Source organism: Devosia sp. WQ 349K1 (assembly GCF_016595685.1).
Taxonomy (GTDB): Bacteria; Pseudomonadota; Alphaproteobacteria; order Rhizobiales; family Devosiaceae; genus Devosia.
In genome coordinates this window covers 1-57,671 of sequence record NZ_JAENGO010000007.1, presented here as the reverse complement: position 1 = coordinate 57,671, position 57,671 = coordinate 1, and the positions used below count along the sequence as shown (strand labels likewise).

The window sequence follows — 57,671 nt, the reverse complement described above, 5'->3', positions numbered from 1 at the left end:
TCGACATAGCCGTCCTGCTGACGCAGGCCGTACTGAATAGCGTTGAACCACTTGCCAGACTGGTTTGGCTTGGCGCCATGGGTCAGGTGACCACCAGCGTCGAGCGACATGCCCAGAATGGTATCGCCTGGCTGTACCAGCGCCTGATAGACGCCCTGGTTCGCCTGCGAACCGGAGTTCGGCTGCACGTTGGCGTATTCAACGCCGAACAGCTGCTTTGCGCGTTCGATGGCAAGGCTTTCCGCCACGTCCACATATTCGCAACCGCCATAGTAGCGCTTGCCGGGATAGCCTTCGGCGTACTTGTTGGTCAGCACCGAACCCTGTGCTTCGAGCACAGCGCGCGAGACAATGTTCTCGGACGCGATCAGTTCGATTTCATGCTGTTGACGGCCGAGTTCCTGACCCATTGCTGCGGCGAGTTCCGGGTCGGTCTCGGCAACGGAATTGGTGAAGAAGTTTGGAAACAGATTTGCAGCGCTCATCGGAGGGTTCCCTCGCAAGAGTTCGAAGTGGACGAATTGGCGATGGCTTTATCACGCGAAAGCGCGCGATTCCAAGGCCGGACGATGTGCAAAGGGTCCATAGGGCTCCCCTATTTGCGAATGGGTGCCCAGGCGAGCGGCTCAACAAGGTCCGCGCTCCCCGATGGTTCCCCATCTTTCCTCGCCAGTCGCACGAACCAGAGCCTTATGCCGCAAAACGGGGCGAAGGGGAAGAGGGATGAATGTGCAGAGCAGCATCTTGCCCCACAGCGATGAAGATCCTTAAATGACAGTAACTAGGGAGCACACCAGTGATGACTGACAACGCCGAACACGTCCAGGATGCCCCGCCTCCTCATGCAGATAACTCGAACGACAGCCTTCTACATTGGACGTCCCCCCGCCAATGGATTGAGCGAGAGCTGGAGTTATGGGATGCGCTTCACGCGCGTGTCCGCACATTGCACCAAAGGTCCCCCCTAGCCGACGATACTCTCCTCCGGTACGAGACTCTTTTCTCCGCTTATCACAGGTTTTACAGCTCTATCGGAGGAGCACGCGAGACAGACCTTCCCAAAATATTAGATGAGTTAGTAAGCTCTCGTCAAATTGCTGTACTTCATGGCCATTTTGGAAAAACCATTAAGGAACTTATCTACGCCGCTCCTTTGGGGATTCTACTAGCCCTCGAAGCCCTAACAGCGAAAAAATGGCTACCCGAAAAAGACGAACTCGCTAGCGCCAATACCGCTGTAGAAATCCAACTCTACAGCAGCCTCACTCTCGACAGAATTCCTAACGCATTCAACCAGCAAGACTTCTACTTATTGGACATCGGAAGCCGTTTCGGGAAACTCGTAAGCGACATTGAAGCCACGAAAAAAGCTGCATCGACGAGCATAGCCGCACAGCAAACCGAACTAGTGAAGTGGATTAGCGAGCAAAAAGCCGAAATCTCCGCGCTTCACGAAGTGTACCACACGAAGCTTGGTTTGGAGGCACCTGCGAAATTCTGGGCCGACAAAGCCAACGATGCACGCGCAGCAAGTCGATGGTTTTATGGAGTATTCTTAGCATTAGTCGTAATCGGAATTGGCATTTCCGTATTTGCAGCTTCGATGCTTTGGGAAACGATCAGTTCCATGACCAACTCAACCACCGGAATACCCTTCGGCTTAATGGCAGTGATATTGGTTCCGGTTCTCGGTTACGCGTGGCTACTCAAACAGGTTAGTCGCTTGTTTCTCACGAACCGAGCGATTGCTGACGATGCTAGCTATCGTCACGTTATGACGATGACTTACCTAGGCTTGGTGAACGACCCCAACAGCAAGATTACAAAAGAGGAACGAGCACTAATACTAAACGCACTGTTCCGCCCTGCACCATCAAGCACTCAGGATGATGGGCCGCCGATGGGTGTCTTTGATCTCATCAACGGCAAAAAGCCGTAGCAGGAACTCAGGCGTATTTGCCGAATGTGCCTGAAGGGGGCGTAGGTTGGGTCTCGGCCAGCTTTTTACGGAGTTTTGCTAGGGCAAGCTGCTGCATATGTCCGCGCGCCGTATTGACTGGAGCGATGACGATCACCTCAGTGCCGCTGTCGACGTCAATCGCGGCGACGCGCATCTGCTGACCAAGCTGAACGAACTCGAAAAACACCTCGCCTTCCATATTGGCCTCCAAAAACAGCGCTCTATCGCCATGTTAGCACATTTACGAGTGTCGTAACATGGGGCGCTAACCAGCAGGCTCCCCTTCCCCGCTTTGTTTGCCTGTCTTGGCCCGAGCAACGCCACGCCGGCCACCCAATAGCAAAAAGGCCCCGCCGAAGCGGAGCCTTTAAAACCTGTAAAGCCAGAGCGTTTACGCTTGGAAGCTGACTTTGCCCTGTTCGTCAAACTTGTAGACGTCATCACGGAAGCTGACTGTGCCCTGACGATTGGCCCAAGCGGTGATGTAGGTGGTGTGGATTGGAACACGCGCCTTCACTTCAACGTCGAGACGGGTCAGCGCTTCAAAGGTCGAGTCGACCTTGTTCTGATCCCAGTCGCCATTGTCACGTAGGAGCCAATTGACCATCTGGTTGACGTTGTTAACGCGCACGCAGCCCGAAGAGTGGAAACGCGCGTTCTCGCCGAACAATTCCTTGCCAGGGGTGTCGTGCAGATAACAATCGTAAGGGTTGTAGAAATTAATCTTGCAGTGACCCATCGAGTTCGCCGCGCCCGGCTCCTGACGGTACATATAGTTCACTTCACGATCGGAGATATTGGACCAGTTGATCGTCTGCGGATCGATCTTAGTGCTGCCGTCGTAAATGAAAATATTCTGCTCTGCGAGGTAGTTGGAATTTTCCATCATATACTTGGTCAGATCCTGACGGATCAATGACTTAGGCACATGCCAGTATGGGTTGAAGTTCACCTGATGAATGTTCGAGGCCATGATCGGCGTAGCGCGGTCGGCACGACCGACGACGGCGGTGTGGCGTTGTTCCACCGCACCTTCGTTCACCGCTTCAATGGTTGCCGCCGGAATATTCACGACGACATAGCGCGCGTTCAGCTTGGCAGCCATGTTCTGAACCCGGGTGTAGTTCAGATAAAGCTGCTGCATGCGCTGCGCTGCAGACACATTCATTGCATACCAGGTGGCTTCGTCGATCTGTCCGTTCACAACGAGGCCGTGGCGCGCTTGGAAAGCACGCACGCCGCGATCCGTGTCGGCATCAAAACTGTCGTCCGCGTATTCAACCAATGGCATGTCGCCAGAAGAAATCAGACGGCGCTTCACAGCAACGACGGCCGGAGAATTCGCGCCGAGAGCGAGGCGGAATGCCTGCTGCGGAATCTCTTCCCAACCACCAGCGGCGACGAAAGGCTCGTATTGCGAGATCGCCAGCTGCAGATTGTACAGGGTGTCGAAGGAAAGGATAGGCTCGCGAGTCGCAATGAGCGCCTCTGCGGCGGCAGTGTTGCCGGCCTGATCGACCTTAACAACGCGATTGCCACCGAACCACCCCTGAGCATGTGCGCTCGGGAGAGTTAGAGTTGCCCCAAGATAGGCGCAGCCTCCCAAAAACTTGCGACGATTCAAAAGCATCTAGCCACCCAGAAAATTCTTTGCCCGCAGGCCCCTACCATCCTCATAACGATCAAAGGATGGATGCCCCAAAACAGTCACGCAGGAATGAAAACGACATAGACCTACCGGTCAATGGTTTCAAACCCTGTAACGGACTGAAAAGCGCAATTTTGCGGCATAAATAAGAAACGCCGACCAACTGGCCGGCGCTTGTTTCGGAGTCGTGGCACGGAGGCAACACACGCCACCATCTGCCGAAGATTTGTGTCCGCTCTAATCGTTGCGGGTTTAGAGCTTGTAGAGGATCTGGTCGACCCAGAAGCGTTCAAGTCGAGCGAGAGCCTTGTTCAGACCATCGAACTCGTCATCGCCCAGACCACCGACCTTATCGATAGACTTGAGGTGACGGTCATAGAGCTCGTCGATCACTTCCGCCACTTCTTCACCCTTAGGGGTCAGCTTGATGCGAACCGAACGACGGTCAGTGCGCGAGCGCTCCTGGAAGATGTAGCCAGTTTCGACCAGCTTCTTGAGGTTATAGGAGACGTTCGAGCCGAGGTAATAACCGCGAGAGCGCAGTTCACCTGCAGTGAGCTCTGCGTCACCGATGTTGAACATCAGCAGCGCCTGAACCGGGTTGATGTCGTCCCAACCCATACGGTCGAACTCATCCTTGATCAGGTCGAGCAAACGACGGTGGAGACGTTCAACACGGGATACTGCTTCGAGGTAGAGTGGCTTCAGGCCTGCGCTAGAGCGTTCAGGGGTTAGCGCCTCAGCCGCGTTCGATTTGATTGCCATAGTGTGCCTCACTGTTTTGCTTGTGCGATTTTTCGCATCTCGTGAGGATGAAACTAGGCGTCTCCCATAAACATCGAACTAACTGACAGGCTTAAAACTATCTTACTGGAATGCAATGACAATTTAGCTTAATTGAGCCTTACACCTAGTCAGAAACTCGTAACCTTTCTCAGGTGTAAACACATAAAATTGCGCCACACCCGTGCTTTGATGCAAATGAAAGGCAAGTTTTGCTGGAGTTTTTAGTCAGCCGCCGCGCGTTTTAATCGCAAAGTGAGTGCAAAAATCAGCACAATTGCGAGCAAAAGCAGGATGCGAACGAAGAAACCGGCCATCGACATCCGCACATCAGGGTTACCGGAAAGGTAAAGCGCAAGCTCAAATACTGTCGCCGCGACAACTAACACCGCGCCCCAACTGGATTTTAGCCAAAGCCCAACCGCTGCAAACAGGCGCGCGATGCAAAAACCACCGAGATAGGTGAAGGCCGTTGCCCCCATATGCTCCATCGGGCTGACCCCGCCCGTGCTCACGCCCAAGAGACGCGCAGCATCACTCAGGCCAAGAGCCAGAGTGAAGAGAGCTACGATGCGAATGTAAAGGCCGTGATTGGGCGCAGGGAACAACATGGCATGATTGATAGCTGGCTCGCTTTATTGGGACAAGCCGCGCCTTGTGAGCTTTTGCTTAGGTTTGATAAGAGCACTGGATAACCCTTTCAACACTGCGTGCCTTATTCAGCATTTTCTTGTTTGCCCCTCGCAAGGGGAGGATAAGCGCACCAAAGCATTTTCCTCTGGAGCATAGTGATGAGCAACTGGCCCAAGCATGACATGAGCTTCCTGGGTGGCCGTCGCCTGCGACGCACCCGCCAATCGGCATGGAGCCGGGACATGGTTCGCGAAACCGAACTGCTTCCCCGCGATCTGATTTGGCCGCTCTTTGTTATCGAAGGCCAGAACGAGCGCACTGAGATCAAGACGATGCCGGGCGTGGAACGCCTGTCTATCGATCTTATGGTCGAAGCCGCCAAGCAGGCGCGCGATGCTGGCATCCCTGCCCTTGCTATTTTCCCGAACACACCGGGCGAGCTTCGCAGCGAAAGCGCAGAAGAAGCCTATAACCCAAACAACCTCATGTGCCGGGTTCTCGCTGCCATTAAGGACGCCGTTCCAGAGATCGGACTGATTGCCGACGTGGCCTTGGATGAATACTCGGCAAATGGGCAGGACGGCCTTGTTCGCGACGGCGCAATCCTAAACGACGAAACCGTAGACGCTATGGTCAGGTCTGCAATCGTTCAGGCGCGTGCTGGCGCCGACATTATTGCGCCATCTGACATGATGGACGGTCGCGTTGCTGCTATCCGTTCCGCCCTGGACGATGAAGGCTTCGATCAGGTCCAGATCATGTCCTACTCGGCAAAATACGCTTCGTGCTTTTATGGCCCCTTCCGTGAAGCGGTTGGTTCGGGCTCGCGTCTGCAAGGCGACAAGCGCACATATCAGATGGACTACGCCAATTCCGATGAAGCTCTGCGTGAGATCGAGCAGGACATCGCTGAAGGCGCGGACAGCATTATGGTCAAGCCGGGTCTGCCGTATCTCGACGTCATCCGTCGCGCCAAGGATGCGTTCAACGTGCCGATATACGCCTATCAGGTGAGTGGCGAATACGCGATGATCGAGTTCGCGGGCCGCGCTGGCGCGATCAATCGCGATGCTGCCGTGCTTGAGAGCCTGTGGAGTTTCAAGCGTGCTGGGGCCAATGGCATCCTCACCTATTATGCCCTCGAAATGGCTCGCAAGCTGGCCAAATAAGGCCCGGCCTAGCAAAGTACCTTTGAAATCCCCGCTCCGGCGGGGATTTTTATGTGCGCCCTTCTCTCAGTCTGATTCCGCTTTTCGAGCCAAGGCCATGCTTTCGCGAGACCTTTTGCCAAAGCTCGCTTCGCGCCACTTCCATACCACGCACTTGCTTTCCGCACCCAAGCGATTTACCAAGTTTTTACTTGGAAAACTACGAGCCGCAAATGTCAGATCGTGTTGAGGGCCGTTGGGCCGAAATCTTCGGCCCCTCCTATCTCAGAGCGACCGCAATCATTTGCCTTGGCGTGGCATTACTGGCGTTCAACTCCTTCCTCTCCACGACGACCCTGCCGACTGCAGTGCGCGAATTGGACGGTGTTGAAGTTATCGCTTGGGCGACGACACTATTTTTGGTGTTTGCCATTGTAGGTGGCGCTGGGGCCGTACTCGTCAAACAACAGCTAGGCGCGCGTTGGGCTCTTATCGCCACCGCAGGAGTTTTCATCATCGGCACCCTCATCGCCGGTTTTGCCAATTCGATGACGCAGGTTCTCATTGGCCGCGCCATTCAGGGATTGGGTGAAGGCGCAGTTGCCGCGTTGTGCTTTGCGCTTATCCCCGAGCTCTTTCCCAATCGCTTGGTGCCCAAAGTGTTCGGTACCCATGCGATGATATGGGCGATTGCTGGCTTTGGTGGCCCCGCTGGCGCAGGTGCTTTGACAGAGTTCATTTCATGGCGCGCCGCATTCCTGGTCAATGTGCCCTTGGCGCTGATTTTCTGTGTGATGGTCCTCGCTGTCGTTCCCAATACACGCAGCACTGCTGAGAAGATGGCGTTCCCCGGCATTCGACTCTTTGGAATTGGTGTCGGCGTCCTGCTGATAGCCCTCGCTGCAGTCATGCCTTGGTTAGAGGCCGCCGGTCTCGTGGCGCTGGGAGCACTCCTCGTAACGGCTGCGATATGGCTTGATCGCCGCCACCCCACCCCAATGACCCCCAAGGGCGCATTCTGGTCGAACACGACATTGGGCCCCGGCTTCTGGACTATTCTCCTTCTGCCAATTGCGGGCACAATGTCAGCGGTCTACGTCGTCATGCTCCTGCAACAGCTGTGGGACTTTGGCCCGACGCTGGCTGGCGCATTTGCAGCGTTTATGTCGATGGCATGGAGCGCGTCTTCTATCGCCGTCGCCAATATCAAGAAGCGCTCAACAAGAAAGATATTCATCTGCATCGGCCCTCTGCTGGTCGCGATTGGGCTGATAACGGTTCTGATTGGACTGCAGCTAACCTCGCCACCGATCGTGGCCGTTGCCCAAATCTTCATCGGCTTGGGCTTTGGCACAAGCACAGGCTACACCATGATCAGCCTGATCGAGTCGAGCAGCGCCGCGGAACGGGATAAAACGTCTACGCTCATCCCGACCACACAATCGGCCGGCAATGCCATCGGCGCAGCCCTGGGCGGGGTGGTAGCAAATATGGCGGGCTATGCCGTCGCGACCAGCAATGAGGGCGTTTTGAGCTCCATCGTCCCGCTGTATATTGCAGCAACAGGTATTGCACTGATCTGTGGCGCCACAGCACTGGCGCTCGTCAGGCGCATCCCCAGCTACACCGAGACCGCAAATTCGCCCGAAACGGCTTGAGCCGGTGGCGGTTAACCGCCCTACCCGGCCTTATCGGTCAGCCCATCTTCTGAGGCGAATTGTGCTGGCCGCTTGCCCCGACGCGGGCGAAGTGCACTAACCACACCAGCAACAGCGACAAGGCCCATGCCAACTAGGGCGATGGGTTCTGGCGCATGGCCGAAAATCACCCAGCCCAAAATGCCCGCCCAGAGCAGGTGCATATAGCTCATCGGCGCGATGAATGCGGCGGGGGCATAGCGATAGGATTGGGTAAAGCAATAATGTCCCAGCCACGCTGAAACGCCCAAGCCAAAGAACAGCAGCATTTGGAATGGCGTCGGTGATACGCCGTGCATGGTCCAGGGCAGGAAAATGCCGAAACCAATAGCGCCCACCAAAGCCGAATAAAACAGCATGGCTGTCGTGCGCTCCGTCTTGGCCAGCACGCGCGAGAGCAGGTTGTAAGAAACTGAAACGATGACGTTTCCGAGAACGAAAATCACGCCCCACGGGTCCAGCCCGCCGCCCGGCCGCGCGATCAGCAGCACGCCGGCAAAACCGATACCAGCCGCGACCCAGGCATTTAGGCCAACTTTTTCGCTCAAAATCGGGCCGGATAGCGCCACAACCAGCACGGGCGCGAGATAGACAATAGCAGTGGTTTCCGCCACCGGCATTCGCTGGAATGCAAGGCTCACGAGCAGCGAACCAAGCGCAAGACTGCCAGCGCGCACCAAAACCCAGCCGGTACGTACCGTTTTGACCATCTCTTTGCCACGGAAGGGCGCGACCAAGGCCATCATCAGCAAGCAATGCCCGATGTAGCGCAGGGCCGTAACCATGGGCACATTATAGTCTTCGAGCAGAAGCTTATTGGTGGTGTCATTATAGGCGAAAAGCAGCGTCGCCGCGACGATGAGCACAAACCCACGCAAAGGCCTGTGACTTAACTCTGCGGGCGGTGAAGAAGTGGACATTGACCAATACCGGCTAGGGTCTTCAGCGTAACGACTCATGCCGCTGAATCGACTTCTGCGGACCATATGTCGAGCCTAGCCCAAGAGCGAGGCTCAAACTGCCTTGAAAAGTTAGTTTACCCGCCACTTGCAAACACGGCCCCACTTCCCATGTTTTACGCATGAACCCAGACTTCGCCGCTCGCCCTGAACTGCCGAACCCAACAACTGCCCCAGAACTTTTCGAGGGCGTTTTGACCCGTCGCGTGGTCGCTTACCTTATCGACCTTGCGTTGATCGGGGTCATCACGCTGATCCTCGGATTCGCGGGCCTGATTTTGGGCTTTTTCACTTTCGGGTTGGCGTGGGCCGCACTGGCGTTGGTCGTCCCGGCCTCTGTACTGATTTACTACGCAGTGACACTGGGTTCGCATCGCCGGGCGACTTGGGGCATGCAGATGATGGATATTGTCCTTACGCCAGCGCGGGGACAGCCGCTCGATGGCTGGATGGCCATTCTCCACGCCGCACTGTTCTGGGCGACATTCTGGATCGCATGGCCAATTGCTGTGCTTTTCCCGCTGTTCATGCCACGTCGCCAGATGTTGCATGATCTGGTCGTCGGTGGCTTGATGGTCCGCCGTTCTCCTATGGTGCGCCATTGGCGTCGGACGACTGGTCACGATACGTACTGAGAGATTGCAGCCGAGCGAGCACAGGAGTATCCTATGCGTTCTGTGCTCAGTTGCTATGTAGATGACCGATCAGACGCCTGAAACCACTCAGCTCTTCCTAACAGCAGCCATGCCGTGTCCGTATTTGCCGGACCGAATGGAGCGGAAGCTGTTCACGCATCTTTCCGGCCGTCGGGCCACGTCATTGCATCACATGCTCAGCGACAACGGTTTTCGTCGCAGCCAGAACCTGATTTACCGCCCCGCATGCGATGGCTGTAACGCCTGCCAATCGGCGCGCATCATCACCAAAGACTTTGTACCGAACAAGCGGTTCCGACGCACATCGCGCCAGAATGCCGATATCGCCGTAAAGGTGCGTCCGGCCGTCGCCACACTCGAACAGTTTGACCTGTTCAAGCGCTATCTCCATGCGCGCCACGAAACCGGTGGCATGACGCAAATGGACTGGCAAGATTACGAATATATGGTCGAAGACACACCAGTTCAGTCCATTCTGGTTGAGTATCGGCTCGCTAATCATCCCGATCAGCCTTTGATCGCCGTTGCGCTTACTGATGTGCTGCCAGACGGGCTATCGATGGTCTATAGTTTCTTCGACCCCGACATGAGCCATCGGAGTTTGGGGACATTCATCATTCTCGATCATATCGCCCAAGTTCGCGCTGCAGCGCTGGACTACGTCTACCTCGGCTATTTCGTCGAAAGCTCTCCCAAGATGGCTTACAAAGCGCATTATCAGCCGCTTGAAGTTCAAAAGGGCAATCTGGGTTGGGTGCCTCTTCACCTCAATGGAAATACTGTTCCTCATCAGTAATTTTACGCCGCATTAGGAAGATACTCGTAACAATGCCTTCACAAAACCGGTGGAGGCAACGGTGCAGCGGCAATTTCACAATATTCATTCAGTCACTCTTTCAGTTGTCGCGCCGTGCTACAATGAAGAAAGTGGACTTGATGAGTTCCACCGCCGCGTAAGCTCTATCTGCCAGTCCACCGTCGGGAACGATTACGAAATAGTTCTGGTCAACGACGGCTCGAAAGACGCGACCCTCGAAACCCTCTATCGCTTGGCGGCAACCGATGACCACTTGGTCGTCGTCGATCTCGCCCGCAATTACGGCCAACAAATCGCGCTCAGCGCCGGGCTAGAGGCAACGCGCGGCGCGCGCGTCCTCATCCTCGACGCCGATTTGCAGGACCCCCCAGAACTACTGCCCCAACTTATGGAACGCCTCGACCAAGGCGCGGACGTTGCCTATGGCCAACGCCGCCGCCGCGATGGCGAAGGCCGGATGAAGCTGGCAACCGCTCATGTTTTCTATCGCTTCTGGCGTCGTCTCGTCGACATTGACATGCCTCTCGACGCTGGGGAGTTCCGCCTCATCAGTCGCCGTGCATTAGACCATGTTCTTTCCATGCCGGAGCGCTATCGCTTTGTCCGCGGCATGATCAGCTGGGTCGGCCTACGCCAAGACGCTGTCATCTACGATCGCGACAAGCGCTTCATTGGCGAAACCAAATACAACTTTCCAAAGATGATCGCCTTGGCCATGGATGGGATAACCAGCTTCTCTATCGTTCCACTGCGGCTTGCGTCCCATCTTGGTTTCTTCATGGGCATCGCCGGCCTCCTGATGCTGCTCTATACCAGCTGGTCGTTCGTCACCGGCCGCGCCGTTGAAGGTTGGACGAGCCTTGCCTCAATCATGCTTGTGATCGGGTCCGGACAGTTTCTCGTCTTGGGCATTTTCGGCGAATATCTCGGGCGCATGTATATGGAGGCCAAGCGTCGCCCGCTCTACATCGTCAATGAAATCCGCAGAGGCGCGGAAAACGCTCAGCCGCAGGACGCGCGCGACCTTCAAGAAAAGCTGACCCACGCAATCGCAGCGCAGCGTTGAGACCATATGACGTTGGATACCGCACAATGGCGCAGCCGCGCCAACCACGCCCTATCGCCTGCGACCATAACTGCCGGCCTCTGGCTTATTGCCCTCATCTTCGTTCAATTTGCGCCGCTCTCCAGCGACAGCTGGTGGCAAATGTGGATCGCGCGCCAAATGAACGCTGGCATCCCCCTCTACGAGTGGATCAACGAGACCAATCCGCCGCTCTGGTTCTGGATGGCGCGGCCGGTTGCCTATCTCTCAGCGTTCACAGGCCTGCCCCAGCCCAATCTCATGGTCACGGGCATTATGCTCCAGATCGCTCTGTCGCTGTCCCTGTGTTGGATATTCTTGCGCCACCTGTCGCCGTCTCGGCAAACGCTTATCCTAGCCGGGCTGCTGTTCTGCATGATTGGCCCACACTACATCGAGTTTGGGCAACGCGATCACATGGCGCTGATCGCCCTCCCGCCCTATGTACTACTCATCGCTTGGCGCGCAGAGGGCAAAGCCGTTTCATTGGCCCTAGCGCTCGCCATTGGCTCCTTCGCCGCGCTGATGATCGCACTCAAGCCTCACATTGCCTTGGTCCCAATCGCGCTTGAACTTTGGCTGATTTACAAAAGACGCAGCTTTAAGCCATTCCGCCCCGAATGCCTGTGTCTTGCCATCGGCGCTGTCGTTTACATCGCCAGCATTGCGATCTTTGCACCTGCCTATTTCACCGACATCATTCCTGCCGTCACGGCAGCCTATGGCGATTTCGGTGGCCATAAAATCAGAGTCTTCCTGAGCCGTGCCGCTCTCATGCTGCCGATTGTGGCGCTCTACTTCTGGAGTTTTCGGGGGTCTATACCGCCAACGGCCCAAGCATTTCTCGCTATGGGTGTTGGCTTTACCGGCTCCATGCTGGTCCAGTTTAAGGGTTTTCTCTACCACGGCGACCCCGTCGCCTCGGCGATGCTGATGGCTGTTCTCTTCAACATCGTGTTGAGGGAGGGCCCAATCACTTTGCGCAAGCGCACCCTACTGGTGGCTATGGTCGGATTTGCCTTATCGCCCTTCGTTCAGAATGAGCGTCCGTACCAACAGTATGCAGCTCCACTGGTCAGCGACTTAGCGCCCGGCACAAAAGTGGCGACCGTGCTCATTGACCCAACTCAAACTTGGCCCCTTCTCGAACGGAATGGCCTCATCAACGTCTCTCGCTACTACCATCACTGGATGCTGGTGAAGTTAAACAGTACCCTGCGGAGCGGAGAGGACCTCCCACCAAAGCTACAGGCGATTGCTGATGATATCCGATCGGACCTTGCCAATGACCTGCTCTGCAATCCGCCGGATGTGCTGCTTGTCACCCCTGGCGCGCTCGGTGGCCAATGGCCCGTTGTTGATTTTCTCAAACAAGATCCACGCCTCGCACCAGTGATTAGCGCCTATAGCGAGGGTCCCGCACTCGAACATCTGGCACGCTACGACCGAGTGGCTCCGCTACCCGCCCCAACACCCGACCTCGAATGCTACACTTTAGCCCGATAGGGCATAAGGAAAGGGCGCCAAAATCACGCCTTCACTTGTGCGGCCTTCCGTGACGTCAACTGCAGAGCTTCTTGTCAGCGGGATGCGCGACTGCCGTTGATCGCCGTTTAGCCCGCACAAAACTCGTGATCCCGCACCAGGATACACGCAAAACGGCGTCGGACAGGCACACCCGCGGCGTCACGCTAAAAAGTTCCATCAAATTGAAACTATTCTGCAGCTCGCGCATTAAACCACTGCGCGGGCCAGCAATTTCGCATGTGCGGGCTAGCGACTAATAACACTGGTTAGTTTCACCGCAGATGCGTCGCCCGCTACTCGCGCGCAGACATGAACCTAACCAAAGACCACCCTAACTATTATTCCCACTCTTTGGGCTCTGTATCGTTATCAACTGGGGTCATAAATGTCTGCACAAGCTAGCTCCGCCAATGAACTAGAAGAACGTCTCACCTTCATTGGTTTAGATGAAAGAGCTCTCGCGGAGCTCGCAACCATCCAAGGCTATCTAGACCGTCACCTGCCTGTGGCCCTCGAGCGGTTCTACGAGAAAATCGCGACAGTTCCAGCGGTCAATCGCTTCTTTGCCGACAATGCGCAAATGCGGCGAGCAGAAAGTAGCCAAATTGATCACTGGAAGAAGATCGCCGCAGGCCGCTTCGACCAGCAGTATGTCGAAGCCTCCCGCCGTATTGGACTGCGCCACGCGCGTATCGGCCTAGAGCCCCGCTGGTACATCGGCGGCTACGGCGTGATTGTCGACCACCTTGTAAGCGGGGTCATTCAAGAGTTTATCGCCGATAATCTACAAAAGAGTGCGAAGGGCCTGTTTGGCAGGAAAACCGGCAATGACAATGCCGAGACCAACCAAAAGGTTGTTGAGCTCGGCGCCGCCCTCACTCAGGTCTTCAAAGCCATTCTCATCGACGTCGATCAGGCCGTGACCGTCTATTTCGATAAAATGACCGAAGACGCCGCCGCCATTTCCAAGGAAAACGCCGACAAGGTGTTGCATGCTGTGACAGCAACCGGCAATGTCCTTCAAAAAATGGCAGATGGTGACTTGCGGGAGCGGATCGAGCAGGAGCTTGATCCCAGCATGGCCCAGCTTAAGCGCGACACCAACGCTGTGGGCGAAAAACTCTCTGGCATTATCCATCAATTGCGAGACACCTCTTCGTCGCTCAAAATCGCGACATCGGAGCTTCTCTCCGGTGCAAACGATCTTTCGGCTCGAACACAGCGCCAAGCCGCAACCATCGAGCGAACCTCCACCGGGATGAACCAGCTTGTCGACGCGGTCCTCGACAACGCCAAGATCGCTAATGACGCCGCAGGATCCTCTAACCTGTCGATGCGGACGTCCGAAGAAGGACGCCTCGCCATGTCGGAAGCCACAACGGCCATGGAACAACTGGCCGACACGTCCGAAAAAATCGCCAAAATTGTCGGCATGATCGACGACATTGCATTTCAAACCAACCTCCTCGCCCTCAATGCCTCGGTCGAAGCAGCGCGGGCGGGAGAAGCCGGAAACGGCTTCTCTGTCGTCGCTGTTGAAGTCCGGCGCCTAGCGCAGTCGACTGCACAGGCCTCCAGTGAGGTAAAAGGCCTGATCGAGCAATCGGGGGTGGAAGTGCGGAACGGAGGACGCCTTGTTACCGAGGCTGCCACTCGCTTCGATGCGATGCAAACTTCTGCCAGCAAAACCAACGAACTCGTCGAGGTTATTGCCCAAAAGAGTCAAGTGCAGGCAGCGGCAATTGAGGAGATTAGCCGCTCCATTCGAGAGATGGATGAAATGACCCAGCACAACGCCGCGCTAGTCGAGGAGACAAATGCTGCGATTGAGCAAACCGAAGAGCAGGCGCACCGCCTCGATAAGGTCGTTGACGTGTTCATGATCAACCCCATGCCCAACAAGCACGAAGCTGGTCAGCACATAAGACCTTTGAGTCAAAAAAGAGCCTGATCCGAAACGACAAAGCCCACCGTCAGGTGGGCTTTCTCTTGTTCAGATCGGGCTAATTAGCCAACAAACTTGTTATTCTTCGGGAACCCGGTTGGGGGTTGGCGCCCTGCTGCCGCTCGGTCCCCGGCCCAATCCACCAGCTCCTCGGTCGGCTTGGAGTAAGTCCGTCCTGAGCTATCCTGCCAGGTGAGGCCGTCAGCGGCGAAGAAGGTCTTGATGTCGGAAACACCGCCATCCTTATAGCGCTGGAGCCGAACACCCTTGCCGCGCGTCATCTGCGCCAGCTGTGTCATTGGGAAAACCAGCAGCTTGCGATTTTGTCCGATGATCGCCACCCGGTCGCCGTCGCTCGGTACGATCAATTTCGCTTCTTCCGGTGCACTGACATTGAGCACCTGCTTGCCCTTGCGGGTGTTGGCGATGATGTCATCTTCGGACACAATGAAACCATACCCTGCCGACGAGGCGATGATGCGCTTCTGGCCCGGCTTATGGACAAACAGCGCGACGATGTCGGCACCCTCTTCCATATCCACCAACAGACGCACAGGCTCGCCCTGCCCTCGCCCGCCGGGCAATTTGTCCGCACCAATGGTGTAAACACGACCATCCGTGGTCAGCATGAGCAGCTTGTCGGTGGTTTCGCAGTTGAACGACAGCCGCAAGCGGTCGCCGCTCTTGAACGCCTTATCGTCGACAGTGGCGTTGTGCCCCTTTGGCGCACGAATCCAGCCCTTTTCGGAGAGCACCACGGTAATGGGCTCGCGTTCGATAAAGGCTTCAGTGATCTCCGCGAGGTCGGCTTTCGGTGCAACACCCAGAATAGTGCGCCGAGCGCCCAACGGATGCGGCACGCCGTCCTTGGTGAACAAGGGATAGGACTTCTTGAGAGCTTCCACCTGCTTGGCGATTTCGCCCCACTGACGCTTTTCAGACCCCAGCAATGCTTCGAGCTTGGTGCGCTCTTCGGAGAGGTTCGTGTGCTCAGTCCGCAGTTCCATCTCTTCGAGCTTGCGCAAAGAGCGCAGGCGCATGTTGAGAATAGCTTCCGCCTGATTGTCCGTCAGTTTGAACGTCTCAATCAAGCTGGCTTTCGGATCGTCATCCTCACGGATGATCCGGATCACTTCGTCGAGGTTGAGATAGGCGATGATGTAACCATCAAGCACCTCAAGACGGGAGGTGATCTGATCAACGCGGAACTGCGAGCGGCGAACCAAAACTTCTTTGCGATGCTCAAGCCAAGCCCGCAACGCATCGGCGAGGCTCATCACGCGGGGCATTGTGCCCCGATCAAGCACATTGAGGTTGAGGCCGAAGCGCACTTCGAGTTCGGTCAGCTTAAACAGCTGCTCCATCAGAATGACAGCGTCGACCTGACCATTTTTAGGTTCGAGGATAAGACGAATGTCGTCGGCACTCTCGTCGCGCACGTCCTTAAGCAGCGGCAGTTTTTTCGCCAGCAGCAGTTCAGCGATTTTCTCGACGAGGCGCGATTTCTGTACGCCGTAAGGAATCTGGGTGACGACGATCTGATAGACGCCGCGTCCCTTGTCTTCCTTGTCCCACGTGGCGCGCGTACGAAACGAGCCACGCCCGGTTTCATAGGCATGAACAATCGCCGAGCGGCTTTCGACCAATTGGCCGCCGGTGGGATAGTCCGGCCCGCGCACAAGGTCATCCATGCTTGGCGGCGCGGACAGATCTTGCTGGATGAGTTCTTCAACCGTCGCGTTGGGATTCTGGATGAGCTTGAGCGATGCGTTACACAGCTCAACAATATTATGGGGCGGGACCGAGGTCGCCATGCCCACAGCAATACCCATGGAACCGTTGGCAAGCAGGTTCGGGAAGTTCGACGGCAACACGATCGGCTCGTCGTCTTCGCCGTCATAAGTTGGCTTAAAATCGATGGCGTTTTCGGTGATGCCTTCGAGCAGACGCGTAGCAACCTCGGTCATACGGCTTTCCGTATAACGCATCGCCGCAGCGCTATCGCCGTCGATATTACCGAAGTTGCCCTGCCCGTCGACCAGCGGATAGCGCAGCGAGAAGTCCTGCGCCAAACGCACCAAGGCGTCGTAAATCGAAGAGTCGCCGTGTGGGTGGAACTTACCGATCACGTCGCCGACCACACGCGCGGACTTTTTATAGCCTTGGCTCGGATCGAGCTTCAGCAGTCGCATTGCGTGCAGAATACGGCGGTGCACAGGCTTGAGCCCGTCACGCGCGTCTGGCAACGCACGTTGCGTAATGGTGGAGAGGGCGTAGCTTAGATACCTCTCCTCAAGCGCCTGCTTAAGGTCGACGATCCGGAGGTCATCCGGCGGCGGGGTGGTATCTGCATCTGACATGAGTGCTTCAGTCCATGAGAACGAATCGGGAGCAGAATACAGCGCAAGTACGTTTCGCGCATGTACTCACCTTTCGTTTTGCCCAGTTTCCCGGACCCGAGAGCACTTTTGCCGCCACCCAGAGAATACTCCGTGCGGCGGTCAATCTAAGAGTCAGAACAGCGTGTTATGCGAAACGGTTAAACCAATCAGGCACATAAGCCGCCTTTTCAGCGCGCGCTACGTTCTGCGTGAAATAGGACAACAGCATCAAAACAAAGAGGGCTACCGCGATTTCAACACCGGGTATGCCCGCGGAAATATGAGCGCTCGCAGCGATGAGGAGGTGGTAGAAAAAACCTGCATAAGCAAGCTGCGCCAGCCAGACATGCTTACGAACCAGAACGGCCAAAACGCCTAACGGCTTCACAATCATCATCAGCGGCACGAGATAGGCAGGATAGCCGATCGCAACATACCCTGCTTGCGCACCGGCCGTGTCAGTGATGTAGGCAAATGTGCTCACCAGATAAATGGCGAGAAACATCGCGGTGCTGACCCAGTATATGATTTTACCAACCAATCGAGCCTCCTGCTCTAAGCTGTAGAGCAAGGATAACAAGGCCAGATTTACAGCAAGTAAATCAATGCTTTGTTAGGTTTTCAACGAGTGGCGCACGAGTGGCTGGCGCATGGGTCTGACCGGTAGACCAGAAATGGGCCCTGAGAAAATGCTCTGTCAATGTGAACGCATCCCGGATGTCGTCTGGCGACGCATTCCCACGTTCGAACAGAAAACTCGGCAATTTCAGGAGCCTATCACGATAGGGCTCCGCCGCCTCGCGGCATACGGCTCTGCCCGTTCGAGGAGAAACGTGGGTAAGGTCGTGTGTAGCCCCAGTGGCGCCGCATTGGGTGAGATCTAGCCCGAAACCCAATTCATCCAGCAGCGCGAGCTCAAACCGCACCAATGCAATCGCATCGGGTTTCGCATCGATCAAACGCAGGGCCATGCCCAACAGCCGATCGGCCGCCTCACGCTCCGGCAGGAGATGGAGATGCTCAAAAACAGTCTGCGCCAGATAGAGCCTATCGCGATCGGCAATTAGCTCGGCAGCGCGGGCATGAAGCAGCTCAACCGTGAAAAAGCCGAGCTGACTTTCAAGCCGCGAACGCCATGTCACTTGCAGCACATTGCCTGGCTGCAAAGCGGCCGCCAGTTTTGGCGACCGCCCTCCCCGGATCAGGCCCAGCTGACGCCCGCGCCCGGCCACCATCACCTCAGCAATGAGGCTGGTTTCACCTTGGCGTTTAGCGCCTATCAGCAGGCCTTCACCGGTCCATTCCATCGTGTGCTCGGGACAGCGCCCTACTTCTTATCAGAGGGGAATTCGAGGCCCATTTCCTGATAGCGTTCTGGATCTTCAGCCCACTTCTCGCGGACCTTGACGAAGAGGAAGAGATGAATCGGCACTTCGTACATGTCCATCAGTTCACGACGGCTGTCCGCGCCAATGGCCTTGATGGTCTGGCCACCTGCACCGAGCACGATCTTCTTATGGCTCTCACGCGACAGGTAGATCACCTGATCGATCTTGTAGGAGCCATCCTTCTGGATCTTAAAACTCTCGGTTTCGACCGTGGAGTTGTATGGGATCTCATCATGGACGCGCAGGAATAGCTTTTCGCGCGTCACTTCCGCCGCAGTGATCGCCATGGTCAGATCGGTCAAGTGATCTTCTGGGAAGTGCCATGGGCCCGGTGGGACGTGCTTTGCAGCCCAATCGATGAAGTCCTTGACGCCGTCGCCCTTGAGCGCGGACAGCATAAAAGTTGCTTCAAAGCGAAGATGCTCGTTGAGATCATGCGCGAGGTGCAACAGCTTTTCGCGCTGTACCTGGTCGATCTTGTTGAGGATCAGCACCTTTGGGTGGTTGATGTTCTTCAAGCCCTCAATGAGCGCTTCGATGTCGCTCGTGATACCGCGCTCAGCGTCGACGATGAAGGCGACGATGTCAGCGTCACCTGCCCCGCCCCAGGCGCTATCGACCATAGCGCGGTCAAGACGGCGCTTTGGCTGGAACACACCGGGCGTGTCAACGAAAACAAGCTGGGTCTGTTCAAGCGTCAGCACACCGCGCACTTGGCTACGGGTGGTTTGCGCCTTGTGAGTCACGATGGACACCTTCGTGCCAACCAGCGAGTTCAATAGGGTCGACTTACCGGCGTTGGGCGCGCCAACCAGCGCAATAAAGCCGCAAGCGGTGTCGGTCATTTCGATATTCTGTGTCATTTTGTTTCCTTCCAGACCTTCTGCAGGATCAGGAATTGTTCGGCGACGCGATGCTCGGCGATCTTCTTGGAAGGCCCTGTAGCTGAAATGCGTTCAAAGCCGGAAAGATCAACGGCGATCGTAAATTCTGGGGCGTGGTCGGGACCGGTGCGCTCGACAAGCGTATAGGCTGGGACTTCAAGCCCCCGCGCCTGCGCCCATTCTTGCAGGGTCGTTTTCGCGTCAGCACGGTTTGCCTGACCACCATCCAACACGCCTTCGAAATTGCGCTGGATGAAATGTGCAGCTGGGTCGAGACCGCCATCGAGATAGATCGCCCCGATAATGGCTTCCGTTACGTCGCCGAGAATTGCGTCCTTTTCAGCGCCGCCGGAGCGCGCTTCGCTGTCGCCGAGCACCATCTCTTTGCCTAAGCCAAGACGACGCGCGATGTCCGCGCAAGTTTCCTTGCGCACGAGCGTGTTGAGCGTACGGCTCAACTCGCCTTCGTTTGACTTTTCATAGCGTTGATAGAGCATGTCAGCGACGACGAGCCCGAGCACACGGTCGCCGAGAAATTCCAACCGCTGGTAAGAACGGTCAATGCGCTTTGCCGGAGACAAAGCGCTGGAATGGGTAAGGGCCCGCTCGAGCAGGTCCGGGTCGGCAAAATCATAGCCTAGCCGGTCCTGCAGCGCGGTCCGCGATTTAATACGTGATGTCATTAGTGAATGGACTGGAACATGCGATCCCAACGGACATTGGCAGGCCACTGCCAAATCTGCCACGGCGGCAGGTTGTCCTTGATGGAGAAGAAGCGTGCTTCCGCCTTTGCGATAAGGTTGACCGATGGGACATAGCCAACCTGGCTGAGCACGCGGCTGTCGGCCGAGCGGTCACGGTTGTCACCCATCATGAAATAGTGGTTCGCCGGCACAACATACTCAGGCGTGTTATCGAGCTGCTGATTGTCGCTGATTTCCTGAATGATGTGGCTCGTGCCTTCCGGGAAAGTCTCGCGGTAAACCGTGACTTCGCGGGTGTCGAAATTGGAGTCGGTATCCATGGCTTTGCCGATCTCTTCGCGCTCAACCATGGTGCCGTTGATGTACAGACGCCCTTCCTTAACCTGAATACGGTCGCCCGGCATGCCGACAATACGCTTGATGTATTCCATGTTCTGCGGAACGGGACGGAACACAGCAACGTCGCCACGGTTTGGATCACGACCCAGGATACGATTGCCGATTGGCAATTCGAAATCGAGCGCTGCGAAATTGCCATAGCGGCCAAGCGAGAACGAGTGCTTGCCGTAGCCCCAGACAAACTTGTTAGCGACGAAGTAGTCGCCAATCATCAGCGTCTGCTGCATCGAAGCGGTCGGGATCGAGAACGGCTGATAGAGGAAGAACCGCAGGAAGATCGCAATCGCCAGCGCTTCGACAACCACAATGATGGTATCGAGCCATTCGTTCTTTGCCGACTTAGGCTTGAGCGTTTTTTGGGGCTTGTCCGCAAGCTGGTTCATGTTTTCATCCGATAAGGCGCTGCCGAAGGGTTAGGCGTTTGCGCTGTTCTGGTCAACCTTGAGCGACCGGGAGAGCTTCAATGATAACGAAAGCCTGCGCTAAACCTGCGTCGTCGGTGATGGTTATGTGAATGTGGGGCTCGTGCCCCTCTGGCATCATCCGGGCAAGCGCTTTGGCTGCACCATTGGTGAGCTTCATGGTGGGCTTGCCACTCGGAAGGTTCACGACGCCCATATCGCGCCAATAAACGCCACGACTGATGCCGGTTCCCAAGGCTTTTGACATGGCTTCTTTCGCCGCAAAGCGTTTTGCGTAAGAAGCCGCCCGTTCAGCCCGACGGTCCGACTTGGCGCGCTCAATGTCTGTAAACACGCGATTGGTGAACCGCTCGCCGTGCCGGTCCAAAGTCGCCTGCACGCGGTGAATCTCGATAAGGTCAGAGCCGAGGCCGATGATCATACTCTTTCCCTTTGTGTGATCGCCTGTGACCCGAACAAGAAGCCCGAGCCACAAGCGTTCCGTCGTCCGGTTATTTTACGCCCTGAATGCCGCGCGAACCCGGCTTAACAGCTGGAATAGCGGCCAATTCTGGCGGGAGATTGTCCGCCGGATAGGCAGGGACCTTAAATTCAATCAACGAGATCAGCGGCACGCCAACATCGGCCTCGCCACCTGAACGATCAATCAGGCACGCAGCAGCCACCACATTGGCACCAATGCCGCGCAGCGCTTCCACGCACTCACGGATCGAAAGACCAGTCGAAACGATATCCTCCACCACGATGACCTTGTCATCAGGCGAGATTTCAAAGCCACGACGCAGCTCGAACTTGCCGTCGACGCGTTCTGTATAGAGCGCTGGCAGGTTGAGGTGACGCGAGGTTTCGTAACCTGGAATGATGCCGCCAATTGCTGGCGACACGACCTTGGTCACGCCCGGCACTTCAGCCTTGATGCGTTCGGCCAGAGCCTTGCAGAGTTTTTCCGTCTGATGCGCGTATTGGAAGACCTTGGCCTTCTGCAGGAAAACCGGCGAGCGCAGGCCTGAGGACAGAATGAAGTGTCCTTCCAGCATCGCACCGCATTCCCGGAAGATATCCAGAACTTCATCCCTATTCATCACGCGCACTCCTGTCGACTTTGCCGTCCCATTCTAGCGTAGAGATCATTCCCGCTTCACGCAGGCCAGCCCTCTGGACGGCAGAGAGGCCGGGGCTACGCTTGAGCGTTGCCAGAACATCGGTGAGCTGCGCAAGGTCGCGCACCTCGATTTCAAAGATCATCTGGTGGAAGTCAGGCGAAATCATCCGCATGACAAGGTTATTGATGTTCGCATCGCATGACGCGATGGCGGTCGAGATCTGCGCCAGAGAACCCGGGCGGTTGACCGATTCCATCGAGATCACCAGCGCGTAGAGCTTATCTGGTGCGTCCGCGGCAATGTTCCAGCGCACATCTACCCAGGCCACATCGCTATCATGCATAGCGATGAGCGCTTCGGAATGTGCCGGATAGATCATAAGCGGTTTTTCGGGCTGCAGAATGCCAATCAGGCGATCCCCCGGAACAACCCCCTCCCCCGACACCACAACAGCGGTGTGGAAGTCGAGCTGCTTGAGCGCACGCCAAGCTTCGGAACCTTCGAGGTGCCCACCCGCGACGCGGAAGCGGAAATGATCGGTCGCGCGCAGCGCAAACCAGCCATCAGCCGTATCAGCCACAGGAAGCTCCAACTTGCGGCGGCGCTTGCGGATGCCCTTAACCTGCTCAAGCGCAGTGCCCAGCTCTTCCGAGCCAATCTTGCCTTCGCCCAGCGCGATCAGCAATTCACGCTTATTGGGCTGGTTCAAAGCCTCAGCCAATGCCTGCGCTTCGCTGTCTTCCAGCATCACGCCTTCACGGTCGAGCAGCAGGCTCAGCACTTGCTCGCCAAGCGCCAAGGCACGCTGGGTTGCTTGCTGACGCACAGCGCGACGGATTGCAGCACGCGCCTTGCCGGTCGCAGCAATGCTACTCCAATTGCTTGGCGGGCGATGATTGTGGTCGCGCATAATTTCCACTTCGTCGCCCGACCGGAGCTGGGTAACGAGTGGCAGAATAAGCCCGTTGATCTTGGCCCCGACGCAGGTATCACCGATGTCGGTATGCAACGCATAAGCGAAATCGATTGGCGTGGCGCCGCGAGGCAAAGCAATCAGACGGCCACGCGGGGTAAAGCAGAACACCTGATCCTGGAACAACTCCAGCTTGGTATATTCGAGGAATTCTTCGGTCGGGATACCCGAGGTCAGATGGCTAATTGTCTGACGCAGAGAACCATAGGCCGCCGATTCCATTTCAATGCGCGATAGGCTCGCGGAAGCACCGTCCTTATAGAGCGCGTGAGCCGCGATACCGAACTCAGCGATCCGATCCATCTCTTCGGTGCGAATTTGCAGCTCAACACGCTGCCGGCCCGGCCCAACAATGGTGGTGTGGATGGACTGGTAGTCGTTGTTCTTCGGAACAGAGATGTAGTCCTTGAACCGGTTCGGCACGACCTTCCAGGTCGTGTGCACCAGACCCATGGTCCGATAGCACTCTTCGACTGAACCAACGACGACGCGGAAACCAATGATGTCCGAGAGCTGCTCAAGGGCAATCGACTTCCGTTCGATCTTGGAAAAAATCGAATACGGGGCCTTCACCCGCGCCTTTACCCGCGCCACGATCCCCGCATCGGCGAGACGATCGGTCAGTTCATTGGAAATGGAAGCGATAATCTCGCGGTTCTCGTCCTCAAGTTCCTTGAGGCGGGATTTGATGGCAGCGTAATGATCGGGCTGCAGGATCTTGAACGAGAGATCCTCCAACTCGTTACGCATATCCTGCATACCCATACGCCCCGCGAGAGGCGCGTAGATATCCATGGTTTCTTGGGCAATGCGCTTCTGCTTGTCCTCGCGCATGAAGTCGAGCGTACGCATGTTGTGCAGCCGATCAGCCAGCTTTACCAGCAACACGCGGACGTCCTGGCTAATCGCCAGCAGCAGCTTACGCAGGTTTTCCGCCTGGGCTTCTTCACGCGAGACGAGATTGAGGCGCTCAATCTTGGTCAAACCATCGACAATGGCCGCAATTTCCGCGCCAAAGAGTTGATCGATCTCCGCGCGTGTCGCGTCGGTGTCTTCGATAGTGTCGTGCAGGAGGCCAACGGCCACCGAAGCGTCGTCCAGCTTCAACTCTGTGAGAATTGCGGCGACTTCTAGCGGATGATGGAAATAGGGGTCGCCAGACGCGCGCTTTTGCGAACCATGCTTCTGCATGGCGTAGACGTAGGCCTTATTCAACAAATTCTCGTCGACGTCAGGGTTATACGCCTGAACGCGTTCGACGAGCTCATACTGTCGCATCATGAAAGTAGCCGCGGCTCTGGGGAGGAGAGCTTAGCGCCTGCACTAGAAATGAAAAGAGCGCCCAGTTCGAAAACCGGACGCTCCAGATATAGCTTGAACTGGCTAGCCCGCAAGCGGGATCAGTCGTCGCGACGCTCCGGCGGAGCAAGGCTCTCGATACCGCGCAGAAGTTCTTCTTCCGAAATGGTGTCGAAGTTGATCGAATCGTCGTCGCCGGCGCTTTCGATCATCGGAGCGGCGCTATCTTCCGGCTCGTCGACTTCAACATACTTCTGCAGCGAGTGAATCAGATCCTCGTGCAGGTCGTCTGGCGAGATCATGCCGTCGCCAATTTCACGCAATGCAACGACAGGATTCTTGTCGTTATCGCGAGGAACGGTGATCTGTGCGCCTGAGGAAATCATGCGCGCGCGGTGAGCGGCCATGAGGACGAGGTCGAAGCGATTCTCGACCTTTTCAATGCAGTCTTCAACGGTGACGCGTGCCACGAACGTCTCCACTTTTTATTAAAGGGAATGAAGGGCCGGAATACACCAAGGGCGGCTGCTTGACAAGCGGAAGCGAAAACACCAGATGCGGCGATCTCACCGTTGCTCGCCGATCAAAAACGTGCGAATACCGAACTTAAGTTATCCACACAGTATATTGATTTCGCCAGGCAAGTCCTAGGCACTCTTTGAGGGGTTTATAATGGCTATTGATCCACGTGAGAAGATTGCCCTCTTCATTGACGGTGCAAATCTTTATGCCACATCAAAAGCTGTCGGTATCGACATCGACTATCGCAAGCTACTTACTGAGTTCAGCGGCAAAGCTTATCTATTGCGCGCAAACTATTACACGGCTCTAATTGAGGATCAGGAATATTCCTCTATTCGCCCGCTCATCGATTGGCTTGATTACAACGGCTACACCGTCGTCACCAAGCCAGCAAAAGAGTTCACAGATGCTACCGGCCGCCGCAAAGTCAAGGGCAGCATGGACATCGAACTCACCGTTGACGCGTTAGAGCAAGCTCCATTCTACGATCACATGATCTTGTTCTCGGGCGACGGTGATTTCACAGCGCTTGTGGCTTCACTTCAGCGCCGCGGGAAACGTGTCACAGTGGTCTCGACCCTATCGAGCCAGACGCCGATGATTTCGGACGATCTGCGTCGTCAGGCCGACTTCTTTATGGATGTGGCTGATTTGGCGAAAACAGTGGGCCGCCCACCACAGGCGCCACGCCCGCACGAAGAATAACAAAAAGCCCGGATCGCTCCGGGCCTTTTTTTATCCTCGTCCGCCTTCTTTCATGATGCGGGCTTTGTCGCGATTCCAATCCCGATCACGGGCCGTCGCGCGCTTGTCGTAATTCTTCTTACCCTTGCCAACGCCCAGCAGCAGCTTGGCGCGACCTTGGTCATTGAAGAACAACTTCAGCGGCACAATCGTGTGCCCTGCCCGCGCCACATCCTGATCCAGCTTGGCCAACTGCTTCTTGCTCACCAGCAATTTGCGCGGACGGCGCTCAAGATGGTTGAAACGGTTTGCCTGCAGATATTCAGGGATATGCGCGTTGATCAGCCACAGCTCCCCCATCTCTGGAGAGGCGTAGGATTCGGTGATTTGAGCCTTGCCTAAGCGAAGAGACTTCACCTCGGTGCCGGTTAAAACCACACCGGCCTCAATGGTATCGCCGATTTCATAATCAAATCGAGCACGGCGGTTTTCAGCCACGAGACCGTGGCTGATCCAACCGTTCTTGCTCTTGTCGTTCTTTGCCTGTGCCATAGACCTTAGATAAGGCCTGCGTGGCGCATTGCAAAGTCCATTGCGTCTTGCGTTGCTTGGCTCACAGGCACAAGCGGCAGCCGCATTTCATTCGCACACAGATTGAGACGATTACCGACATACTTCGCAGGCGCCGGATTCGGCTCCATGAAAAGATCACGATGCAGGTAAGCCAACTTATCGTTGATTTCGCGCGCCGCAATGAAGTCACCCGCCAGCGACAACTCCTGCATTTGCGAGCAGAGAGCTGGAGCAACGTTTGCTGTTACCGAGATACAGCCCATGCCGCCATGCGCATTAAAGCCCAAAGCGGTGCTATCGTCACCGGACAGCAGAATGAAGTCTTTGCCCAGCTTCTGGCGCTGGATGGACGCGCGTTCGAGATTGCCCGTCGCATCCTTCACACCAATGATATTGCTGTGCGCTTCGTGGAGACGCGCAATGGTGTCGACGGAGAGATCAACGACAGTACGGCCCGGCACCGAGTAGAGAATGACCGGGATACCGATGGACTTTGCGACAGCCGAGAAATGCTGGAACAGGCCTTCTTGGTTCGGCTTGTTGTAATATGGAACAACCGACAAAACCGCGTCAGCGCCTGACTTTTCGGCGTGCTGAGCCAGAGCCACAGCCTCGGCCGTTGCATTCGAGCCTGCACCAGCCAAGACCGGTACGCGCTTGTTGGCGACTTCGATACAGATGTCGATGATGCGGTTGTGCTCTTCGTGGCTAACCGTCGGGCTTTCGCCGGTCGTGCCAACCGGCACCAGACCGCGCGTCCCCTGCGAAATCTGCCATTCGACAAAGCTAGCGAAGGCTTTCTCATCCACTACCCCATCGCGCATGGGAGTGATGAGTGCCGTAATCGAACCTCGCAGCATTTTGCCGATATTCCCTAATTATCGCCAGCCCTTTGCTGGCGTGATTCCAATCTTGCCTGCACACGCGCGGCGCAGGATGCGCTGCACCATACTTTCAACAGTGCGTCGCCACAAGACAAGCAAATGGTGCTTGTGGGTCCTGTCCGCAGATCGATAAACAAGAAGCATGGACATGTTACTGCGACGCCACCGAACCACGCCCGCCGATCACTCAGCCTTCGCTGGGCTGGATGTCACTTGCGTCCCATTACACGATGGAAAGACCCACGCAGCAGTCCACATCAGGGGAAAGTTCGAACCCGGACGGCCACCTTTAGTTTGCCTGGCAGGCTACCATCGCAACATGGCGGATTTCTCCGGGTTTCTGGACATTCTCCAAAAGACCAAGCTGGCTGATTGGCCATTGATATTAGTGGACTTTCCCGGCCGCGGGCGAGCCGACGACCGTTCGAAGATCGAGGATTACAACTCGCTCAATGACGTTCGCGACCTCGAGGATGTTCTGGCCAGTTTAGGAATCGGGCGCGCCATATTTTTTGGACAAGGGCACGGTGGCCAAATCGCCATGCTCTATGCCGCCCGTCATCCAACCCTGATCGCAGGCACAGTTCTGGTCGACGCCGGTCCGGTGACCGATTCGCGTGGCTTAGTGCGTTTGCGTAGCAATATTGCCCATATTGCCTCGTGGCAGGGGCAAGCTGTGAGTTCCGGCTTCCGCCGCATCCTTGGGGGCGACTACCCCGAGCTCAGCGAAGTTGCGCTCGATAGTCTCGCCAAGCGCACGCATAGCACCGGCAAAAAAGGTCGGGCCCTCCCGCTATTCGATGAGCGGCTCATCAAACGCCTCGACCAGTTTGATTTTGACGATATTCTCGTGCCTCAATGGCAGCTGTTTGACACCCTTCAATGCGCGCCGCTGCTAATTTTCCGTACGCAACTTACGGATCTTCTGCGTCGGGAAATCTACGAGGAAATGGTGCGCCGCCGCCCTGACGCGACCGCACTCACCATTTCGGGGCAAGGCTCCCCTGCCCTTTTCGAACACTTCGAAGAGGTCGAAACCATTGTCAGCTTCATCGGCCAGATCACCCAGCCGCCGTCGACTCGCACGCGCCGCTAGATCTCTAGTCGCGCAGCCTAATGACGATCCGGCGGTTCGCCGATTTCCCAGCCTGCGTATCGTTGGCCGCTACCGGTACAGTCTCACCGTAGCCAATCGCGTAAAATCGCTCTTCAGCGATGCCGCGTCCCACAAGTGCCTTAACAACGGCTTCGGCGCGCATCACTGACAGGATAAGATTTTTCTGATCGTCGCCGTCGCTGTCAGTATGGCCCTCAACCTCTACGGCTGCGTGTCCGCATCCCTTCAAAGCTTGGGCAAAGAGGTCCAACTCAGCTGAAGCCGATTCAGCAATCACCGACGAACCTGACCGGAAAAGTATGGCGTTGTGCGCAGAAAGCTCCGCCAAGCGCGCCACACACTCGTCGCGAGACATTGTCACCGTCACGCTTACGGCACTGTCGCCACCCAGCTCCGTTCCCAGGCGTTGCGCGACGTCATCCGACCCGACTTCGCCGGTCAACGTCCAATCACCATCACGCAACTCTAAGCGGCCTTGATCAAGTTCCATAAGGGACCGCATGCCAGACTGAAGCTTCGCGCCAAAATCGTCGGGTGCATTGCCCGATACAGCTAAGCGATCGACAACGACGCCTGACAGATTGCTCAAGTAGCGCAAGGTCGCCTCCGACGGCACCTGCCCGCGAAACGACAAGGCACCGCCAGGCACTTTGACGGCCACGAAACTGAAACTGCCCGGTGCAGAAACGAGAGTGGTAGGGCTTGGCGTCGCCGTTTCGGCAGCGCCGGATGGAGTTGTGGCTGTGCCCGCTTGCCCGTGAACCGTACTCACAAAACCTGCAATACAAACAAAAACAACACCAGGGGCCGCTCGCTTGAGCATGTCCTTGATCATCAACTTAATTCCAGATTAGCGCCGCAACACCTGAACCTACCAAAGCCGAGGGGACATACCAAGCACGACTTCGTCACTGAGGCTTCGCTCAAGCATCGAGTGCTTACTTGAATTCCTTCCCGGCGCGGACTGTTAGCTTATATCCGCCCTCGGTGTTGAACTCGCCTTTCAAGTGGCCAGTGACGCCGCCACCTGGCGTCACGTTCACATGGGCGCCAACGTATCCCACGACATCATTGTGGAAGGCACCAGCGACTTTCTGTTCAGCGATCTTCGAGCCAAAATAGACACCAGCCTCAGCGCCGACCGCGAAAACTTCCGTCATGACAGCGTTCACCTGCCCAGCCACCTGCCCCGTCACCAGGCCCGTGCGACCGTCGATAAAAGCGCGCGTACCGACATTGCCTGAAACATACCTATGTAACGGGAAGCCAACCGACGCACCAAAGCCGTAGTCTATGAAGTTCGTCCCGAACAGCGGGCCATCATGAATAAGTTCGGACGATAAGGCGAAGGTCAAACTTCTAAAGCGCCCTTCGGCGGAGGCCATAGCGTCAATGCGATCAATGCCGTCATGCTTTGCGTTCGCATGGTATGCGACTGCGGATCTAAGGCTAAAACCATCGAAATATGCGGACGCACCGCTATGGAGCATCCAAGAACGGTCCGCACTGCTGAGGTCGAATAACAGGCCAGTTAAATGCCCGGAGAGACCATCGCGATTATAGGCGATAGAAGCCACCCCAGTGCCGCCAGTGTCAGACCCAATCGCCTCAATACCGCCAGCAATGGTCCACTGATTGTTCAAGCGAGAGGTTGCATGCACGACATGCCCGCCAATCTTCTCGCTGTCATTGTCAATGCCGACGCCACCGCCTTCATACGAAGAGGTATTGAACAGACCGAGATAGTTAAACGGCCTGTCGTTACCAAATATGGCAACCGACCCCTTCTTCCCAATCATCAACTTGGTCGCATCACCAATCTCAACAAAAGCCTCGTCAATCTTTAGCTCATTGCTTCCGCGCGACGACGCCATTGGGCCGTCAGTGGTGTAGCCAACTGCACTGCCCCAGTACTTCTGCTCTTCCTCGGTGCCAATCTGAATAACCGCACGAGAGGGGCCAAAATCCGTTTCAGAGACATCGACCAACTTCAGCCAAGTCTTGACCTTGGTATTCCAATCGACGCCATAACGCCCGACGGGCAATTTAGTGTCGTGAGACGTCCGTGCGATAACAACGTCATCCCGAAACTGGCCCAACTCCAGCTCATAGGACACACCACCTCGCAACTGCAGACAGTGAGTATCTGAGGCCAGCGTCATGCCGGGCACGCCGAGGTAGTCGCAGGTGCTCAACTCCTGCAACACGCCCAATCCCTGCGCCTGCACAACACCAAACTCCTGCGCCGCAACGAACGGCGCTGGCGCAACCAGAGCACAGGCAAGAAGGAAAAGTCGCTGATTTATCAAAGTTTTGCCCCAAGACGAAGTCTAGCAAACTGCAACGCCGCAGCGCAATGGCCAGTGTGGTTACAGCTCAGCCAGCCTTAGCCCACACGCATTAACGGGTCATAAACCATAACGCAGAAGGTTGGAAACAGTTCACAATTCTGGAGCGGTCACGATGATTTGCAGACCACGGGAATGACGCACGATTGGTCCAAAAAGTGAATTGCGATGTCGAAATTCTTTCGATCACTGATCCACTTGGGCGTTGCGCATGCGAGCAAATACCCTCGCCCACACAGAACGAAATTCTCAAACTACCCAGCGGACGCTCGTATACCGGTCGCCCAACCAAACCGGATAGGGCGTTCACTCGCCCAAACCACTTAGTCGACCACCAAGTCAACGCCCGGATATCGTTCGGGGATATAGCCCCACATTATGGCAAGCTTCGGCACGAACGTGGCAGATGTCGATAACACGCTAACCACCGCCAGCAAACTCCACGGACCGATAACCACGCATCCGGCCCTTTGTGAGTTACACGCTCGGTCAGTTAGGAATAGCGTAAAAAGAAAAGGCCCGGCGTGAGCCGGGCCTTTCCCAATTCAAAGCTAATCCAAGGATTACTTGAATTCCTTCGCAGCCTTGAAGGTAACCTTGTAAGCGTTTTCGCTGTTGACGGTACCTTCGAGCGAGGAGGTGAAGCCACCACCTGGTGCCCAAGCAAGACCAACGGTACCATAGATAACGTTGTCGTTCTTGAATACGCCAGCAGCCTTCTGAGCCTGGATCTTGTCACCGAAGTAACCGCCGATTTCAGCAGTTGCCTTGATGGTTTCAGTCAGAGCAGCAACGAGCTGTGCCGATACCTGGGTGGTGTTGAGGTTTTCAACGCCAGCGTGGAAGTAACGAGCGCCGAGGTTGATCGAAACACCTTCGGTAACTGCGAAGCCAGCCGATGCGCCGAAGCCGTAGTCGGTGAAATCACCAGCTGGGCGGTTCGAAACGTTCAGAACTTCAGCCGAAGCTGCGATGGTGAACAGGTCGAACTTACCTTCAGCCGAGATCAGGGCGTTCAGGTGGTTGTAGCCGAGGTAGTTAGCGCCGCCGATGAGCGACTTGTTCAGGTACGATACCGCAGCGCGGACCTTGAACGCGTCGAACTGGCTGGTAACGCCAGCATGCAGCATCCAGGATTCAACGTTGCTGTTGAGAACTTCGAATGCAGCTGCAGTGAGGTGCGCAGTGATACCTTCGCCAGCGTATTCAACAACGCCAACTACAGTACCTGGACGCTTGCCAGCAACGTTCACATCGTTGCCAAGGGCTTCGAAGCCCAGACCAACCTTAACGCCATCAGCTACTTCGGAAACAACCTGAATTACGTTGCCGCCGAGCAGATCGGAGTCACCGTCGAGGCCAACACCAGCACCGTCGATCGATGCAGAGTTGAAGAGACCGAGGAAGTTGAATGGAGCGTCGTCACCGAGGTTCGCGATCGAACCCTTCTTACCAGCCATGATGGTGGTGGTGTCGCCAACCTGAACGAAAGCTTCGTCGATGAAGACGAATTCCTTTTCAGTGTTGGTGGTGGTGCGTGGCGTACCAGTGGTACGGAAACGCTGGTCGCTCTTCAGCTTGATGGTTGCCGAAGCTGGACCGAAGTCCGAAGCTGCAGTGCCAACAGCCTTGATCCAGGAGATAGTACGGCTATCCCACTGTTCACCGTTGAGAGCAACAGGAACCTTACGCGAATCGTGAGTTTCCGCAACTACGCCTTCGTTACGGAACTGGCCGATGCCGAATTCGTACGATACGCCGCCGGTGATCTGGAGGCAGTTGTCCGAGGACGAGAGGGTCAGGCCCGAGATGCCGAGCGAGTCGCAAACGTCGAGCGAGGTGAGAACGCCGAGATCAGCAGCGTAACCAGCGGTCGAGAGACCAGCAGCAGCAACGGAACCGAGGATAAGGCTCTTGAGTTTCATTATTGACCTCCAAAGTCAGTCATATTTTTGTGCCGGTTACCCAGCGGTTTGTCGTAACGCGACCACACTATTCGTGGTGCAGTGTGTTGTCGTCGCGTCGCGACCGACAAACGATCCCATGCATGGATTCGCAAGACCCACTCTACGCAACCCGGAGGCGTACGCAATCGTTCAGAAGCGGTTTTGGTGCGAGGTGGGGTTCGTAGCGGAGAGGTTGTTGCAGATTCAGCACACACTCAGTGACGAACTGTTAACTGCGGTTAATTTTACCTTAACTCGGCACTTTAGTAGATGACGGCACCACGATTATTGGCGCCAGAAATCTAGGATTTAGAAACAATGAGGGCGCGGCAGGTATCCTGCACGCGCCCCAAACTGGTTAAGCTGCGTAGACGCAACTTCCATTAATCCACGTCGACTGGACAGCTCTCTGGTCATCTAAATGAACGAAGTTGCCGACGGCCTTAGCGCCCAAATGGCCATGCTCATTGTCGATGCCAAGCGCTTGCGCCGCATAGAGCGAGGCCATCCGGAACACCTCTTCCGCATCCACACCAACGACATCGATCACATAGGTCACCGCATCGATCATATCGAGATCGGCACCAGCCAAGGTTCCATTGGCCAGACGCAATGCGCCATCTGCACGGGTGATGGTGCGACCGTTTAAAATGATTTCCTGTAGATCGGTGCCCGTTTGGGACATGGCGTCTGTAACAAGAAACACCTTGCCCGAACCTCGTTTAGCGCGCAGTGCCACGCCGATCGAAGCAGGATGGGCATGAATACCGTCGGCGATCAGCCCAGCGGTAACGCCTTCGCTGTCCAAGACAGCCCCTACAACACCAGGCTCGCGGCTTCCCATTTGACTCATGGCATTAAACAAGTGCGTCGCCATGGAAGCGCCAGCTGAGAAGGCCTGCTTTGCCATGTCGAAGCTCGCATCCGAGTGTCCGATACTGACGATAGCCCCAGCCGCAACGAGCCGTTCGATCTGCGCCGGCGGCACTGTTTCAGCCGCCACAGTGCAAATGAGGTTCGGCAATGTCTGCGCCGCGTTGACCAGTCGCTCCTCATCTTCGCTATCCATGGGGCGGATGAGCGCAGGATCGTGGGTCCCTTTACGCGCTACGGCCAGATGCGGTCCCTCGAGATGCAGACCGATAAAGCCGGGTACGCGTGCAGCGTCCGCTGCAACGCCTGCGGCAATTGCCTGCTCATTGACCTGAGCCGTATCGGTGATCAGCGTTGGCATGAGCGCGGTCGTGCCAAACTGATGGTGTGCTGCGCAAATCGTGCGGATAGACTCAAGCGTTGGCGCGTTATTGAAGAGGATGCCACCGCCGCCATTGACTTGAAGGTCGATGAAGCCAGGCACAACCATGCCAGCCCCCAAGTCAGTCACCTGTGCGTTCGACGGGACAGCAGCTTGGTCGACAATGCCCGCGACATAACCAAATTCGACCAGCAATGCGGCCTTCTCGTGCCAGACATGACCATCAAAAATGCGATCACAGGTGAAGGCTTGGATATCACTCATTCTTATACGTCACTTGCTTGAGCCATCAGCTCGTCGGGAAATAAGTCGATTAGGGAGGTTTACGCGCTCAGTCGCAACTCAGCGACAAAGTCATAAGCGTCCCCGCGATAGATCGAGCGCGTGAACTCAACCACACGCCCAGTTTTTAGATAGGAAAGCCGCTCGATCTGCAGACCCGCTGAGCCGATCGGCACTTGCAGCAGCGCCGCATCAGTCTCGCTGATATTGGCCGCGCGGATGCGCTGCACTGCACGCACCGGGCGCGCTTCGCGAGTCTCGAGAAATTTGTAGAGCGAGTCGCCGATCTTGTTCGGATCGGCGATGAGTTCCGCCGAAACACTCGCCCGCTCGATCGCCAACGGCAGATCTTGGTGTAACCTCAGGCGATTGATACGAGCTACTTTTTCGCCTGCTGAAAGCCCGAGCGACATGGTTTCTTCAGGCGACGGCAGGAACACGCCCCGTTCCAACCATTCCGACCGCACGATCATCCCACGCCGAGCCATATCATCGGTAAACGAGGTGAGCTGCGACAGGGATTGCTCAACCCGTTCAGTGTGCGGCGCGACGAATGTGCCCGAGCCATGGCGCTGTACGAGAACGCCTTCTCCGACCAGTTGCTGCACCGCCTTGCGCACCGTCACTCGAGACACGTTGGCGCGGATCGCCAGATCACGCTCTGACGGCAGGGCATGACCGGGGACGACTTCACCCGCCAAAATTACGCCCTCTATCCAGCGTTTCAATTGCAGATAGAGTGGCCCCCCGCGAGGCAGGACAACAGGACTATTGCCGAAAAGACCTTCAGGCGCAGTGCTCATGGGACCATCTTGTACCATGCGTTTACTGCTAATCAATACCAATCACATACCAGCTAAGCTCGTCATCGACTTTTGCGATACGGCGCGACTGGCGCTGTTATCTCGACCAAACGTTTGGAGACCGCAATGCCCCAGCCCCGTACCGAGCAAAAGAACAAAAACGCCAATGCGTTAGACCTTCGTTCAAACGCAGAGATTCTGACGCTGTTCGCTGATGGTCAGATTGCGGCAGCACAGTGCGTGTCAGCGACGATCCCCTCTATCGACGCAGCAGCCACCATTGTCGTCAAAACTCTGCAAAGCGACGGGCGTCTAATTTATGCAGCCGCTGGCAGCTCCGCGCTCATGGCCTTGGCCGACGCCCTTGAATTGCCGGGCACATTTGGCATCCCCCAAGAACGCATCATCGTCTTGTTCGCCGGAGGATCGGATATGCTGCGCCACCTGCGCGGCGGCCCTGAGGACGACGCCACCGCGGGCGCTGCGGAAGCGGAAACTCTCCATTTGACCGATGCTGATTGCGTCATAGCCATTTCTGCCAGTGGCAGCACCCCCTATGCCGTTGCCGCGGCGCGGGTTGCCAAGTCTCATGGCGCGCAAGTGATTGCTATCGCCAACAATTCAGACAGCCCTCTGGGAAGTTTGGGTGATGCCTCCATTGTTCTCGGCACACCACCGGAAACTATCGCGGGGTCAACCCGCATGGGCGCAGGCACCGCACAAAAGATCACGCTCAACATGATCTCCACACTGGCCGCTCTTCGGCTTGGGCACATCTATGATGGCTATATGGTCAATGTTGTCGCCGACAACGCGAAATTGGTCACGCGCGCTCAGACCATGATTACCGAGATCACAGGCGTCTCATTTCCAGAAGCGCAAGCGGCGCTTGAGCGGGCCAAACTCGCAGTCAAACCAGCCATTCTGTTGGCGGCGGGCGCGCCAGATCTTGCCAGCGCAGAGACACTCCTGAACACGCATTCCGGGCAACTCCGCCCGGCCCTACGTGCGCTCGCACACCCCTAGTGCCACGCAAAGACGATTGACAGACGCGCGGCTTGCTGTAGATGTATTTTACGTTTGTAAAAAACATGATCAGCCATGTCAGAGCCGCAGTCGCGCAATAAAGACGATGACCCTCGCTTCCTCAGGACACGACGTGCCCTGTTGGACGCGGTAGTTGCGTTAGTGGATGCAGAACCGTCACAGCCCATTTCCATCACGAAACTGGTGGAGACAGCTGGAGTTACGCGCCCGACGTTTTATCAACATTTCCCTGACGTTTCCTCAGCTCTGCAGCGCGCAGCACTTGAACGCGTCGCCACCGTATTACCGCCATTCACTGGGGTCTGCACACCAGAGACCATCGAGCAGACCGTGACGCAACACGCCCTGCCCGCGCTCATTCACATCGACGCCCACCGCCCCTTCTATTTGCGCTCTATCGAAGGCGCAGCCACCGCGGCGTTCTTCGAAGAGCTCGTTCAATTCGTCAGCCAGCGCATGCTCACCCGTACGACCGACGATCTCAGTCCCCTAGCCAGTGAAAAACTCAGCCAACTCTCTGACGTTATCGCAGGCGGGTCGATGTGGCTGGTCGTGCGTTGGATCCGCGGCGACCTGCAGGGCACGCCCGCCGATCTCGCGGCGCGCATGGCAGATACCGCTCGCCTCCTCTACCTCGCTCAATTCCTCCCGGCTGAAGGACGCTAAAGCCGATGCTTAACACCCCCTCACTACTCAAACTTGCCGCATTGGCCAGCATTGCCGGCCTCGCCGCGTGTGACGCCCCCGCGAATACTGCAGCCAAGCCGACCCCGCTCGTCGAGGTCGTAACGGTTACGCATCAGCTCCGAACGCTATCACAAACCCTCACAGGGTCGGTCGAAGCCAAAGCTCAAGCGTCTGCTGCCTTTCTGATCAGCGGCAGACTTTCGACGCTCACTGTAGACGTCGGCCAGCGCGTCCAGGCGGGGCAAGTTCTAGCGCGGATGAGCCCAGCAGAATATCAAGCAGATGTTGACGCTGCACAAGCGGGGGTAACGGCAGCGCAATCACGTTTGGCGCAGACCAAGACGGCGCTCGATCGACAGACATCCCTCTGGGATCAGGGACTGACGACGCGAAGCGCGCTCGATGGGGCGAAGACGGCTTGGGAAACGGCCTCCGGCACAGCTGAGAGTGCGCAGGCGCAGCTCGAACTCGCCCAAGAAGCTCTCAGCTACACAACGCTCAAGGCACGTGCGGATGGTGTGGTCATCCGCAAACTCGCCAATGTCGACGAAGTCGTTCAAGCAGGCGCGCCTGTCTTTCTCATCGCAGAAGATGGCCCGCGCAACGCACGGATCAATGTGCAAGAAGCCGCAATATCTGGCTGGGACATGAACCAACAGGTCTCGGTCTCCCCCATTTCAAATCCAGCTGCCACCACCACCGGACGCATAGCCGAAATTGCTCCGGCTTTGGACGCGACAGGCACTGTCCCAGTGAAAGTTGAAGTTGACCCTAGCCTGCCCTTAGGCGTGCCCGTCTCCGTCCGATTGCAAGTCCGGCAAGACGATCACGTTACCCTACCGATGCAGGCCCTGACGCTAGCCGATGGCCAAGCGGCGGTTTGGCTCGTCGCTGCTGACAACACAGTCTCTCTGCGAGCAGTCGCTGTCGAACGTTATGAGAGCGGCGTCGCGATCCTAGCCGATGGGCTTGAGGATGACGAGAAGGTGGTCGTGTCCGGGGGGCAGTTCCTGTCCCCCGGCCTCGTTGTCGATACCCGAGAGGTGGCCCAGCCATGAAGTCCGTCACTCTCCTGACCGCCTCGGCGCTTGCGTTGTGCCTGTCGATACCTTCATGGGCGGACGACGCTGCGCCGGGCGACATCGTAACCGTGCGCCCTGTACTCACCCAACTCGTTACAGAGCAGCACGCGTCTGCCCCGCAATTTGTTGGTGTGGTTTCCCCGCGTGTATCGGCTTCTATCGCTTTTCGCGTCGGTGGAACCTTGGTCACACGCCAGGTCGATCTGGGTGCGCAAGTCAGCGAGGGAACACCTCTCGCCAATCTCGACGCCACCACTCAGAACCTTGCGGTTCAAACCGCACGCGCCGATCTCGCTTCGGCAAAAGCCCAATACGCCAATGCCGCCGCCGCGGAAGGGCGCCTGCGCACCCTCACGCAAACGGACGTCGTCTCCATTGCCAATCTCGAACTGGCCGAACAGCAGACGTCAGGGGCAAAGGCGATGCTCGTCCAAGCTGAGTCCCGTCTGCGCCAAACGCAGGAGCAGCTTTCCTACACAACTCTGCTCGCCCCCTTTGACGGCATTGTCACTGCCGTAAACACCGAAGCAGGCTCGGTCGTCGCGGCAGGGCAATCCATCATCACCCTGGCCGACCCAACAACGCGCGATCTCGTTCTTGACCTACCCGATAGCCTCATGGGTGAGGTCTCGGTCGGCACAGAGTTTCAGATTTGGCCTCAATTGACCCCTGAAACCAGCGTTCCGGGAACGGTACGCGAGATCGCCCCCCAAGCAGACCCGATAACGCGGGCTTGGCGCATCAAAATCGGCATTGAGACCGAAGTGGAAGCCTTTTGGCTGGGGTCAACGGCGAGCGCTGCCTTGGTGGCATCCAGCAAGCAGCAACTCACCATTCCTGCCAGTGCTGTCAAATTCGACGATGACAAAACCGGCGTTTGGATTGTCGATGAAGCCAACGCCACTGTTCACTATCGAGAAGTCGTCCTCCGCGGTGCGCCAGCTTCTGGGCGTGCAATCGTCAGTGTCGGCTTACAGGCCGGCGAGCGCGTCGTCGTCGCGGGCGTCAACAGCCTGACCGACGGCCAGTCCGTCAAACTCATTCTGGAGAGCAAAAAATGAAGTCCTTCAACCTCTCCGAATGGGCCCTCCAGCACCGCTCTATGGTCTGGTACTTCATGATCGTCGCCATGGTGGCGGGTGTATTTTCCTATTTAAGCCTTGGTCGTGAGGAAGATCCGGCCTTTGCCATCCGCACCATGGTCATTGCCGCTGCCTGGCCCGGCGCTGCACCCGAAGAAATGGCGACGCAGGTTACGGAGCGCATCGAGCGCGAACTGCAGGATTTGCAGACCCTCGATTTCACGCGCTCGACAACCACCGCTGGCTCGACGACAATTTTCGTCAATCTGCGCAATGAGACCCCGGCGGCGACCGTTCGCCAGACTTGGCTCGAAGTGCGCGCCATGGTCAGCGACATCGCCCGCACCTTCCCCCAAGGCGTCCAAGGTCCCTTCTTCAACGACCGCTTCGGCGACGTCTATGGCAATATCTACGCGTTCACGGCAGATGGCCTGACCCATCGTCAGTTGCGCGACTATGTCGAAGACGCACGGTCCAAGATTTTAACTCTCAAAGAAGCTGGCACTGTCGAACTCATCGGCGCCCAGAGTGAGCAGGTCTACCTCGAATTCTCCTCCCGCCAGCTTGCTGCAATGGGTGTCAGCGCGGCCGAGGTCATTGCGACCCTCCAAGATCAGAACGCGATTAGCCCATCGGGTGTCATCCAAGCAGGCGCGCAACGCGTAGCGGTGCGCGTGGGTGGACAATTCTCCTCAGAAGAAAGCCTTGAGCGCGTCAATCTGCGGATCGGCGACCAGTTCTTCCGTCTGGTCGACGTAGCCAGCGTTCAGCGCGGATATACCGACCCACCAACGGCGCTCTTCCACTACAATGGGGAGCCAGCAATTGGCCTCGCCATTGGCATGCGCGCTGGTGGCAATCTTTTGCATTTCGGCGAAGAGCTTACTGCCGAAGTCGAACGCATCGTTGGCGAACTGCCCTATGGCGTCGAGATCCATCGCGTCTCTGATCAGCCGCACGTGGTTGAAGAAGCCGTCAACGGTTTCACCAAAGCCTTGTTTGAGGCTGTTGGCATTGTTCTCGTGGTCTGCTTCGTCAGCCTCGGCTTGCGTGCCGGCATGGTGGTCGCCCTCTCCATTCCGCTCGTGCTCGCAATCACCTTCCTCTTCATGAGCTATCTCGACATTTCGCTTCAGCGTGTGTCGCTCGGCGCTCTCATCATCTCGCTCGGGCTTCTGGTCGACGATGCCATGATCGCCGTGGAAATGATGGTGTCGCGCCTCGAGGCAGGAGACACTCTCAAAAAGGCTGCCGTGGCCGTTTACACCTCCACCGCCTTCCCCATGCTCACCGGCACTATCGTCACTGTGGCGGGCTTCGTCCCTATCGGCCTAAACTCATCCCAGGCTGGCGAATTCACTTTCACGCTCTTCGTGGTGTTGGCGATAGCCCTCTTGGTTTCATGGGTGGTGGCCGTGCTCTTCACCCCGCTCATTGGCGTTTCCATTCTGCCAAAGCAGATGAAGCATAAGGCTGGCAAAAAGAGCCGCGCCATGCGCGCCTTCTCGGCCGTCATTCAAGGGGCGATGCGCCATCGCTGGCTTACTATTGTCGTCACCATTGCGCTCTTTGGCGCCTCCCTCTTTGGCATGACCCTAATTCCGCAGCAGTTCTTCCCATCCTCGGACCGACCAGAGCTGATCGTGGAATGGACCTTGCCGCAAAACGCCTCGATTGCCGAAACTGAACGACAGGTCACCAAGTTCGAATCCGACCTTCTCGCTCAAAACCCGAACATCGATCACTACTCGAGCCACATTGGCGAAGGCGCGCCGCGCTTCGTTCTGACCCTTGATGTGCCGGTGGCCATGCCAAACATTGCCCAGACCGTCATTGTCACAAAGGGCCTTAAGGTCCGTGATGGGGTGAAGGCGGATATCGAAGCCTATCTGCAGCAGACCTTCCCCGGCACTGATACCTATGTGCGTCGTCTCGCGCTCGGCCCTCCTGTCACCCGCCCGATCCAGTATCGTGTGAGCGGCCCGGACGTCCAAACCCTCCGCACCCAAGCGCAGCGTCTCGCCTCCGTCATTAGCCAGAACCCAGACCTCGGTCCGGTTCGCTATGATTGGATGGAAAGCATGCAAGTTGTGCAGGTCGATGTGCTTGAGGACAAAGCCCGTCAGCTGGGCATTTCCAACAGCGACATCTCTACGGCCCTCAATGGCGTCACCTCTGGTCAGCCGATTACGCAGATTAGAGACAATATCTACCTCGTCACTGTCACCGGACGGTCCGAAGCCAGTGATCGTGGGTCTATAGAACCCCTGCAAGACATGCAGTTGGCAACGGGCGATGGTCGCTCCATCCCCCTCTCCTCGATCGCGACCCTGCGCTATGAGCAGGAGCAACCGGTCATCAATCGACGCGACCGTGCGCCAACCATCACGCTCAATGCTGATGTTGTCGGCACAATCCAGCCCGCCAGCGTTGCCAGCGCATTGGCCCCATTGGTCGCTGACTTCGCTCAATCGCTTCCCGCGGGCTACTCCGTTGTCGCCGGCGGCGAAGTGGAAAGCAGCGAGCAATCGATCACGCCGATCGTTGCCGTCGTCCCGCTCATGCTCTTCATCATGGCCACAGTGCTCATGATCCAGCTACAGAGCTTCTCGCGCCTCATCCTCGTCTTCGCTGTGGCCCCGCTCGCGGTCATTGGCGTCGTCGCGGCGCTCCTGCCCTTCGGCAAACCCCTGGGCTTTGTCGCCATTCTCGGCGTCTTGGCCCTCGTCGGCATCCTCATCCGAAATTCGGTGATCCTCATTGTGCAGATCGAGCATCTGCGCTCCGAGGGGATGCATGCGTGGAACGCCGTCGTCGATGCCACGGAACACCGTGTGCGCCCGATCATCCTCACTGCGCTCGCCGCCAGCTTGGGTCTTATTCCCATTGCGACGGAAGTGTTCTGGGAGCCGATGGCCTATGCCATGATCGGCGGAATTTTGGTGGGCACGATCCTCACGCTGGTGTTCCTGCCTGCGCTCTACGTGGCATGGTTCCGGATCCATCCAGAGGAAACGCCGGAGCCCAAGCTGGCCGTCGCGCCAGCACCACACCCGTAACTGGCAATAAAAAAGGGGCGGTCTATACCGCCCCTTTTCGCATCTGCTTTTTAGCCTGCAATCAACCGTAAACGGCCCGGCACACGGCCTCGCACTTGTTCAGGTCGAGGTAGCCGTCTGTGCGGATGCGCGACTCCATGTCGATCCAGTACTGAACGCCCTGCGGCGCATCGATCGCCTTCAGCACATCCGTTACCGTGTCTGGCCCGATCCCGCCCGAGAAGCCCACGAAGGGACCATTCTTCGCCAACGTCGGCCACGCGGTTGGCGCTACGCCTGTGCCAAAGGACACATCGAACAACCAATCGAGGCGAGAATCGCTAGGCGTCTCTTTGCTGAACTGCAGCATTGAGCGAACCCCGATCTTCCGCCCGAAATAGACGGTGTTCTCGATGTGGGCGGCCGAACTCCCGGTAAAGCTGTGATTAACTTGGACGCGGGAATAACCAAATAGTTCTACGTCCACGCTGTCTGGCTCGTTGGCAATGCGGCGTGCCTGTTCTCCGCACACATGGGCTGCCAAGCGCAGCCCACCCGCTGTCACAAAAGCTTTGCGTTTTTCTGCATCTGGAAACAGCGGCTTTTCTGTCTGCGCATCATCCACCAAGACGCCCCATTCAATCGGGTAACGCGCTGAAAGCGCCCGCAAATCACCGATCTGCGCGGGGTTATCCAAACCCGTAAACGCAATAAAGCTTGGCAGTTCAGCCATACATAAGACTCCCTAAAATATCACCCCGGCTTCTATTGGTACGTACCACTGAAGTCAAATTTTGCGCAGCCCTGCCTGATATTTAATCACTAATCCGTGAAGTTGACTTATTGGTACGTGCCACTTAGCACGCCCCCGTCCGACAGGGATCTCTCATGACCTCTTCTGCACTGAACACAGATGGACCGCTCTACCGCCGCCTCGCAGAACAATTGCGCGCGGCGATCGAAACAGGTGAATTTGCCGCCGATGGGCCGCTGCCCGCCGAGCGCGATCTCGCCCTGCGCTACCAAGTCAGTCGCGACACCGTCCGTAAATCACTAAAACTTCTTGAGACGATCGGCGTCGTCTACGGCGATCACGGGCGCGGGACCTTTGTCTCCCCACCAGCCGTTCAGCAGATGTCGCGGTTCATAGATGGCTTCTCTGTCGATACCAGCAAGCGTGGCGAAACCGCCGGTCAAACCGTTCTTTCTGTCGAACAAATTCCCGCCAGCATCGCTATCGCTGGCGTACTTGAGATTGAGCCCAAGCGCCTCATCACCAAAGTCGTCCGCATTCGCACGGTCGACGACCGGCCCGTTGGTTTGCAGGAAGCCTATCTGAACCTACCCCAAAACAGCTCTTTCACGCTAAGCGAGCTTGCTGAGGTTGGTTCCCTTTATAAGCTGCTCCGCGCTCGATTTAATATCTCGCTGGCAGAAGCACTTGAGAGCCTCGGCGCAATTGCCGCAGGGCCTGAAGACGCGTCCCATCTTAATGTTGAGCAGGGCTCGCCCCTGCTGCTGTGTGAGCGGGTCACCTTGTCCGATCGCCGCCAGCCCATCGAATACTGCGTGATGCGTTACGTATCGACGTATCGCTACACGACCAGGATTAACCAGTTCAGCCAACTCACGAAGTAGCTTAGGAGAGCTCATGTTGAAGGTTTTGAAGGCCGCAGGTCTTGCTGTTAGCGCACTGACGCTGGCGACTGCGGGTGGCGCGATGGCGGAAGATCTGCAGCGCGCCCCGGAAAGTGTCGTTTACTTCATCAACGGCACTCTCGGCGACAAGTCGTTCTTCGACTCCGCGGAACGCGGCATTCAGCGCATCAATGCTGAAATGGGCATCGAAACCAAGACCGTCGAAGGCGGTTACGACCCAACCCGTTGGGAAGCAGCGCTGTTCGATATCGCTGAAAGCGGCGACTACGACACCATCGTTGCAGGCACCTTCACCATGGTCCCGCTGATCGAAAAGATCGCGGTAGAATTCCCAGAAATCCGCTTCGTCGTCTTTGACGGCACCGTGGACTACGCCGTTTGCGGCTGTGAAAACGTCTACTCCATCCTCTTCCGTCAGAACGAAGGCGCATTCGTTGCTGGCGCTCTGTCGGCTCGTCTCACCACGGCTGGCGTTGAAGACATTGCCGAAGGCTCCAAGCTCGGTGTTGTCGGCGCAATGCCGATCCCGGTTATCGATGACTTCCTCGTTGGCTACGAAGCTGGCGCAAAGTCGATCATCCCGGAAATCGAAGTCCTCAAGCAGTACTCGAACTCCTTCGCTGATCCTGCCGTTGGCAAGGAAATCGGCAAGGCCATGTACGATCAGGGCGCAAGCATTGTGTTCCAGGTCGCAGGCGCTTCGGGTCAGGGCACCATTGAAGCCGCTGTTGAAGCTGGCCGCTATGTCATCGGCGTCGATTCCGATCAGGCTCTTCTCTTCGAAGAATCCCGTCCGGAAACCGCAGAACGCATCTTCACCTCGGTCCTCAAGCAGGTCGACAATTCTGTCGTCTACGCTTTCGAGCAGCTCCAGAAGGGCGAACTCAAGCTCGGCTCGGCTGAATCGCTTGGCCTGAAGGAAGGCGCGATCGCTATCGCCGTCAACAAGTACACCGATGCTGTCGTTCCAGCTGACGTGATGGAAGAGATCAAGGTCATAGAAGCCAAGATCATCGACGGCTCTATCGACGTTCCAACAACTCTCTAAGCCTATCTGCCCTCGGAGATTTTTAGATGCACATCGCCCCTTCGATTTCCGAGGGCGCCCCTGCTATTGAGTTGCGCGACGTCACCAAGCGCTATCCCAATGGCACGCTCGCCAATGAACATGTCTCGCTGACCATTCGTGCTGGAGAAATCCACGCGATCTGCGGCGAGAATGGCGCTGGCAAGTCCACGATCATGAAAATGATCTATGGCCTTGAAACCCCAACCTCCGGTCAGATTCTGATCAACGGCCAGCCCGCGCGTTTCACCCACCCAAGCCAGGCAATTGCCGCTGGCGTTGGCATGGTGGCGCAGCACCTTAATCTGGTGCCTTCACTGACCATTGCAGAAAATATCGTGCTGGGCCAAGAACCGCGCCAGTCCAATGGACTGCTGGACCGCGCTGCCGCTGAAAAGGCAGTCGCCGATCTCGCGTCGACCTATGGTCTCGACGTGAACCCCGCTGCCAAAGTTGCCGATTGTTCTATCGGGACCCAGCAGCGCGTTGAAATTTTAAAGACGCTCTACCGCGGCGCGCGCATCATCCTCATGGATGAACCCACGGCAGTGCTAACCCCGCAAGAATGCGATGAGCTGTTTGCCGCGATCCAGCGCCTCGTGGCGTCCGGCGTGACTGTCGTCATCATCACCCATAAGCTTGCGGAAGTGAAAGCGATCTCCAATCGCCTGACCGTCCTGCGCGATGGCAAGGTGACTGGCGCAGCCGACACCGTCGATATCGATCATAAAACTATCGCTGAAATGATGGTTGGTCGCCCCCTCTCGATCCCCCCCGTCCCCCGCGTTGATGCCCGCGACAAGACCCCACTCGTGGTGGTCCGCAATCTCGGTCACATCAACAATCAAGGCACCATCGAACTCTCCAACGTCACCCTAGACGTCGCGCCGGGCGAAATCCTCGGCATCGCTGGCGTTGAAGGCAATGGTCAGGATTTCTTGGCCCGCGTCCTCTCCGGTCTCGCCGATCCGCATTCCGGCACTGCCGAAATCGGCGGCGACAGCTTTGTCGGCCTGGGCGTGCGTAAGGCGCGCGAAATGGGCATGGCGGCGGTCCCTGAAGATCGCCTCACCGATGGCGTCGCTGCAACGCTGTCCATCGACGAGAACCTTGCCGCCACCTCTTATTATCACGCCCCAACCTCCAAGTTTGGCTGGCTGAACACGAGCTATATCAAGCAGCGCGGCGTTGAGCTGATAAAGAAATTCGGCGTCAAAACATCCTCGGGCAAAACCCCGGTTGCTGCGCTGTCTGGCGGCAATATGCAAAAAGTGGTTATGGCGCGCGAGCTCTCGTCTCAGCCACGCTTTTTCATCGCCGCCCAGCCCACCCGTGGCGTCGACATCGGCGCGGCCCAGGGCCTTCGCGACGAAGTCATTGCTGCGCGCGACCGTGGTTGCGCAGTGCTCCTGATCTCCGCCGACCTTGAAGAAGTACTCGCTCTCTCGGATCGCATCGCGGTCCTGTTCAAAGGCGAGATTACCGCACACTTCCGCGCCGACACCGTCGATCAGCGCGAAATCGGGCTCTACATGACCGGCCTCAAGCGTCAGCCAGACGCCTCTGCCCAGCTCAGCGCCCCCTTTGCTACCGAACTTCAGAGTACAGCTTCATGAGCGCGCCAGCTTCTGCCAAAGGCTCCATGATCTCCCGCGTCGGACGCCTCGTTTTCGTTATCGCAGCAGCTTTGCTCTGCGGTTTCATCATGACCACCTTCGCCAGCGAAGACCCGGTCGGAGCGTTCAAAATCTTGCTCACCGGCGCATGGCCAGAAATCTCGTTTGAAGATGGTGAGCTGTCCATCAAGCGCCTCACCCGCGTCGGCTCACTGCTCGAAGACGCCACTACGCTGACCCTGCTGGGTCTAGCGGTTGCGATCCCCTTCCGCGCCAAACAGTTCACCATGGGCGCAGACGGCCAGCTGTTCTTCGGCGCTCTCGCTGCCGGTGCTGTCAGTATGACGCTGCAAGGCCCGTCCTGGGTTGTGCTGCCGGCCGCTTGCCTCGCCGCCATGACTTCGGGCTTTATTTGGGGCCTGATCCCCGGCGCCCTGAAGGCCCGCTTCGGCACCAATGAAATCGTCGCGACGCTGATGCTCAATGTCATCGCGCTCCAATTCTACCGCTTCTGCATCACCTATCTGCTGCGCGATCCGACTGCAGGCTTCATCACCACCGGGCCGTTCCCGGAAGAAGCCCTGATGCCGATCCTGATCAACCGCACCAATGTCACCCCGGTTATTTTCCTCGCTATCGCGGCCGCGATCATCGTCTGGCTGATCATGCGCCGGACCAAAACCGGCTTCGAGATCAACTTGGTCGGCGAAAACCCGCGCTTTGCTAAATATGCTGGCGTGCCGGTGCGCTGGGCCACTGCACTCTCCATGGGCATCGGCGGCATTTTTGCAGGTCTCGCGGGTTTCCACACGGCCAACGGCCTTCTTAAAAACCTGCCGATGGATTTGGCCCCCGGCATTGGTTTTGAGGGCATGGTTGTGGCGCTTCTGGCTCGCAATAATCCCTTGGCGGTGCCGCTAGTGGCGCTGCTCTACGCCTATCTACGTGTGGGCGCTCAGATCATGGAACGCTCGACTGACGTGACCCGTGAAATGGTCATGATCATTCAAGCCTTCATCATCATCTTCGTCGTTGCTGAACGCTTTGGCCCTGCCCTTTTCGCCAAGCTGTTCCAGCGCAAGGCTAAGTCTTCTACCACCGAGGTCAGCGCATGACTTTCGAACTCGCCGCATGGGGTGTCACCTTCGGCACCTTGCTCGCCGCCGTCCTGCGCGCAGCCGCCCCGATCATTCTGGCTGCCATGGGCGGCCTGATTTCCGACCTTGCAGGCTCCACCAATGTGGCGCTTGAAGGCATCATGCTGATTGCTGCCTTCTTTGGCGCAATCGCTTCGGGTTATGCCGCCATCTGGTTCCCCGGCTCGCCGATCTGGTTCTACGCCCTCTTTGGCCTCGTGTATGGCGTTGGCGCTGGCGTTCTCGTGTCCGGCCTATTGGCCGTGTTCCATCTTGAGTTGGGTGCCGACATCATCGTTGCAGGCATCGGCGTCAACATTCTGGCCGCTGGCCTGACCGTCTTCCTCCTCTTTAGCCTCACGGGCGACAAGGGTTCGACGGCGCAGCTCACAACCTTCATGCTGCCCAATATTTCCATGCCTTTCCTTGAAGGCGTGCCGTGGCTCGATCCGATCTTTAACGGCGATGGTGGCAACGGCCACAATATGATCGTCTACATCGCCCTGATCGCCGCGCCGTTGTTGGCCATCCTGCTCTACCGCACACGCTTTGGGCTGCGCCTGCGTGCTGTCGGCGAAAACCGCGAAGCTGCGCTCGCCTCGGGCATTTCGGTTCGCAAAATCCAGTATTCGGCTCTTTTGCTCTCCGGCCTTCTGGCTTCCCTCGGCGGTGTCTTCCTCTCGATGGGTTACCTCAACCTGTTCCAGGCAGACATGACCGGCGGTCGTGGTTTCCTTGCCCTTGCGGCAGTGTTCCTCGGCGCTCGCAATCCTTGGGGCACACTCGTTGCCGCGCTTGTCTTCGGCGCATCGACCGTATTCGCTGCACGCCTCGGCGCGTTTGACGTTCCCTCGCAAATCATCTTCATGATCCCGCCAACCCTGACCCTGATTGCCCTCGTTGGGTTCAACATTCGTCAGGAGCGCGTCGCCCGCCGGAAGATCAAGCAAGCCGCTACGCAGTTGAAGGCCGCTTAAGCATGGCAAGCCCGCGCGCCATCGATCTGCTCGCTTACGGCGATCCAAACGCCGACCATATCTATCTCGCCGACCGGGTCCCTCTGGCCGACGAGAAGCTCTTGGGTCGCAAGCTCGGCGTATTCGGTGGCGGCACAGCGGCAAACGTTGCTTGCGCCGCAACCCGCCTCGGCCTCAAGACTGCCGCGTTCGGACGTGTCGGTGCCGATGCTGACGGCACTATGCTGCTCGCAGAGAATGCCAAACTCGGCATCTCCAACGACTATATGACGGTCTCAGACGACCCAACCGCCTCCGCAATGATCATCGTCAATGCGGACGGCGAAAAGGCGCTGGTCTACGCGCCCATGCCGGGCATTGCCTTTGATGAGCTCAGCCTCACCACAGCCGTACAGCAGGCCCGCGTTGTCTATGCGATGCCCTATGACATCGTGGAATTCACCGCGATTTCCCGGCTCGCCCGCGCCAATGGCTGCCTTGTCGCTATCGATATTGAAGCCGCTGTTGCACCCAATCGCGGACGCCTCGAAGCGCTCCTAACACTGTCCGACATCGTCTTCATGAATGAGCCCGGTTTTCTGGCAACCTCCGCCGAACCCCTCACTCCAGACGCTGTCGTAAAGCTCCTCGATTTCGGCCCGCAGCTGATCACCGTCACCCGCGCCGCCGAAGGCGCAATTTCGGTATCCCGTGACCAAGCTCTCACCCAGTCCAGCTTCCCAACCAGCTTGGTTGACGCCACCGGCGCAGGCGATTGCTTCAACGGCGCATTCCTCGCGGCTCATCTCGCCGGCGCATCTCTGGCTGAAACCTTGCGCTTTGCCTGTGCCGCCGCCGCGATCAGCGTCTCTGCTGTCGGGGCCCGCACCGCCCTGCCGGACATAGCGCAAGTGCAAGCCAAGCTCTCGGCCTAGTTTACAGCGCTCCTCAAACACCGCGCCGATCCCTCCCCCTTAGTCAGGCGCAGGTTCGGTGGCGGCACATATCACTGCGCTAAAAATCCACTCATCAGATGCCGGAAGGCGTCTCGCGCTTTCGGCAGGGTCATATCGGGATCGGAACTTGCCGCCACCCAAAGCGCCGCATTGAGAGCTGCGCCGTTCATCAAACGCGCCGCCGCTTCAATATCCATCCGTTTGACCACGCCTTCTTCCATTAACGTCACCAAGATCGAACGCGTACCAACGAGGCAAGCGCTCTGACTTTCCCACTGTGACGGGTCGCCCAAAACCGCAGGCCCGTCGAGCAGCACAATCCGGCGAATTTCCGGGTCCGTGGCCAGCTCCATATAAGCGATGCCTTCGGCAACCAACTGCTCCCAAAGATTGGCAGGATTGCTCGCACGAACGGTGTCGTGGGCACGCGCCGCCATTTCTGTGTCGACTGCATTGACGACTGCAGCCAACAACCCGCGTTTGTCGCCAAAATTATGATAGAGCGCGCCCCGCGTTAGCCCCACATCAGCCGTCAGCGTATCCATCGACGCGTCAGCATAGCCTTGGTCGGCAAAGGCCTTGCGCCCCGCCGCCAGCAACTTGGCGCGTGTCTCTACCATCATTTCAGCGCGGGTTTTGCGGGCCATTTCAAATACCAACTCACATACACTGCGTATGCCAGTTGACATACGGTGCGTATCTGTATCTATTCACATACGCGCCGTATATCACATCGAGGCGCGCCGTCCCATAGCGGACGATCAACACATGCGAGAATTCTTATGCCCACAAGCACACCGGTTTTCCCGGCGAACCGTCACGCCCTTTATGAGGCGCACCGCTACTCCGCTGCCACGCGCTCGGGCGATTTACTCTTTGTCTCCGGCCAAGTTGGCGGTCGCGAAGATGGCACGCCAGAGCCTGTATTTGCAGATCAAGTTCGACGTGCTTACCAGAATCTTCAGGCGGTTCTCGCCGCAGCTGAAGCGGGTCTGGAAGACATCATCGACGTAACGACATTCCACACCGACCCAGAAAATCAGGTCGGTGATATCATGGCCGTCCGCGCGGAATTTTTCCCAGAGGCGCCCTATCCAAACTGGACAGCGGTCGGCGTGAACTGGCTCTCTGGTTTTGACTTTGAAATCAAAGTCATCGCCCGCATACCGTCTTAGAGCCGAGCGCCCTAGAGGCACTGCCCCAATGCTACGCCCGTACCAAGGGGTGGCGACGCCTTAACGCGTCACCAATTCCTCAACGACCCCGAGCAACACCGCAGCCCCCTTCGCCAATTCTTCCTCAGAAGAATGCTCAAGGGGATTGTGGCTGATGCCGCCAAGGCTCGGCACAAAGATCATGGTGGCGGGACAAACCGCCGCCATCATCTGCGCATCATGCCCCGCCCCCGAGGGCAGTCGCAGATGGGAATAGCCTAGATCCACGGCAGTCTCTTCCACGCAATCGATAAGATCTGGTGCAAAATCAACCGGCGCGCTGGTTCCCAACACCGCCATGTGTGTGCCCAGCCCAGTCTCTTCAGAGATCGCCGCCAACTCAGCCGCCATCGCCTCACGCGCCATGCGCAAAAGCTCCGACTTCGGGCTGCGGCAATCTACAGTCAGCACCGCGCGCGAGGGAATGACATTAATGGCGCCCGGCTCGAGTGAGAATGTCCCCACCGTCGCCACCAAATCAGGCGTATGCGACCGCGCCAGTTCATCAACAAAGCGCATAAACCGCGCTGCGCCCTGCCCCGCATCGCGTCGCAACCGCATCGGCGTTGTCCCGGCGTGATTGGCAACACCATCAAAACTTACACGGATCGAAAAGGCCCCGTTCACTCCGGTAACAACGCCAATGTCGCGCTTATCAGCCTCCAACACTGGCCCCTGTTCTATGTGCAGTTCCACATAGGCAGCAGGCGTTGGGAAACTATCCGTGCCGACATAACCGATGCGCTGGAGTTCTTCTCCAACAGTAACGCCATCCCGATCCGCCGTTGCATAGGCGGCCTCGAGCGACAAAACGCCGGTATAAACCCGTGCACCGAACAGCGAGGGCGTAAACCGAACACCCTCTTCATTGGTAAAAGCAACCAGTGCGAGCGGCCGATTGATCGCCACCCCCTCGGCTTTGATCGTCTCCAACACACCCAGCCCGGCCAAAACGCCGTAGCAACCGTCGTACATCCCCGCGTTGATCACGCTATCGATATGCGACCCGATCAAAACCGGCGATTCGTCCGATCCACTCGGATTGTAGACAATGAAAATATTGCCGATCGCGTCGCAACGCGTCTCAAAACCCGACTCGCGCGCCCACGTCAAAAGCAGATCGCGCCCTTGCCGATCCGCGTCAGAGCACGCCAAACGCGCCAGAACACCACGCTCATCGCGCCCAATCTCACCCAAACGGGTTAGGCGCGACATCAGGATTCGCGTGTCCACACGGGAAGAATTCATTTGGGCTTTGTCACTCAAAACGGGGATCAATAAGCGCTAACTCTAGCACAGCGTCCCGCTTTTCCGGCCATTTCACCAATCGAAAGCGCTATTCCGCTGGGGAAATTTCGCAAGACACATCAGCGGTGCAAGATCGCTTTTAGGCCGAGAACAGGCGCTTTAAGCCTCGGAAAAAACGAATTCATACAGGGCGTTAGTAGCGCCAGTGAGAATTTCTTCTGTTTCGCCTTGTTGTCACCATGAAATTCAGGCATAAAGTGCTCATACGTTTTCAGCCTAAGTCGGCTGCCTTTCTGCCGGTTCTACCGGTCCTTGGCTTTCTGATGCACCTTGCAAACGTGTTAGGCTCCCAGGCATGTCGCTTTGGAGTATTGCTCGTTTAGCTTCGGCTCCGAGCTTTAAGGAAATAAAAATGGCTTCCATCACCGGTACCGTCAAGTTCTTCAACGCCACTAAGGGTTTTGGTTTCATCACCCCAGACAACGGCGGCAAGGACCACTTCGTACACATTTCTGCTGTTCAGCGCTCGGGCGTTGATGGCCTGTACGAAAACGACAAGGTCACCTACGAAGTCGAAACCGGCCGTGACGGTCGTGAATCGGCAATCAACCTGTCGCTGCAGTCGTAATTCGACGCTACGATCAGAATACGAAAGGTCGCCTTTGGCGGCCTTTTTTTTATGCCTGCAGAGTGCTTTGCAAGGCCCGCGCGGATCGCCGCAGCAACTTCCTCCTCGCCCACATTGACACCCCTCCCCTGGAAACGCATTGATAGGCGGTCCACGGTCCCCGCGAGGGGATAATAGGGAATCCGGTAAAGGCGTGACCTTAGTCCGGAGCTGCCCCCGCAACTGTAAGCGGCGACGTGCGCTACTCATGCCACTGGCGAAAGCTGGGAAGGCGAGCGCTCGGTTGACCCGCAAGCCAGGAGACCTGCCATGGAACTGATATCCACTGGGTGCTGATCGGGCGGATCGGCAAGAGGACTTGCCATGGCGACGCTTCGTCAGTTTCCAATCTCCCCAATGTCACGAGCACTGCTGGCCACTGTCGCCAGCGCTTGCATTGTCAGCGCCACCCCCGCGCTTGCTCAGCATGCCGTGCTCGGCACCATCATTATTCAGGCCGACCGCTCGCCCATGCAGCGCGAACAGATGGGCCGCTCCCTCACCGTCATCGACGCCAAGCAGCTCGAAATCAGCAAGGCTCCGTACATCGCCGATGTGCTGCGCCAAGTGCCCGGTCTGGCCGTATCGAGCAGCGGCTCGGTTGGCTCCTTGTCTCAAGTCCGCATTCGCGGCGGTGAAGCCAACCACACCCTCGTCATGATCGACGGCGTCATTGCCAATTCGGCATCCGATGGCGATTTCGACTTTGGCCGCCTGCAAATCGCCGAGGTCGAGCGCATTGAAGTTCTGCGCGGCCCACAGGGCGCATTCTGGGGCAGCAATGCCATTTCGGGCGTCATCAATATCGTCACCAAACCCGGCATTCGCAGCGGGGTGCGCACCACGCTCGGCACCGAATTTGGCAGTGACGGCACCAAGATGGGCTCGGCTCTGCTGCAATATGGTCAGGACAATTTCACGTGGTCCGGCAGTGTTACCAGCCGCCAGACCGACGGCTTTAACATCTCCAGCATCGGCGATGAAAAAGACGGTGCGCAGCATTTTGATGCCAATTTCAAATTCCGCGCTGACATTTCTCCGTCCGTCACCCTCGACGGCAATCTGCGCTACGCCAATACCCTCGCCGAAGGCGACAATGAGGCTAGCTTTGGCGTATTGAACGACAGTGGCGACACAACCAGAACGAGCGAGCTTCTCGGCTCGCTCGGCGGCCGCTGGACGAATGAGGACGCGAGCTGGTTCCAAACCGCGCGCTTCAGCGCAAATCAGGTCGACCAGCTGTTTCAGGGCGGCGCATGGGGCGACTCCGACGCGACAACGCGCCGTTACAAGGGCAGCTATCAGCTCGGCCATCGTTTCTATACGCCGGACCTTCTCAGCGCCGAACACACCATCACTGGCGGCTACGACCTGACCCAAGAGACCTACAAGTCTTCCTATGACGCTGACATGTTCACGCGCTCGACCCATGCTTTCGCCGGGGAGTATCGCGGGAGGTTCGCAAACCAATTCTATGTCACCGCTGCGGTACGCCACGATCTCAATGATCGATTTGAGGATTTTACCAGCTACAGCCTTAGCTCTGCCTGGCAAATCCCCGAGGCTGGAACGCATCTTCACGCCTCCCTCGGCACGGGCTCTTCTAACCCCTCGTTCTACGAGCAGTTCTACGGCGGCAGCAGCACGTTCACACCGAACCCAAATCTGCGTCCAGAGCAGAGCTTTGCGTGGGACATTGGCGTTGAGCAGTCGCTCTTCGGTGGCCAACTGATTGTCGATGCGACCTACTTCAATCAAAGACTAGAAGATCTGATCAAAACAGCCAGCTCCTCCGGGACATCGACCGTCATAAATCTTCCCGGTATCAGCACGCGCCAAGGGCTGGAACTGACCGGCACGCTCGATTTCCTCAATGGCTTTGTCGCCTCCGCCAGCTACACCTATACGCACGCCCGAACAGCTGATGGTGAAATCGAAGTTCGTCGTCCGGCCCACGTCGGCGTCGTCAACCTGCGATACACGCTCGAAGACATCCCCCTAACTTTGCACACCAGTGCAAGCTTTGTCGGCGAAGCCAAAGACAGCGATTGGTCAAACGGCGGACTCGCCACAATCCCCGCCTTCACGGACCTCAGCGCAGGCCTCAACTACAAGGTCAATGAGAACGTCGAAGTCTATGGCCGCGTGACGAACATTCTCAACACGGCCAATCAAACCGTTTACGGGTTCAACTCTCCGGGCCGCACCTTCTACGTCGGCGCTAAGGCCAGCTTCTAATCAATCAAGCTCGGTGACAGGCGATGCGTGTTACCGAGCATCATCTCGAAACGTGTGAAGCACCAGCAAACGGCTCTCACTGCGAAATAATAACAGTATAATATCGCTATTCTGGCGATTGCGACGTTACTAGAATCTTTAGCCTTTCAGGGTAACATCCGTAAAACTCCATAATCATCGCGAAAATTGGCACCAGCAACTTCCAAAATTTCCAGGATACTTATCCTGAATTATACGGAGTTATGCGCCTCTAAATCTTTATCGAAAAACGTGATCACCCCGTACATACGGGAGTATAAAGGCAAGCTCATCACGGAATTGTCACATCAGTATTTTTACGTAGTTACTTCAGCAGGACGCAATTTTTCTGCCGGAGACTATTATGGCCACGCGCTTTACAAACGACCACACCCCTTCTCTTGAGCACGTGAGCAACGGCGCGACACGCCTCGACCTCAATGATGTAAAAGTGGTCGCGGAAGCAGCAACTGACACTCCAATTACGGAGGACTTCAGTCCAGCTACTGAGGGCAAACAGGTCGTATTCGAACTCGACAACGCTGAGACGGTTCGACTCCCGGCAGACGCTAATCTTGACCAAGTCCGCGTAAACGGCGCCAACCTCGAGTTTGTTCAACCCGACGGCACGATTTTGGTCGTGGAGAACGGTGCCGTTGATGGCATCCGGATCATCTTGGGCACCGTCGAAATTCCATCGCAGACCGTTGCGCTGCTGTTCGCAGCCAATGACATCGACATCGCTGCAGGCCCGGGTCGCATAACCGCGCAAAGCTCCGGCGGTAATTTTGAGGTTCCGGTCGGTGGCATTGGCGATGCGTTCCCACTCGGCGATCTCTTGCCGCCAACCGCGCTGGCATTCACCCTCCCGGAACTGCGTGAACTTTATCCTAGCGTGCTGCGTCGCGGCATCGCGCCGGACAATGACAAGCCAACCATTGAAAGCATTGTCTATGGTGTCGGCGGCCGCGTCGGCATGCTCGATGAAGATGGTCTGCCGCAGGCCGCTGCCGACAGTTCCCCCCTCCGCGCTGGCGAAACCGCATCCTCTGGAGCGTCCTCGCAACAGATCAACATCCTTGTCCAGTATGGCAACGACGGCCCTACCGACCTGATGGGCTCCTTTGAACTCCTTGGCTCTGCAAATCTCAACGGCCAGCTGCAAGGTCTTGATGGCCTGCCTCTGACCTTCGCGGTGGAAGGCGGCGCCATCGTCGGACGCTCATCGACTGGCGAGCCCCTGCTCACCATCTCGCTCAGTGGAGCCACGCGCGGCGAAAACGGCGCGGTCACCTATACGCTCGAAGCGCAATTGCTCGGCCCAATCCAGCACGCCACCCAGGGCGAAGATCTGGACATCCTGGCCAATATTGCCTTCCGCGTTACCGATGGTTCGGGCGATCAGGCCAGCAGCACGCTGATCTTTGAAATTGCCGACGACATGCCAAGTTTTGACGCTGAGCGCCTACTCGCGGTCAAGCCGCTGGCTGCCGACGAAACCTATCTCAACACCGAGCACACAGCCAACTTTGCCAGCGCCTTTGAAGACGCCGTAAAGTTCGGCGCTGATGGCAAAGCTGCCCTGGACTACGCACTAAAGCTCTCGGGCCCCAGCGTCGGCTCCGGCCTCTATGCCCTCGACTCTAGCGCGGATGACGGCAAGGGTGCCGAAATTCTCCTGAGCCAGAGCGGCAATATCATCTCCGGCAAGGTGGGCGACGTCACCTATTTCGAAATCACGATCAACCCGGACACGGGTGCCGTCACCCTCGTCCAAAAAAATGCCCTCTGGCACGCTGACACAACCAATCCCGACGACACCCAGACTCTGTCTGCCGCGCCAGAGGCGATAACCATCATCGCAACGGCCACAGACCGAGACGGCGACAAAGCCTCCCACAGCCTCGATCTGAGCAAGGGCACTTTTGCCTTTAAGGATGATGGTCCAAAGATCGACGGCGACAAGGTCGGGAAACCCACCCAACTCATCGTCGATGAAACCACCCTCACAACCGACGCCTCGGCCAATCTGACCAATCTGTTTAGCAGTGCCATCTCCTATGGCGCTGACGGCGCTGGCTCCACCAGCTATGCCCTCAGCCTCACCGGCTCCAATGTCGCCAGTGGCCTCTACGCCCATGGCACCAATGGCGCTCAGGGGACCCAGATCGTTCTCAATCAAACGGGCAATGTCATCACCGGCTCGGCCGGTGGGCAAGACTACTTCACCATCACGCTCAATGCCGATGGCACACTCACGCTCGATCAGATCAAGGCCATCTGGCACGGCGACAAGACCAATCCAGATGACACCCAGACCCTCAACGCAGTGGCCAATGCCCTCAAGCTCGTTGCCACCGTCACCGACGCCGATGGCGATACCGCGTCCCACAGCCTCGATCTGAGCAAGGGCACTTTTGCCTTTAAGGATGACGGTCCAAAGATCGACGGCGACAAGGTCGGGAAACCAACTCAACTCATCGTCGATGAAACCACCCTCACAACCGACGCCTCGGCCAATCTGACCAATCTGTTTAGCAGTGCCATCTCCTATGGCGCTGACGGCGCTGGCTCCACCACCTATGCCCTCAGCCTCACCGGCTCCAATGTCGCCAGTGGCCTCTACGCCCATGGCACCAATGGCGCTCAAGGAGAGCAGATCGTTCTCAATCAAACGGGCAATGTCATCACCGGCTCGGCCGGTGGGCAAGACTACTTCACCATCACGCTCAATGCCGATGGCACACTCAAGCTCGACCAGATCAAGGCCATCTGGCACGGCGACAAGACCAATCCAGATGATACTCAGACCCTCAACGCTGTGGCCAATGCCCTCAAGCTCGTTGCCACCGTCACCGACGCCGATGGCGACACCGCGTCCCACAGCCTCGACCTGAGCAAAGACACTTTTGCCTTTAAGGACGATGGTCCAAAGATCGACGGCGACAAGGTCGGGAAACCAACCCAACTCATCGTCGATGAAACCACCCTCACAACCGACGCTTCGGCTAATCTGACCAATCTGTTTAGCAGTGCCATCTCCTATGGCGCTGACGGCGCTGGCTCCACCACTTATGCCCTCAGCCTCACCGGCTCCAATGTCGCCAGTGGCCTCTACGCCCATGGCACCAATGGCG

The 57,671-nt window shown here is 57.1% G+C and carries 51 protein-coding genes and 2 riboswitches (1 of these 53 running past the window's edge); of the genes, 25 read left to right on the top strand and 26 right to left on the bottom strand.

Annotated elements, in window-relative coordinates; all coding sequences use genetic code 11:
- Positions 1-485: the beginning of a serine hydroxymethyltransferase gene (gene glyA / locus JHL21_RS14270; RefSeq protein WP_200214194.1), read on the bottom strand. 805 nt of this gene lie to the left of the window's left edge; only the first 485 of its 1,290 coding nucleotides appear in the window; its start codon is at positions 483-485; its stop codon lies beyond the left edge, outside the window.
- A gap of 119 nt (positions 486-604) precedes the next feature.
- Positions 605-687, bottom strand: a riboswitch (ZMP/ZTP riboswitch).
- A 112-nt stretch (positions 688-799) separates the two neighbouring features.
- Between glyA and JHL21_RS14265 the strand changes: the two genes are divergently transcribed.
- Entirely contained in the window at positions 800-1,939 is a 1,140-nt protein-coding gene (locus JHL21_RS14265) for a DUF6161 domain-containing protein (RefSeq protein WP_200214192.1), read from the top strand.
- A gap of 7 nt (positions 1,940-1,946) precedes the next feature.
- On the opposite strand, the gene JHL21_RS14260 is transcribed toward JHL21_RS14265, so the two are convergent.
- The 4 genes from JHL21_RS14260 to JHL21_RS14245 form a co-directional block, all read right to left on the bottom strand.
- Positions 1,947-2,159, bottom strand: a complete 213-nt coding sequence (locus tag JHL21_RS14260; RefSeq protein ID WP_200214190.1) for a hypothetical protein — start codon at positions 2,157-2,159, stop codon at positions 1,947-1,949.
- 192 nt (positions 2,160-2,351) lie between these two features.
- Positions 2,352-3,590, bottom strand: a complete 1,239-nt coding sequence (locus tag JHL21_RS14255; protein ID WP_200214189.1) for a murein L,D-transpeptidase — start codon at positions 3,588-3,590, stop codon at positions 2,352-2,354.
- A gap of 270 nt (positions 3,591-3,860) precedes the next feature.
- Positions 3,861-4,373, bottom strand: a complete 513-nt coding sequence (locus tag JHL21_RS14250; protein ID WP_169196086.1) for a MarR family winged helix-turn-helix transcriptional regulator — start codon at positions 4,371-4,373, stop codon at positions 3,861-3,863.
- A 242-nt stretch (positions 4,374-4,615) separates the two neighbouring features.
- A complete protein-coding gene (locus JHL21_RS14245) occupies positions 4,616-5,002 on the bottom strand; it encodes a hypothetical protein (RefSeq protein ID WP_199530646.1) in 387 nt (128 codons plus the stop codon).
- A 180-nt stretch (positions 5,003-5,182) separates the two neighbouring features.
- Here JHL21_RS14245 and hemB point away from each other — a divergent pair, with 180 nt between their 5' ends.
- Positions 5,183-6,193 (top strand): porphobilinogen synthase, encoded by a 1,011-nt coding sequence (hemB, locus tag JHL21_RS14240; protein WP_200214187.1) that lies wholly within the window; start codon positions 5,183-5,185, stop codon positions 6,191-6,193.
- Between the two features lie 212 nt (positions 6,194-6,405).
- The gene (locus JHL21_RS14235) at positions 6,406-7,830 is read left to right on the top strand and encodes an MFS transporter (RefSeq protein WP_200214185.1); all 1,425 of its coding nucleotides are present in this window, start codon (positions 6,406-6,408) and stop codon (positions 7,828-7,830) included.
- A 20-nt stretch (positions 7,831-7,850) separates the two neighbouring features.
- Here JHL21_RS14235 and JHL21_RS14230 read toward each other — a convergent pair whose 3' ends face one another.
- Complete coding sequence (locus JHL21_RS14230) at positions 7,851-8,789, bottom strand: DMT family transporter (protein WP_200214183.1); 939 nt, start codon at positions 8,787-8,789, stop codon at positions 7,851-7,853.
- A 161-nt stretch (positions 8,790-8,950) separates the two neighbouring features.
- On the opposite strand from JHL21_RS14230, the gene JHL21_RS14225 reads away from it, so the two are divergent.
- The 5 genes from JHL21_RS14225 (at position 8,951) to JHL21_RS14205 (ending at position 14,863) form a co-directional block, all read left to right on the top strand.
- On the top strand, positions 8,951-9,463 hold the full coding sequence (locus JHL21_RS14225; RefSeq protein WP_169196083.1) for an RDD family protein: 513 nt from the start codon (positions 8,951-8,953) through the stop codon (positions 9,461-9,463).
- Positions 9,464-9,524: 61 nt separating this feature from the next.
- Positions 9,525-10,280 carry an arginyltransferase gene (locus JHL21_RS14220; protein WP_200214182.1) on the top strand — a complete coding sequence of 252 codons (756 nt, stop codon included), beginning with the start codon at positions 9,525-9,527 and terminating at the stop codon, positions 10,278-10,280.
- 61 nt (positions 10,281-10,341) lie between these two features.
- Positions 10,342-11,367 (top strand): glycosyltransferase family 2 protein, encoded by a 1,026-nt coding sequence (locus JHL21_RS14215; RefSeq protein WP_200214180.1) that lies wholly within the window; start codon positions 10,342-10,344, stop codon positions 11,365-11,367.
- 6 nt (positions 11,368-11,373) lie between these two features.
- Positions 11,374-12,891: a hypothetical protein gene (locus tag JHL21_RS14210; protein WP_200214179.1), complete on the top strand. Its 1,518-nt coding sequence runs from the start codon at positions 11,374-11,376 to the stop codon at positions 12,889-12,891.
- Positions 12,892-13,297: 406 nt separating this feature from the next.
- Positions 13,298-14,863, top strand: a complete 1,566-nt coding sequence (locus JHL21_RS14205) for a methyl-accepting chemotaxis protein (RefSeq protein WP_200214177.1) — start codon at positions 13,298-13,300, stop codon at positions 14,861-14,863.
- 56 nt (positions 14,864-14,919) lie between these two features.
- Here the strand turns inward: JHL21_RS14205 and parC are convergent, their stop codons facing one another.
- The 10 genes from parC to rpoZ form a co-directional block, all read right to left on the bottom strand.
- Complete coding sequence (gene parC, locus JHL21_RS14200; RefSeq protein ID WP_200214176.1) at positions 14,920-17,217, bottom strand: DNA topoisomerase IV subunit A; 2,298 nt, start codon at positions 17,215-17,217, stop codon at positions 14,920-14,922.
- A 166-nt stretch (positions 17,218-17,383) separates the two neighbouring features.
- Positions 17,384-17,779, bottom strand: coding sequence for a DoxX family protein (locus JHL21_RS14195; RefSeq protein WP_200214174.1), 396 nt, complete (start codon positions 17,777-17,779; stop codon positions 17,384-17,386).
- A gap of 61 nt (positions 17,780-17,840) precedes the next feature.
- On the bottom strand, positions 17,841-18,545 hold the full coding sequence (gene recO / locus JHL21_RS14190) for a DNA repair protein RecO (protein WP_169196076.1): 705 nt from the start codon (positions 18,543-18,545) through the stop codon (positions 17,841-17,843).
- Positions 18,546-18,565: 20 nt separating this feature from the next.
- Positions 18,566-19,489, bottom strand: a complete 924-nt coding sequence (gene era, locus JHL21_RS14185) for a GTPase Era (protein ID WP_169196075.1) — start codon at positions 19,487-19,489, stop codon at positions 18,566-18,568.
- A complete protein-coding gene (rnc, locus tag JHL21_RS14180) occupies positions 19,486-20,193 on the bottom strand; it encodes a ribonuclease III (RefSeq protein ID WP_169196074.1) in 708 nt (235 codons plus the stop codon). Before rnc ends, era begins: the two co-directional genes overlap by 4 nt.
- The gene (lepB, locus tag JHL21_RS14175) at positions 20,193-20,996 is read right to left on the bottom strand and encodes a signal peptidase I (RefSeq protein WP_169196073.1); all 804 of its coding nucleotides are present in this window, start codon (positions 20,994-20,996) and stop codon (positions 20,193-20,195) included. Before lepB ends, rnc begins: the two co-directional genes overlap by 1 nt.
- A gap of 52 nt (positions 20,997-21,048) precedes the next feature.
- Complete coding sequence (acpS, locus tag JHL21_RS14170) at positions 21,049-21,456, bottom strand: holo-ACP synthase (RefSeq protein WP_169196072.1); 408 nt, start codon at positions 21,454-21,456, stop codon at positions 21,049-21,051.
- A gap of 70 nt (positions 21,457-21,526) precedes the next feature.
- Positions 21,527-22,117, bottom strand: coding sequence for an orotate phosphoribosyltransferase (gene pyrE / locus JHL21_RS14165; protein WP_169196071.1), 591 nt, complete (start codon positions 22,115-22,117; stop codon positions 21,527-21,529).
- Positions 22,110-24,392, bottom strand: a complete 2,283-nt coding sequence (locus JHL21_RS14160) for a bifunctional (p)ppGpp synthetase/guanosine-3',5'-bis(diphosphate) 3'-pyrophosphohydrolase (protein ID WP_200214173.1) — start codon at positions 24,390-24,392, stop codon at positions 22,110-22,112. The genes pyrE and JHL21_RS14160 overlap by 8 nt, the downstream gene beginning before the upstream one ends.
- Before the next feature lie 119 nt (positions 24,393-24,511).
- The gene (rpoZ, locus tag JHL21_RS14155; protein ID WP_169196069.1) at positions 24,512-24,880 is read right to left on the bottom strand and encodes a DNA-directed RNA polymerase subunit omega; all 369 of its coding nucleotides are present in this window, start codon (positions 24,878-24,880) and stop codon (positions 24,512-24,514) included.
- Positions 24,881-25,082: 202 nt separating this feature from the next.
- Here rpoZ and JHL21_RS14150 point away from each other — a divergent pair, with 202 nt between their 5' ends.
- Positions 25,083-25,637, top strand: coding sequence for an NYN domain-containing protein (locus JHL21_RS14150; protein WP_169196068.1), 555 nt, complete (start codon positions 25,083-25,085; stop codon positions 25,635-25,637).
- Positions 25,638-25,667: 30 nt separating this feature from the next.
- On the opposite strand, the gene smpB is transcribed toward JHL21_RS14150, so the two are convergent.
- Both smpB and dapA read right to left on the bottom strand, forming a co-directional pair.
- The gene (gene smpB / locus JHL21_RS14145; RefSeq protein WP_169196067.1) at positions 25,668-26,168 is read right to left on the bottom strand and encodes an SsrA-binding protein SmpB; all 501 of its coding nucleotides are present in this window, start codon (positions 26,166-26,168) and stop codon (positions 25,668-25,670) included.
- A 5-nt stretch (positions 26,169-26,173) separates the two neighbouring features.
- A complete protein-coding gene (dapA, locus tag JHL21_RS14140; RefSeq protein WP_169196066.1) occupies positions 26,174-27,049 on the bottom strand; it encodes a 4-hydroxy-tetrahydrodipicolinate synthase in 876 nt (291 codons plus the stop codon).
- A 166-nt stretch (positions 27,050-27,215) separates the two neighbouring features.
- Between dapA and JHL21_RS14135 the strand changes: the two genes are divergently transcribed.
- Positions 27,216-28,169 (top strand): alpha/beta fold hydrolase, encoded by a 954-nt coding sequence (locus JHL21_RS14135; RefSeq protein WP_367948199.1) that lies wholly within the window; start codon positions 27,216-27,218, stop codon positions 28,167-28,169.
- A 4-nt stretch (positions 28,170-28,173) separates the two neighbouring features.
- On the opposite strand, the gene JHL21_RS18055 is transcribed toward JHL21_RS14135, so the two are convergent.
- The 5 genes from JHL21_RS18055 to JHL21_RS14110 all read right to left on the bottom strand — a co-directional run bounded on the left by JHL21_RS18055 (position 28,174) and on the right by JHL21_RS14110 (position 34,824).
- Complete coding sequence (locus JHL21_RS18055) at positions 28,174-28,962, bottom strand: OmpA family protein (RefSeq protein ID WP_200214170.1); 789 nt, start codon at positions 28,960-28,962, stop codon at positions 28,174-28,176.
- A gap of 166 nt (positions 28,963-29,128) precedes the next feature.
- Positions 29,129-30,499 carry a hypothetical protein gene (locus tag JHL21_RS14125; protein ID WP_200214168.1) on the bottom strand — a complete coding sequence of 457 codons (1,371 nt, stop codon included), beginning with the start codon at positions 30,497-30,499 and terminating at the stop codon, positions 29,129-29,131.
- A gap of 602 nt (positions 30,500-31,101) precedes the next feature.
- Positions 31,102-32,463 (bottom strand): hypothetical protein, encoded by a 1,362-nt coding sequence (locus tag JHL21_RS14120; protein ID WP_169196062.1) that lies wholly within the window; start codon positions 32,461-32,463, stop codon positions 31,102-31,104.
- 379 nt (positions 32,464-32,842) lie between these two features.
- Positions 32,843-34,003, bottom strand: coding sequence for an N-acetylglucosamine-6-phosphate deacetylase (gene nagA / locus JHL21_RS14115; protein ID WP_200214167.1), 1,161 nt, complete (start codon positions 34,001-34,003; stop codon positions 32,843-32,845).
- Positions 34,004-34,062: 59 nt separating this feature from the next.
- Positions 34,063-34,824, bottom strand: a complete 762-nt coding sequence (locus tag JHL21_RS14110) for a GntR family transcriptional regulator (protein WP_200214165.1) — start codon at positions 34,822-34,824, stop codon at positions 34,063-34,065.
- A 72-nt stretch (positions 34,825-34,896) separates the two neighbouring features.
- Here JHL21_RS14110 and JHL21_RS14105 point away from each other — a divergent pair, with 72 nt between their 5' ends.
- From JHL21_RS14105 to JHL21_RS14085, 5 genes are all read left to right on the top strand, one after another.
- Positions 34,897-35,850 (top strand): N-acetylmuramic acid 6-phosphate etherase, encoded by a 954-nt coding sequence (locus JHL21_RS14105; RefSeq protein ID WP_367948198.1) that lies wholly within the window; start codon positions 34,897-34,899, stop codon positions 35,848-35,850.
- A gap of 75 nt (positions 35,851-35,925) precedes the next feature.
- Positions 35,926-36,537, top strand: coding sequence for a TetR/AcrR family transcriptional regulator (locus tag JHL21_RS14100; RefSeq protein ID WP_200214162.1), 612 nt, complete (start codon positions 35,926-35,928; stop codon positions 36,535-36,537).
- A 5-nt stretch (positions 36,538-36,542) separates the two neighbouring features.
- Positions 36,543-37,616, top strand: coding sequence for an efflux RND transporter periplasmic adaptor subunit (locus tag JHL21_RS14095; RefSeq protein ID WP_200214160.1), 1,074 nt, complete (start codon positions 36,543-36,545; stop codon positions 37,614-37,616).
- Complete coding sequence (locus JHL21_RS14090; protein ID WP_200214159.1) at positions 37,613-38,701, top strand: efflux RND transporter periplasmic adaptor subunit; 1,089 nt, start codon at positions 37,613-37,615, stop codon at positions 38,699-38,701. The genes JHL21_RS14095 and JHL21_RS14090 overlap by 4 nt, the downstream gene beginning before the upstream one ends.
- Complete coding sequence (locus JHL21_RS14085; protein WP_200214157.1) at positions 38,698-41,781, top strand: efflux RND transporter permease subunit; 3,084 nt, start codon at positions 38,698-38,700, stop codon at positions 41,779-41,781. Before JHL21_RS14090 ends, JHL21_RS14085 begins: the two co-directional genes overlap by 4 nt.
- Before the next feature lie 61 nt (positions 41,782-41,842).
- Here JHL21_RS14085 and JHL21_RS14080 read toward each other — a convergent pair whose 3' ends face one another.
- Complete coding sequence (locus JHL21_RS14080) at positions 41,843-42,493, bottom strand: phosphoribosylanthranilate isomerase (RefSeq protein ID WP_200214156.1); 651 nt, start codon at positions 42,491-42,493, stop codon at positions 41,843-41,845.
- 155 nt (positions 42,494-42,648) lie between these two features.
- On the opposite strand from JHL21_RS14080, the gene JHL21_RS14075 reads away from it, so the two are divergent.
- From JHL21_RS14075 to JHL21_RS14050, 6 genes are read left to right on the top strand one after another with little or no spacing between them, the layout of a single operon-like run.
- On the top strand, positions 42,649-43,398 hold the full coding sequence (locus JHL21_RS14075; protein WP_200214154.1) for a GntR family transcriptional regulator: 750 nt from the start codon (positions 42,649-42,651) through the stop codon (positions 43,396-43,398).
- Between the two features lie 13 nt (positions 43,399-43,411).
- Positions 43,412-44,467 carry a BMP family protein gene (locus JHL21_RS14070; RefSeq protein ID WP_200214153.1) on the top strand — a complete coding sequence of 352 codons (1,056 nt, stop codon included), beginning with the start codon at positions 43,412-43,414 and terminating at the stop codon, positions 44,465-44,467.
- 26 nt (positions 44,468-44,493) lie between these two features.
- Positions 44,494-46,101, top strand: coding sequence for an ABC transporter ATP-binding protein (locus tag JHL21_RS14065; protein ID WP_200214151.1), 1,608 nt, complete (start codon positions 44,494-44,496; stop codon positions 46,099-46,101).
- Positions 46,098-47,216 (top strand): ABC transporter permease, encoded by a 1,119-nt coding sequence (locus JHL21_RS14060; protein WP_200214149.1) that lies wholly within the window; start codon positions 46,098-46,100, stop codon positions 47,214-47,216. The genes JHL21_RS14065 and JHL21_RS14060 overlap by 4 nt, the downstream gene beginning before the upstream one ends.
- The gene (locus tag JHL21_RS14055) at positions 47,213-48,214 is read left to right on the top strand and encodes an ABC transporter permease (RefSeq protein WP_200214148.1); all 1,002 of its coding nucleotides are present in this window, start codon (positions 47,213-47,215) and stop codon (positions 48,212-48,214) included. Before JHL21_RS14060 ends, JHL21_RS14055 begins: the two co-directional genes overlap by 4 nt.
- A 2-nt stretch (positions 48,215-48,216) precedes the next feature.
- Positions 48,217-49,128 (top strand): carbohydrate kinase family protein, encoded by a 912-nt coding sequence (locus JHL21_RS14050; protein ID WP_200214147.1) that lies wholly within the window; start codon positions 48,217-48,219, stop codon positions 49,126-49,128.
- A gap of 71 nt (positions 49,129-49,199) precedes the next feature.
- Here JHL21_RS14050 and JHL21_RS14045 read toward each other — a convergent pair whose 3' ends face one another.
- A complete protein-coding gene (locus tag JHL21_RS14045; RefSeq protein WP_200214146.1) occupies positions 49,200-49,796 on the bottom strand; it encodes a TetR/AcrR family transcriptional regulator in 597 nt (198 codons plus the stop codon).
- Positions 49,797-49,931: 135 nt separating this feature from the next.
- On the opposite strand from JHL21_RS14045, the gene JHL21_RS14040 reads away from it, so the two are divergent.
- Entirely contained in the window at positions 49,932-50,324 is a 393-nt protein-coding gene (locus JHL21_RS14040; protein ID WP_200214145.1) for a RidA family protein, read from the top strand.
- A gap of 60 nt (positions 50,325-50,384) precedes the next feature.
- On the opposite strand, the gene JHL21_RS14035 is transcribed toward JHL21_RS14040, so the two are convergent.
- Complete coding sequence (locus tag JHL21_RS14035; protein ID WP_200214144.1) at positions 50,385-51,611, bottom strand: Zn-dependent hydrolase; 1,227 nt, start codon at positions 51,609-51,611, stop codon at positions 50,385-50,387.
- A gap of 412 nt (positions 51,612-52,023) precedes the next feature.
- On the opposite strand from JHL21_RS14035, the gene JHL21_RS14030 reads away from it, so the two are divergent.
- The 3 genes from JHL21_RS14030 to JHL21_RS14020 all read left to right on the top strand — a co-directional run.
- Positions 52,024-52,239, top strand: coding sequence for a cold-shock protein (locus tag JHL21_RS14030; protein WP_169196044.1), 216 nt, complete (start codon positions 52,024-52,026; stop codon positions 52,237-52,239).
- A 137-nt stretch (positions 52,240-52,376) separates the two neighbouring features.
- Positions 52,377-52,566, top strand: a riboswitch (cobalamin riboswitch).
- Between the two features lie 36 nt (positions 52,567-52,602).
- Entirely contained in the window at positions 52,603-54,516 is a 1,914-nt protein-coding gene (locus tag JHL21_RS14025) for a TonB-dependent siderophore receptor (protein ID WP_200214143.1), read from the top strand.
- A 382-nt stretch (positions 54,517-54,898) separates the two neighbouring features.
- A partial coding sequence (locus JHL21_RS14020) for a DUF5801 repeats-in-toxin domain-containing protein (protein WP_254082070.1) occupies positions 54,899-57,671 on the top strand: 2,773 nt, incomplete at its 3' end.

Coding starts and splice junctions, on each gene's coding strand:
- JHL21_RS14265 (WP_200214192.1), top strand. CDS start 800: ATGACTGACAACGCCGAACACGTCCAGGATGCCCCGCCTCCTCATGCA.
- JHL21_RS14260 (WP_200214190.1), bottom strand. CDS start 2,159: ATGGAAGGCGAGGTGTTTTTCGAGTTCGTTCAGCTTGGTCAGCAGATG.
- JHL21_RS14255 (WP_200214189.1), bottom strand. CDS start 3,590: ATGCTTTTGAATCGTCGCAAGTTTTTGGGAGGCTGCGCCTATCTTGGG.
- JHL21_RS14250 (WP_169196086.1), bottom strand. CDS start 4,373: ATGGCAATCAAATCGAACGCGGCTGAGGCGCTAACCCCTGAACGCTCT.
- JHL21_RS14245 (WP_199530646.1), bottom strand. CDS start 5,002: ATGTTGTTCCCTGCGCCCAATCACGGCCTTTACATTCGCATCGTAGCT.
- hemB (WP_200214187.1), top strand. CDS start 5,183: ATGAGCAACTGGCCCAAGCATGACATGAGCTTCCTGGGTGGCCGTCGC.
- JHL21_RS14235 (WP_200214185.1), top strand. CDS start 6,406: ATGTCAGATCGTGTTGAGGGCCGTTGGGCCGAAATCTTCGGCCCCTCC.
- JHL21_RS14230 (WP_200214183.1), bottom strand. CDS start 8,789: ATGTCCACTTCTTCACCGCCCGCAGAGTTAAGTCACAGGCCTTTGCGT.
- JHL21_RS14225 (WP_169196083.1), top strand. CDS start 8,951: ATGAACCCAGACTTCGCCGCTCGCCCTGAACTGCCGAACCCAACAACT.
- JHL21_RS14220 (WP_200214182.1), top strand. CDS start 9,525: ATGACCGATCAGACGCCTGAAACCACTCAGCTCTTCCTAACAGCAGCC.
- JHL21_RS14210 (WP_200214179.1), top strand. CDS start 11,374: ATGACGTTGGATACCGCACAATGGCGCAGCCGCGCCAACCACGCCCTA.
- JHL21_RS14205 (WP_200214177.1), top strand. CDS start 13,298: ATGTCTGCACAAGCTAGCTCCGCCAATGAACTAGAAGAACGTCTCACC.
- parC (WP_200214176.1), bottom strand. CDS start 17,217: ATGTCAGATGCAGATACCACCCCGCCGCCGGATGACCTCCGGATCGTC.
- recO (WP_169196076.1), bottom strand. CDS start 18,545: ATGGAATGGACCGGTGAAGGCCTGCTGATAGGCGCTAAACGCCAAGGT.
- era (WP_169196075.1), bottom strand. CDS start 19,489: ATGACACAGAATATCGAAATGACCGACACCGCTTGCGGCTTTATTGCG.
- rnc (WP_169196074.1), bottom strand. CDS start 20,193: ATGACATCACGTATTAAATCGCGGACCGCGCTGCAGGACCGGCTAGGC.
- lepB (WP_169196073.1), bottom strand. CDS start 20,996: ATGAACCAGCTTGCGGACAAGCCCCAAAAAACGCTCAAGCCTAAGTCG.
- acpS (WP_169196072.1), bottom strand. CDS start 21,456: ATGATCATCGGCCTCGGCTCTGACCTTATCGAGATTCACCGCGTGCAG.
- pyrE (WP_169196071.1), bottom strand. CDS start 22,117: ATGAATAGGGATGAAGTTCTGGATATCTTCCGGGAATGCGGTGCGATG.
- JHL21_RS14160 (WP_200214173.1), bottom strand. CDS start 24,392: ATGATGCGACAGTATGAGCTCGTCGAACGCGTTCAGGCGTATAACCCT.
- JHL21_RS14150 (WP_169196068.1), top strand. CDS start 25,083: ATGGCTATTGATCCACGTGAGAAGATTGCCCTCTTCATTGACGGTGCA.
- smpB (WP_169196067.1), bottom strand. CDS start 26,168: ATGGCACAGGCAAAGAACGACAAGAGCAAGAACGGTTGGATCAGCCAC.
- dapA (WP_169196066.1), bottom strand. CDS start 27,049: ATGCTGCGAGGTTCGATTACGGCACTCATCACTCCCATGCGCGATGGG.
- JHL21_RS14135 (WP_367948199.1), top strand. CDS start 27,216: ATGGACATGTTACTGCGACGCCACCGAACCACGCCCGCCGATCACTCA.
- JHL21_RS14120 (WP_169196062.1), bottom strand. CDS start 32,463: ATGAAACTCAAGAGCCTTATCCTCGGTTCCGTTGCTGCTGCTGGTCTC.
- nagA (WP_200214167.1), bottom strand. CDS start 34,003: ATGAGTGATATCCAAGCCTTCACCTGTGATCGCATTTTTGATGGTCAT.
- JHL21_RS14110 (WP_200214165.1), bottom strand. CDS start 34,824: ATGAGCACTGCGCCTGAAGGTCTTTTCGGCAATAGTCCTGTTGTCCTG.
- JHL21_RS14100 (WP_200214162.1), top strand. CDS start 35,926: ATGTCAGAGCCGCAGTCGCGCAATAAAGACGATGACCCTCGCTTCCTC.
- JHL21_RS14095 (WP_200214160.1), top strand. CDS start 36,543: ATGCTTAACACCCCCTCACTACTCAAACTTGCCGCATTGGCCAGCATT.
- JHL21_RS14090 (WP_200214159.1), top strand. CDS start 37,613: ATGAAGTCCGTCACTCTCCTGACCGCCTCGGCGCTTGCGTTGTGCCTG.
- JHL21_RS14085 (WP_200214157.1), top strand. CDS start 38,698: ATGAAGTCCTTCAACCTCTCCGAATGGGCCCTCCAGCACCGCTCTATG.
- JHL21_RS14080 (WP_200214156.1), bottom strand. CDS start 42,493: ATGGCTGAACTGCCAAGCTTTATTGCGTTTACGGGTTTGGATAACCCC.
- JHL21_RS14075 (WP_200214154.1), top strand. CDS start 42,649: ATGACCTCTTCTGCACTGAACACAGATGGACCGCTCTACCGCCGCCTC.
- JHL21_RS14070 (WP_200214153.1), top strand. CDS start 43,412: ATGTTGAAGGTTTTGAAGGCCGCAGGTCTTGCTGTTAGCGCACTGACG.
- JHL21_RS14065 (WP_200214151.1), top strand. CDS start 44,494: ATGCACATCGCCCCTTCGATTTCCGAGGGCGCCCCTGCTATTGAGTTG.
- JHL21_RS14060 (WP_200214149.1), top strand. CDS start 46,098: ATGAGCGCGCCAGCTTCTGCCAAAGGCTCCATGATCTCCCGCGTCGGA.
- JHL21_RS14055 (WP_200214148.1), top strand. CDS start 47,213: ATGACTTTCGAACTCGCCGCATGGGGTGTCACCTTCGGCACCTTGCTC.
- JHL21_RS14050 (WP_200214147.1), top strand. CDS start 48,217: ATGGCAAGCCCGCGCGCCATCGATCTGCTCGCTTACGGCGATCCAAAC.
- JHL21_RS14045 (WP_200214146.1), bottom strand. CDS start 49,796: ATGGCCCGCAAAACCCGCGCTGAAATGATGGTAGAGACACGCGCCAAG.
- JHL21_RS14040 (WP_200214145.1), top strand. CDS start 49,932: ATGCCCACAAGCACACCGGTTTTCCCGGCGAACCGTCACGCCCTTTAT.
- JHL21_RS14035 (WP_200214144.1), bottom strand. CDS start 51,611: ATGAATTCTTCCCGTGTGGACACGCGAATCCTGATGTCGCGCCTAACC.
- JHL21_RS14030 (WP_169196044.1), top strand. CDS start 52,024: ATGGCTTCCATCACCGGTACCGTCAAGTTCTTCAACGCCACTAAGGGT.
- JHL21_RS14025 (WP_200214143.1), top strand. CDS start 52,603: ATGGCGACGCTTCGTCAGTTTCCAATCTCCCCAATGTCACGAGCACTG.